The organism is Acinetobacter pittii (assembly GCF_022449185.1).
Classification (GTDB): domain Bacteria; phylum Pseudomonadota; class Gammaproteobacteria; order Pseudomonadales; family Moraxellaceae; genus Acinetobacter; species Acinetobacter pittii_I.
Genome location: NZ_JAKUKO010000003.1, coordinates 288,357 through 346,027, shown reverse-complemented (window position 1 = coordinate 346,027; position 57,671 = coordinate 288,357). Strand labels below are relative to the sequence as shown.

Genomic DNA, 57,671 nt, shown 5'->3' with positions numbered 1-57,671 from the left:
TATTTAAAAGTGTTGCAGCTTGATCAAGAATAGCTTTGTTGTCTGCTGGAATATCGCTTGAGCCACTCGCAAAATTAATGATTTGCAAGTTAAGTGCTTTTACTAATGCATTTACATCGACATTATTCGGATCAATTGAGCCTAGAGCAGTTTGCGAAGCAGTTAAGCTATTGCTTACAGATTGCTCAGCTGTTTCTGGTGCAGTAGAAACAACTTCAGTGTGAGGAACAAGCGCTTTTACTTTAGCAGTTAATGCTGCTAACGCTGCTGCATCACCTGCTTTCAAAGTAATTTTGTCACCTATCCATTCTAAAGATGCATTTGGCACACCTTTCAATGCACCAAGCACGCCAGCAAGTGCATCTTTATCTGTAAACCCAGCTGCATATGTTTGACTAGTATCAACGTTGCAATCTTGAGTTGATGAGAAAACCTGCTTAACTTGGGTTTGTAATGTCGCTAAGAATCCTTGATCGCCAATACCTGCCTGACACTGGCTAACAGCACCTTTATCATCTGTGCTTAAAGTTAAACTCGCAGGTGCAGCTGTGGTAGTAGCTTCAACACCACTTGCAGCCGTTGGTTCTGGTGCTGGCACAGCTTCTTTATGCTGGCAAGAACGCCATAACCAAGCAATGATAAGGCCCAAAATAATTAAGGCAATAATAGGGAGGAACCCACGAGATTTGCCTGTTTTTTCACTGGCTGCAGCTAATGGTGGGGCTGCTGAAGTTGCATGTGGAACTGAAGATAAACCTGCACCAAGTCCTAAAGGAGCTAATAGACCTACTGCCCATCCCGGTAAATGCGAACGAATAGTATCTGCATGCTGACGTAAATAATTTACAATACTCTGTTGATCATTTCCGGCAACGTCTGAAATTGCATTAAGGCTGGGTTTAATCGCGCTGTTGAGTGTACTTTCTATTTCATTATTTGGTGCTGTACCGCTTAAGTGAGTAAGTACAGTATTCTTGATTTGGTCATTATGAGAAAAAAGGTCTGATAATGAGGGAGCCAAACTATTTTTTAATTGTCCAATAAGATCAGGTTTAGCAGCTAATAGTGAAAGCAAAATTGGATAAAACATAGATAAAGCATTCGATTTTTCGCCTAGGTATCCGTCCTGATTATTTAATATAGTTGATGATACTTTTTCTTTAAGCAGTTCTATAGGGTTTATCGACATTGGTTATTCTCCCGAATTTTATACGTCGTAACCAGCAACTTTTGATTATTCAAATACTTCTCTTTGCTGATAGTTTTTTATTCTAATGTGCGCTCAATCTTTTGTTGTTTTTTAAATAATTTATATACAAATTTCTATCTAGTATTTACAAAACAGGCAGATCTTATTGATCTACCTGTTTATATTTTAAATTTACTTTAAATAACCGTTTTATCAATTAGCAAAAGTTTGAAGTACTTTACCGGTAAGGTTTTGACCCAGCAATGGAGTATTTTTCCCTTGTGATAAAATTGTGTCTTTGCTTACTGTCCAGCTTAATTCAGGATCGACTAACACCCATCCTGCTTCATCTTCCCAACGCGAGGTCATATTGGCAACCTGCGCAGGTACGCTAGTCACTTTCTCCACCCACTCTAAAGGTTCAAATAAGCCTTCATTAATGAGTTGAATGCCTAAAGATACATAAGTATCAAAAGCAGTAATGCCCGGTTGAGTTTCAGCAAATGGTGCCATTTTTGCGGAGCTGCTTAAAGGTTCGTGATGCGTACAAATTGCATCAATCACGCCTTCTTTTAAACCTTGACGTAAAAGTTCTTTATCTTGCTCAGAACGCAATGGTGGACGAACATGCGCAAGTGAATTGAAACCATCAGTTAAGTGTTCAGTTAAATGCAACTGATGCATTGCTACATCGGCAGTCACAGGTAAACCTTTTGCTTTTGCTGCGCGGATTAATTCAACCGATGCACCGCAAGATAACAAACCAAAGTGAGCTTTTACGCCAGTTGCTTCAATCATAAGCAAATACTTTGCAATTGCTACAGTTTCAGCAATTGCAGGAATCATCGGCAAACCTTGGCGAGAAGCAATAAAGCCTTCGTGTGCACATCCATCTTTAGCAATCTGCGGCTCTTCAGCATAAAACACGACTGTTAAACCGAGACCTGCTGCATATTCCAAGGTACGAATAACTACATCATCATTTTCAAAAGCAGCATTCGCATTAGAAACAGCAGTACAACCACCTTTTTTCAAGCCCGCCATGTTTGCTGGTTGCTTACCATTTAAACCTTGGGTTTGAGCACCAATGATATGCATGTGAATGCCCCCATCATGCCATGCCTTTTCAATCAAGCCATGAATGAGAGCACCGTTGTCTTGTACAATCGGCTTTGAATCAGGTGGTGTAATCACATGCAAAATACCATTGGCACGTGCTGCCTTACCTTCCGATTTCAATGTCCCATGTTGCTGTTGACCCGGTTCACGTAAACGCGCGCACAAATCAACCATGGTTGGCATTAACCATTTACCTTGGCCATCAATGGTTTGCTCAACTTGCTCAACTGGAGCAACCAACTTGCCATTTTCAATATATACAGTTTGTACGCTGTCTGATTTTTGGATTGGGTCTAACACACGTACATTTTCAATTTTTACAATACTCATGTGATCCATTCCTTACAACGTAATCGCTTCAATTAAACCTTGCTCTTGGAGTTGGCCTTGCATTGATAACGCCAATACGGCCATACGTACTGCAATACCATTGGTTACTTGTTTCAAGATAACCGACTGATCTCCATCAGCAACACTTGAATCAATTTCTACACCACGATTCATTGGTCCTGGATGCATCACAATACAATCTGGTTTAGCTAAACCAAGACGTTCTTTGTTTAAACCATACATTCTGTAGAATTCAGACTGTGAAGATAGTGCTGGTGAGTCAATACGTTCATTTTGAATACGTAAAGCAATAATCACATCACAATCGGTAATGCCTTCATCCATCTTGTTGAACAAGCGAACGTGCTCGCCATATTCCGAAAAGCCCACTGGCAATAATGTATTCGGTGCAATCACACGAATATCTTTACAACCTAGTGTTTGTAATGCAGCTACATCCGAACGTGCTACACGAGAGTGTTTAATGTCCCCGATAATAGCAACGCTTAAATCTTCAAATGGTTTTTTAGTTTCACGGCGAATAGTGAGCATATCAAGCATCGCTTGCGTCGGATGAGCATGACGTCCATCCCCTGCATTAATAATCGCGACCTTTGGACATACATCTTTAGCAATGAAATGTGCAGCACCCGAAGATGAATGGCGAACAACAAAGATATCCGCTGCCATTGCTTCAAGGTTCCAGAGCGTATCGCGCAGAGTTTCACCTTTTGAAGTACTTGAACGTGCAATATCAATGTTCAGTACATTGGCAGACAAACGTTTTGCTGCTGCTTCAAAAGTAGTACGGGTACGTGTGGAGTTTTCAAAGAAGAGATTCATAACCGTCAATCCCTCTAAGAGCGGACGGTTAATTAAATTATTATTATCGTCTAAAAAGCTTTGTGCGGTATCTAAAATCTTGGTGAGGTTTTCTTTTGAAAGTCCCTCAATCGTTAAAAAATGTTTTAAATTTCCGTCTTGATTGAGCTGAACCTGGCTCGGTTGATGCAACGCTGCAATATGCATAATGGATTCCTATGGGTCGAATCGCGAAAACGTGCATAGTGTAGCTGAATTCCGCTCTTTTCGCAGAAGAACTTTACAGAATAAGGCCCTAAATTAACCAGAAAATTTAGGACCTTGATCTAGATTATCTCAAGGCACCAATATAATGATGTGGAACTTGTGCTCGATAAATATCCTCGGCGGTAATTTCCGACTCTTCATCGACTTTAACAACAGCAATTTTTTCTTTTAGAGAAGGCTCAGGTATTGTATCAACCAACGATTTCAATCGCTCAACACATCGTTTTAATTCGTCATCCTCCGATTCTAGTGCCAGCGCAATGACATATTTTGCATAATCTTTATTTTGGACAACGTACATTGCATCTATTACGCGCCCCGTCACCCTACGCATGCGTACATATATTTGTGTCGCTACTGAGAAAGCATCTGCATTAGCAATAAAACCATTCCCCATCATGTCTTTCATTTATAATTACCCCATCAATTTAAAATAATAAAGTGGTTAAAAACTGGCTATGTTTGTTAATTAAATAACCATTGATAGGATTGAGTTAGCAAAATACATACCACTTTAATTGCATTAATCTTTAAAAATCAGTTTATTGGTTGGATTATGATATGTTGCAATAATTTAAAAACCTTTACACATCAAAATAAGTTAAACTTTGCATCGTTAATATTTATATGTTTTGGTCAATCGAGTTTATGAATACCTCTTTACGTTTAAACCACTATTGGATTACTTGTGCTGATGGTTTAGAAGCCCTCTTACAAGAAGAAATAGAACAGCTTGGCACCAAAGTGACAGAACGTAAAGCAGGACGTTTAATCATTGAAGGGACGCTTGAACATGCTTATCGCATCTGTATGTGGTCGCGTCTTGCTTCACGTGTTTTACTTCCAATTCATACTTATGAACTCGAACATACACATGATGCACGTGATGTAGCTGAAGAGCTTTATGAAGGTGCGATTAGCTTTGACTGGTCACTTATTTTTGCACCACAAAGTACCTTCGCAATTCGCTTACATGCAGAACGTGAAATTAAGGTTAATACTCAATTTGCAACACTTCGAGCAAAAGATGGTGTTGTCGATTCTTTTATGGAAGCTGTAGGTCGTCGTCCGAGCATTGACACTAAACAACCAGAAATTACGTTATATGTTTTAGCAGGTAAAACTGAGCATACATATTGCCTAGATTTATCTGGTGATTCATTACATAAACGTGGTTACCGCCGTTATATGACGGATGCACCAATCAAAGAAAACCTTGCGGCGGCAATCTTACAAAAAGCTCAGCTTCAACAACGTAAGCCCGAGATTGTGCTCGACCCAATGTGTGGTTCAGGTACATTTATTATTGAAGCATTAATGATTTTGACTGACCGTGCGCCAGGACTTGTTCGCCGTTTTGGATTTAATGGTTGGCATGGTCATGACCGCGAACTTTGGCTTTCAATTAAAGCTGAAGCAGCAGAACGTCATGAAAAGGCACTTGAATTACCTTTACCTAAATTTTATGCCTACGATGCAGACTGGGAAGCTGTAAAAGCAACCCGTGAAAATATTATTGCGGCTGGCTTTGAAAAAGTATTAGGTCAAATTCAGATTGAAGAACGTACTTTAGCTGACTGGCCTGATTTTTCAGCTGAAGGCAAAACTGCATTTATTGTGACAAACCCGCCCTATGGTGAACGTTTAGGTGATAAAGCATCTAACCGCTCTCTTTACCTAGGTTTATCTGCACTTTTACAAAAACATTTCCCAAATCAATATGCAGCAATTATTGCAGCGCAAATTGAACAAGCCGATGTTTTAGCGTTTGAAGCACCTGAAACTTTACGCTTAATGAATGGTAAATTACCGATTTACATTCGCTTTGGTTCAATTAAGCCAGAAAAAGTTACACAACCATTCTTAGCAACTTGGCAAGCTCAACCTATTGAAATGGAAGAAGCTCAAGATTTTGCTAACCGTTTGCAAAAAAATATGACTGCCTTGAAAAAATGGGCAACGAAAGAAAATGTTTATTGCTTACGTTTGTATGATGCAGACTTACCTGATTTTAATGTCGCTGTAGATTTATATGGCGATCGCTTACACGTTCAGGAATATGCACCACCAAAAACAATCGATCCTGAAAAAGCAAAGAAACGTTTTAATTTAGCACTCGCTGCAATTCGTGCTGTTACTGGTTTAAACCGCGATGCCATCTTTATTAAGACACGAGCACGCCAAACAGGTACAAATCAATATACAAAACAAAGTACTGCCTCAAAACGTTTTATCGTTCAGGAAGGTAAAGCTAAAATTTTAGTTAACCTGACAGATTACCTAGATACAGGTTTATTCCTTGACCACCGTCAAATGCGTTTACGTATTGCTCAAGAAGCTCGTGGTAAGCACTTCTTGAACTTATATAGCTACACCTCTACAGCAAGCTTACATGCTGCTTTAGGCGGTGCTGCAAGTACGACAAGTGTAGACTTATCTAATACTTACTTAAGCTGGTCAAAAGAAAATTTCGTTTTAAATGGCCTGACTGTAGATCATGCAGATGAACAGCACATGTTCTTTGCGAGTGACTGTTTTGAGTGGTTAAAAGAAGGTCATGAACAATACGATCTTATTTTTATTGATCCACCGACATTCTCAAACTCTAAAAAGTTCTACGGTACTTTCGACGTCCAACGCGACCATGTTTCACTGATTAAACGTGCAATGAACCGTCTAAACAGTGAAGGAACGCTCTATTTCTCAAACAACTATCGTGGCTTTGAAATGGACGAAGAGATCGAAGCTATTTTTCAGGTTGAAGAAATCACTTCTGAGACCATTGGTCCTGATTTTAAACGTAATCAGAAAATCCACCGTGCATGGAAAATCCAGCACCCTGGTCTAGATCAATATTAATAAGATTAGAGGTTATTATTACTTCACGGTAATAATAACCTCACCATGAATATTTTTTGATTCAAAATCATATTTGGTAAAGCGGTCTGCTCTTTCGGGTAATGCTATCATTTCCAGTTTTTTCTTTTCCTTACTATCAATCACATGATTTTGTTTTTGTTCTTGATAAGGTGAAAGTACACTTGTTCTAAGAGCATCCCATCGAACTTGTTGTAAATAATTATCCCCTAACACCTGACGTGCTTGTTGTTGTTCTATCATTGGTTTCTTAGCATCGTCTTGAGCTTTCGCAATAATCACAGGTAAGGCTGCATTCACCGCCCCTGTTTGCGTTGCTAAGGCCCCTTCACTTAGAGGCTGCGCAGCCCATACATTAATTGGTATCAGCGTAATACAACCTAAAATACACAGCGCAGATCCTTGTTTATTGTTCATTGCATTTATCCTAAATTGTTATTGTTCGTTATATCGAACAAAATTAACAATTTTTTAAACATGTCGCAATGTTATAAATAGACTTCCCGACAATTAACATTGATCATTTTAAAACCTGAAATATTTCACAAGCATTTAGTGAATATTCAAGTTGTTTTATAGATTTTTATCTCAGACTTGTACGACACTGCTAAATCACTTACTGTAATTTTAAAATTTATCTATAAATTGATTTTATTTATAAATAAACACCATTCGAGGTGAAATAATGCTTCAGTACTGCTGCCAACTATTAGAAGATCGCCAGCTCAAAATCGCCTTTATTGAAAGCGCCAGTTCCGGTTATTTAACCAGTCAATTTTCTATTCACAAAAATAGTGGTGCAGATATTTTACTGGGTGGCTTAGTTAGCTACGACCCAAGCATTAAAATTAGTATTTTAAATATCGATCCAAAGTTAATAGAGATTTACACAGCAGAGTCACCGCAAGTCACGGAGGAAATGTGTAGGCTGGGTCAAAGCTTATTTCAACAAGCTGATATTATTGTCAGTTGTACTGGGCTATTAAAATCTGGCGGAAGTGAAACCCCAGAAAAACCTGTGGGCACCTTTTTTATTTGCATTTCTTACCAACAGCATATTTACCATTATCGTTATTTTTTATCTGGTCACTCAGAACAAAAGTTAAAGACATTAACTCAGAAAGTTTCAGATGCCATAATTGCTTTACTCACTTCAACCATAAAAAGTGATTCACCATAAAAAAAAGAGAATATGTTTCCATATTCTCTTTTCGGTTTTAGCAGACAAAGCTTAGCTGAGTTTCATTTTATCGAAGACTAAATGCCCATTTTCGCCTTTGACTAGAATAGTATCACCTGCGACAAAATCACCCGACAAGATTTTTTGTGCTAATGTGTTTTCAATCTGTTGTTGAATAGCACGTTTCAATGGACGCGCGCCATATACAGGATCGAAACCAGCATCAATCAATAAATCAAAAGCGGTATCATCTACAGTTAAACTCATGTCACGGTCAACAAGACGCGAACGTAATCGATCCAACTGAATATCGGCAATGCCACGAATTTGTGCTTTTTTAAGTGAATGGAAAATTACAAGCTCATCAATTCGGTTAATAAATTCCGGACGGAAATGCTGACTTACCGCATTCATTACAATGGTACGCACTTCATCGTCTGTTGCACCCTCACCTAGCTCACGTACATCCTGTGAACCTAAGTTCGAGGTCATCACAATCACAGTGTTTTTAAAGTCTACTACTCGACCTTGTGAGTCGGTTAAGCGGCCATCGTCCAATACCTGGAGCAAGATATTGAATACATCTGGATGTGCTTTTTCAACCTCATCAAACAACACCACGCTATATGGCTTACGGCGAACAGCTTCAGTTAAAACACCACCTTCTTCATAACCGACATATCCTGGAGGTGCGCCAACCAAACGGCTAACAGAATGTTTCTCCATAAATTCACTCATGTCGATACGAATCATGGCATCATCACTGTCAAACAAGAAGTTAGCTAAAGCTTTAGTCAACTCTGTTTTACCAACACCTGTTGGACCCAAGAACAAGAATGATCCACTAGGACGATTCGGGTCAGACAAACCGGCACGTGAACGGCGAACAGCATTCGATACCGCAACAACTGCTTCATCTTGCCCAACGACACGATCATGTAAAAACTCCTCCATATTAAGAAGTTTTTCACGCTCGCCTTGCATCATTTTAGCAACCGGAATACCTGTTGCAGCACTAACAACTTCAGCAATTTCATTTTCAGTCACTTTAGTACGAATGAGTTTTGGCTCTTCGTTCTCTTCTGCAACTTCATCTTGCTCCAGTTGTTTTTGCAACTCTGGAATTACGCCATACTGTAAACGTGCTGCCTCAGCCAAATCCCCTTCACGCTGAGCTTTCTCAAAAGCAATACGTGCTTTATCAAGTTCCACCTGAGCCTGTTTAGTACCTTCTACCAAAGTTTTTTCAGACTTCCAGATTTCTTCAAGATCGTTGTATTCTTTCTCGACTTCAGCAATCTGTTTTTCAAGATGAGTGACTTCAGCTTTACTGCCTACATCTTCATCTTTTTTCACAGCTTCCAATTGCATTTTCAACTGGATTAAACGGCGATCGAGCTTATCAAGTGCTTCAGGTTTAGAGTCAATCTCCATTTTAATACGAGAAGCTGCCTCATCAATCAAATCAATTGCCTTGTCTGGTAATTGACGATCAGTGATGTAACGATGAGACATTTTCGCCGCAGCAATAATCGCAGAGTCTAAAATTTGCACACCATGGTGAGTGGCATATTTTTCTTTGAGTCCACGTAAAATTGCAATCGTATCTTCAACACTTGGCTCATCAACTAGCACTTTTTGGAAACGACGCTCTAAAGCTGCATCTTTTTCAATATATTGACGATATTCATCTAAGGTCGTCGCACCCACACAGCGCAATTCACCACGTGCTAATGCAGGTTTTAACATATTACCAGCATCCATTGCGCCATCACCTTTACCTGCACCTACGAGTGTATGTAACTCATCAATAAACAGGATGATTTCGCCTTCGTGTTTTGCCAAGTCTTTTAAAACAGCTTTTAAACGTTCTTCAAACTCACCACGATATTTAGCACCAGCCAGTAATGAACCTAAGTCGAGGGATAAAACACGTTTATTTTTTAATCCCTCTGGCACTTCACCATTCACAATACGCTGTGCCAAACCTTCAACAATAGCGGTTTTACCTACACCCGGCTCACCAATAAGAACAGGGTTGTTTTTGGTACGACGCGATAAAACCTGAATGGTACGGCGAATTTCATCGTCACGCCCAATGACAGGATCAAGTTTTCCAGATAAAGCACGCTCTGTTAAATCAATCGTATATTTATTAAGTGAGTCACGTTGGTCTTCGTGATTATTACTCATGACTTTGTCATTACCTCGAATATGTTCAATTACTTTGCGTAAGCTGTCGGGAGTTACACCTACCGCACTTAAAATATTTTTAGTTTCGCCTGTCTCTGCCAAACCTAATAAAACCCAGTCAGTTGATAAAAATTCATCACCTGCCTTTTGCGCATATCTGTCTGCCAAATTAAGCGCTTTAACGGCTTCTGGGTTTAAGTTGACATCACCCGTTGGGTTGGCAATTGTCGGCGCATCTTTTATAGCCTGTTCAAGTTTTTGTTTAAGTTCAGGTAACCGTGCACCTGCTTGTTGCAACAAACTAATATTTGATGGCTCTTCTAACAAGGTAGACAAAATATGAATACCTGCGATAGCGGTATGGTCTTTACCCATCGCTAAAGATTGAGCATCTGAGAGGGCTTGCTGCAAGCGGTTTGTAAATTTCTCAAAACGCATTCTTGTTATTCCTCACAACAAATTTGTACTTGTCTAATAGATGGGAACACTTCTTCGAATTTCAAATAAATTTTTATATATTTTTCATAATGTTATAAAAATAACAATGAGTAAAACTCCATTATAATATGGGATTATGAATGACCTATTTCAAGTATATTTTGTATAATTTTTAAGTAATAACGAAAAAACTATATTTTGATCTGAATTTTTATAACAATTAGCAATTTTAAAGCTGCAATATATTTAAAAGTTGTAGTTGTTAAATTTTAAAATAAGTGAAGGCAGTCCTTCATCTGAAAGACTGCCTTATAAAATAACTAATTCATTATGCTATTGATGGAATGGGCATTTAGCTTGCTCTGTTTTTTCTTTTGGAATATCTGGCGTAGAGATTGGACGACGCTGATGCTGTTCTTGAATAATCGGAAACACAGATGTAAAGAAGTTTGACCAACCACCAGTGCGTACTCGTAATAAATTATACTGCTCAGGTGATGTTACAGCTTCACTAAATGTTTCTGGGTTAGCCACCGTTATCGTTAAAATATTAGATGAACTACCTTGACTAAACTGTTTTAAAATACCAATCAAATCTTTAACACCAAAGTCTTCACGAATGTTAAAGTCCGTAGGTGCTCCATCCGCCATTAAATTTGTACCAGTACCATCAAAACCTTTCAAAGCACGACTAAACTCAACAGTTTGATGGTCAATCGCTAAATCTGCTGGACTTGGCGATGGACTTAAATCTGATGCTACTGTCGTACCTAAACGACGACCATCAGCGCTCGCTCCATTCCATGCCCCCATCTCCACATGATTTTCAAAAGTTCCTACACCAGGTTGAATTTGAATACCAAAAGGATGTTCGTTTGAACCATAGCGCTCAGCTAAACCTTTAAGGCTTTGTGCGAATTGTGGCCATGGATTTGTAAATGTTTCGACCGATATCTCTGCAATCATTTGAACAATCTGATCACCTAGTTTATCGACTTCAGAGTTTCCTCGTCCATAACGCGGTTGTGCCAAAGCAATCTCTCGTAAACGCTTATAGCGATCAGCTTGTGCAGCAATACGAGCATGCCCAGCTAAATTACTAATAAATGGCTCAGTCATTTTATAACCCCAGTCACAACACAAGCATTCTAACAATTCAGGTAATGTAGTTACTGCGGTTAATGGATCAAATACCATTGCCTTAATAGCATATAGCGAATTAATGGTATTACTGAGCGAGATATAACATGGTCCATAAATATTATATTTAGCACCACCACTATAAAAATCCTGCCCTTTAGCCAAACAGTCATCCATCAAAATATTTAGAATTGGAGATGGACAAATAGCTGTATTGGCACCATAACCTAAGATTTGCCCATTAAACGCCTTACGATTGAGCAACTCAAAATGTTGTTTGTATAACTTTAATAGTTCTTCAAAACTATCAATCTGATCGGCAGGTTTCGTATTTAATGAAACAGTTTGTCCAAACAAATAGCTTTGCCCAGCACTTGAAATTGTTCTACCCTGATTTAATGCACATTCCAAAGGCTGTAATGTCGAGAAGCCACCTAATGAAAACCAGTTTTCGCCAGGGAACTGAGGTTCATAACAACCATCACAAGCATAATTTTGAGCTGAACGAATATCGACTTTAGAATTCCAAATTGGCAAATTAGAGAGCGCATCTCCCCCTACACCATCTCCACTTTGGTGAAGACTAGGAATAAGCTTTTCATCATTTAATAAAATCGGGTGAGCACCACCAGATAAAATTGCATGTGCAGCTTCTTCTAAAATATCTTCAGGAATATCTTTGCGTGTGCGTAGAGACAAACACGGAGCATTTAATGGTAAACGACCTGATGCACGAATGAATAATCGTGTCACATCATTGTAAGCAGGTTTGGTTTTAGAAAAGTCTTCTTCACCATCTGCTACTGTACCACCAACTGTAATCTGTTGAATCCATTGTCCTAAAGATGCTCCTTGAGGATAAGGTCCAGAACTACCACCCATTGCAAGATTACCGAAAGGTTGATGATCTTCCATGAAAATACGATTTTGTTGTACTTTTTCATCTAGCTTAATATAGAAAGCATCAATAATTTCTTGTGCCTCTTCAAGCGTAGCTGAATGGTTGTCCAAGAAAGGTTGCAACAGTTGATCAATGCGTCCAAATGCTGTTGGCTCACCATTTAAATGCAGACAGCTATGCAATGTAAAAATAAATTGAACTGCTTCAAGAAATGTCTCTGGTTTATCTTTCGACAACTTTTCCATTCGTTGACCAATCGCAGTTAAATTATCTTTTTCGAATTGTTGTCCTTCTTGCATCTGGTCTGCAATTTTAAATGCAAGTTTTGAGTAGTTTAAGAAATATTCAGAAATACCAGTTAGTGCCAATCTAGACGCTTCATAAAAATCTTTCTTTTCTTGAGTCTGTGCATTGCTTGCATGTTTAGCAATTTCTAGTTGTAAACCAGCCAAACCTAAATCTAGTGCTTTTTTATAATTTGGAATAACATGCCCAACACCCGATGCTTCACTTAAATTACGCAAAAAGCCCTGAAGGCGCTCTTCTTCAGATAAATACTTCATGACATAACGACCTTCACCCAAGGTCAGGTTTGGCATGGCTCCTACAATAATTTCATCAGGCATGATGCGATAGGTATCTGATCCATAAATGATCTTACCATCACATTCACGTCTGTTCGAATATGGAATCATTTCACCATTTTTTAATAAAATTTTTCTTCCACGGAAACCGTAATTTTCTGATGAAAATAACTGTAAACTTAATCGAATAGCCCAGCCTTTGCGCAACATAATTGATAAATCCATAATGTTTTCAGGCTTATCAGGAATATTAAACTGGTTAATGTAATAATCTATGCCATGCTCAATTTCTTCTTGCTTTCGGTTGAAATACCAGTTGTCTTGCCATAAAGAAAATGTATTCTCAAGTAGACTTAAAATACGGTTTGATGGCGGCTTAAAAAACTCACTATGAGGATTTAGCCCAGTCGCCATATTAAAAAGATAATTACTATGGTTGTAGTACATCAAACCATTATCAGAACTATTCGCATAATGGCGATCAAAACGCGTCCAATCCATACCTGGAAATGACTTCCAATCCAGATTATCGCTGTCGCTCAGATAATTAAAGGTATTTAGATACTCTGATTCTCGATCATTATCTAAATCTAATGTTAAATCTTTTAAACTTGGAATATAGAATATTCCTCCCAAGTCCGAGTGAAGATTATTGAATAGACGGTCATTCATGAAGCCTTTCAGGACATCTTGCTTTGAATCTTGCTTTGAATCGTTTCTTGGTCCAATTTGATTTGCCATCACTTCTTCTAAAATGGCAGCAGTTTTTGCAAAACCAGCAAAATAAATTCCTTCTTCATCTGCTTTAGTTACCGATTTTGGCACTCTAAAACTTGATTTTGACTCAGCACGACCAAACGGCAAACCCAAACGCAGAACTGGTGTAGTATTTCCATTTTCATCTTGCACACGAGAAGCTTTAATGTGCGAACGGCTATCACGGTCTGGAATAATCGTGTCGTCAGTTTTACGTCCAATCAAATCTTCAATTTGATCTTCTGACATCATATTGATTTGATCCCAGTTAATTAGAAACCGTTGGGATAAAACATAAGAACCACCAAAATGATCAATATCTTCTGCACCAATCAAAGTATGCTTTGCTAGCGAAATTGGATCAGATGGATTATTTAAATTTTCAGAAAAACGGCAACCCAGAACCTTACCATTACGACCAGTTTTAGATTGTGAAGCAGTATATTGTTCATTTATTTCTTTGATATCTGAACCTAAAAATTCCTTAATATATTCCTGTAATATTTCACATGCATTAGCATCATCACTTTTTACATGCAACCAAATATCACCATTCGAGTTTTTAAAACTCCCATTAGAATCCGCAAAAACTTTTGAGACATTTGGATTTTTATCTTCTGGATAATGTAATTGCATTCCTTTTGGTCGTGATAAACTTTCTGTTTTACAAATTCTATCCCAGTTATCAAAAGACACACCTATCGCCAAAGTTGTATTTTTACTAGAAAGTGCTGGATTCTTATTAACCTCTTGACGCACAGCGATCATTAATTGCTTAATTTTTTCATGTGTAATTTCTGTGTTAAGCCAAACCGTACTAAAAGTTGCATGAGGTGAAGGATAAACTAATCCTCGTTGCATATACTTCCATACTTCAGTAAAGCGATCGTTATAAGATATATTTGACATTATATTAGTTCCTTTAAATTTTTATATAATAATTAAAATTATGGTTATAAATTTAATTACAAAAATCATTATTAATAATAAAATTAAAAATAACAAGATATTTAAAATCAAAGCAAAAGACTAAGAGTTAACAATCAAAACAAACACCAGACCAAGTTTAGAATAAATAAAATATCAAAAACAAAAAAATATGGAATAATATAAGAATCTAAAAAAAATATTAAAATTTATTAAAAAATAAAATTATTTCACACGACTTAAATTAAGTTTTAAAAAAATTAAAACAACCTTTAAGTAAATCTTATTGATATAATCTTCATTATTCTTTTTATAAAAAAAAGGCAGCTATGTTTATAAAAAAGCTTTTCTCCGCTTTACTTTTTACTTCCATATCTTTTTATTGCTTTGCTGAGCTTCCACAAGACTCCAGACGACCTGGTGGAATTGCAGTTATTCCTCTAAGTACTGATATTACTCAGGTCACTTTTCAACAAAAGCCTGTTTTAATTAGCCAAGAAGGTCAGCAGCGTTATGCCGTGCTTGGTATTCCTTTATCTACTTCAATCGGCAGTATTCAACTCGACACAAATAAAGCCCCGATTCAAATAGAAGTTAAGTCTCATCCTTACGCAGAACAACGGATTAAAGTCACCAACCAAGATTATGTAAACCCTAACCAAAGTCAATTAGACCGCTACGCTCAAGAAGCGAAAGAACAAAACGATGTGTATAGCTCATTTACACAGAGCTCATGGCAAACCTTACCCACATTTATACGCCCAACTTCTGGGAAATTTAGCAACTCTTTTGGAAGAAAGCGCTTTTTCAATGGCGAGGAACGCGCGCCTCACTCAGGTCTAGATATTCCTGCGCCAGTAGGACAAAAAGTTGTTGCTCCCGCAGATGGTGTGGTTATCCAAACTGGATCTTATTTTTTTAATGGACAAACCGTGTTGATTGATCATGGCCAAGGCTTAGTCAGCATGTTCTGCCATTTAAGCGTAATTAAAGTAGAGAAAGGCCAACATATTCGCCAAGGAGAAACTTTAGGTTTAGTGGGTAAAACTGGACGTGTGACAGGCCCTCACCTGCATTGGGGCATGAGCCTTAATAATGCTCGGGTAGATCCCCAGCTTTTTCTAAATACAGCTCGTTAATTTAAAGCTTTACGAAAATACTTTGGCGCTTCGATATAGCCTTCTCTGAGGTAAAATTGATGGGCCAAAGGCCTTTGCATTCCAGAATGAAGTTCCATTCTGTCACAACCACGTTGTCTTGCTAACCTTTCTGCTTCTTGGACCAGTAAATGCCCTACACCGTTGCTACGCATATTCTCATCAACACACAGATAGCATATTTTGGCAAAGTCACCTTGTAAGGCAATTTGCGGAATAAAGTAGAGTGATAAAAAACCACAAATTTTACCCTTCTCTTCAGTAATCAAAATTTGTGAATTAGAGTCATTATGGAATATCTCAAATTTTTCTTGAATAAGAGCAAGAGGCTGTGGGTATCCCATCTGTTTAAGTAGATCACATATGGCTTGAGCATCTTCTGATTTAGCAGAACGAATATTCACCTTTCTTCTCCCTATTATTTTTTAGTTATTTTTGACAATAAAAAAGCCAACTCTAATGTCAGCTTTTTTTAATTTCTACCTAGCAAAAAAATGCCTTATTCCGCTTCAATAATTTCGAAGTCATGTGTAATTTCAACACCACCATCGGAAAGCATTTTACTTGCTGAACAATATTTCTCGGCAGACAATTCAACTGCTTTTGCAACCTGTTTTTCTTTCACAGCTTTACCTGTTACCACAAAGTGTAAGTGGATTTTAGTAAACACAGCCGGAATTGCGTCAGCGCGCTCAGCTTTTATATTGCATACAACATTTGTCACATCTTGGCGAGATTTCTTTAAAATGGTCACAATATCAAACGAAGCACATCCACCAAGTCCCATTAACAACAGCTCCATAGGACGTGGACCACGGTTTTCACCACCATACTCAGGTGAGCCGTCCATGATGACACTATGCCCACTATCCGATTTTGCTTCAAAAGCAACATTCTCTAGCCAATGTACACTTGTTTGCATTGCAACTACCCAAAAAAAATTATAAATTTAAGCAGGGTCTTTTGACATTTCATCTATGGATTGCGTTATAGCTAAAAATTAATCCAAATAAGACGCAAAACCTAGACAATGGCAATCCTTTGTCCAGTTTTGTAATAAAATTTGTGAAATTTCAGCCATAATCTGAGTTGCAATTAAAGCAGCGCAGGCATAGCGCAAGACCAAGTTATTTTGTACGTTCCGTTGTTAAGATCTATTTATTTAGAATGGCTAAATTTAATAGTTCTTATTTGGTACGTCTAAAAGAATTGTCTTATGTTGCAACCATCTGTGAAATGTCAACAGACCCTTGTTTTGTACACTAACATAAAATGAGTTGATAAGGAATTTCATCTCTTCTGTGTAATAGCTCATCTCGGGCTTGTGTGAATTGTTTACCCTATTCGGAACATATTAAGCATGACTTCAAATTTTTCACAACTCAGCACAGATGCTTTATCCCCGGGGCAACTACCTGAATCCGTTAAAGCATTGCTAAAACGTGCTCACATCAACAGATATCCAAAACGAACCACAATTGTTGATGCCGGAACAGAGTCAAAATCTTTATATTTAATTTTAAAAGGCTCAGTTTCGATTATTTTGCGTGAAGATGATGAACGTGAAATTGTTGTTGCCTATTTAAATCCGGGCGATTTCTTTGGGGAAATGGGGCTTTTCGAACCGAACCCTCAACGTACAGCCGAAGTTCGTACTCGTGATGTCTGTGAAATTGCAGAAATCTCTTATGACAACTTCCACGAACTTAGCAAACAATACCCAGACTTAAGCTATGCTGTTTTTGCACAATTAGTTCGCCGTCTAAAAAATACGACCCGTAAAATGACGGATCTTGCGTTCATTGATGTGTCTGGCCGTATTGCACGTTGCTTAATTGATCTATCTTCTCAACCTGAAGCAATGATTTTGCCGAATGGCCGTCAAATTCGCATTACTCGTCAAGAAATTGGCCGTATTGTTGGATGTTCGCGTGAGATGGTTGGCCGTGTACTCAAAACCTTAGAAGATCAAGGTATGATCCAAACTGATGGTAAAGCCATTCTTATTTTTGATGCATCATTAGAAGAAAACACTGTTTCTGATGAAGACTACGACGATGAAGAATAATATTCATTAAATTTTTAATAAAAAGCAAACTTCGGTTTGCTTTTTTTATATGCAACAATGAGTTAATACACAAAACTTACAAACTATTCTAATTTTATGATTTAAGTTGAATACATATTTTCCGTTAGGCTAACTCAAAATTTCCAAGGATTCAGCTGTATGCAATTTAACCCACTTAGTCGCACAGGTCTTAAACTTCCAGAAATTTGTTTAGGCACCATGACATTTGGTGAGCAAAACTCCCAACAAGAAGCTTTTGAACAACTCAATTACGCCTTGGCGAATGGTTTATATTTTTGGGATACGGCGGAGATGTATTCTGTTCCACCAAAACCTGAAACTTATGGTGCAACTGAAACGATTATTGGCAATTGGTTTGCCCAGCATGGACAACGTGACAAAGTCTTTCTCGCATCTAAAATTGCAGGTCCGGGCTTTGGAGGAACACACATCCGAGAAGGCAATACACGCTTTAACAGTGACCATATTGCTAAAGCTCTAGATGGATCACTTAAACGCCTCCAAACGGACTATATCGACCTTTATCAACTGCACTGGCCTGAACGTCATACCAACTTTTTTGGTACGCTCGCTTATGGCAATCAGCAAGCTGAAAATGATTACGACACAACACCTCTAGAAGAAACATTACTTGCTCTACAAGAAGAAATTAATCGCGGGCGTATTCGCTATATTGGTTTATCAAATGAAACCCCGTGGGGCACTATGAAATTTTTACATTTGGCTGAAAAGCTGGGTGTTAGTAAATTTGTAAGTGTTCAAAACCCATATAGCCTGCTTAACCGTACTTATGAAATAGGTATGTCAGAAATTGCTAAATATGAAGATGTCGGCTTGCTCGCCTACTCTCCTCTGGCTTTTGGTTACCTAACTGGCAAGTTTAGAAATGGTGCGCATCCCGCTAATGCTCGTGTAACACTATTCCCTCGCTTTAGCCGCTACAGCAACCCTCAAAGCGACTGGGCGACTGAACAATATGCACAGCTAGCAGAAAAGTATGGACTAAGCTTAACTCAGATGGCCTTAGCTTTTATTAAACAACAATTCTTTGTGACCAGCACAATTATTGGTGCCACTAATTTAGATCAACTCAAAGAAAATATTCAGGCATTTGAGATTGAACTACCAAGTGAAGTTCTAAAAGGTATTGAGGCCATCCATACCCAACAACCCAACCCTGCTCCTTAAATAAAAAACGGATGCTAAAGCATCCGTTTTCTTTATCTATATAAAATTTACATCTTATTTTCGGCTATTATAAACTGCCATTGCCGCAGGTAAGTTTTTACGCATATCACCAATACGTTGTGAGTTAGATGGGTGAGTAGACAAGAATGATGAACCACCACCACCTTCAAGCTTATTCATTTTCTCCCAAAGCGTAATCGCTGCATTTGGATTATAACCTGCACGCGCCATCAACATTAAACCACCTTGGTCAGCACGACTTTCCAAGCTACGAGAATATGGTAAGCCCACACCCACTTGTGTACCTAACTGAGCAGCAGCAGTACCAAGCTGACCTACATTACCACCATTAATCTGACTTAAGCCAATATTTAATGCTAAATCAGTTAAAGCCTGAGCGCCGATTTTACTTTTTGCATGCTCTTCTAAAGCATGTGTCATTTCATGTCCCATAACAGCTGCAATTTCAGCATCTGTCAGGTTCAATTTATTCACAATACCTGTATAGAACACGACCTTGCCACCAGGTGCAACGTAAGCGTTAATTGTATCTGATTTCAACACCGCTAACTGCCAGCTAAATGGTTGACCAGTCTGATTCATCTGGTTGGCATATGGTTTTAAACGGTTGAATACAGCATTAATACGGTTATATGTACTAGAGCTTGTATCGAGAGCACCCTTACCACGTGCTTCCTGCACCATCTTATTAAAACCTTGAGCAGATTGAGCATTTAAGGTTGCAGTATCTGCACCAGCCATGTCCGCCACTGTTGCACAGCCAGAAATGGTCATCACACTTGCTGCACACAAGCTTAAAAAGAGTTTTTTATTCATAACACGGATCACCTAAATCGATAAAAAGCTGTTTATTCTTTTGCACTTATTATAAGAAATACCACTCATGCTTTGAATGTCTCATTTCTTCATGATCATAGTATTTATGTAACGATCAAGTAGATAAAGTCATCAAATAAATCCAGAAAATTAAACAAATTACATTTAAACCCAAATAAACATGACTTAAGGTTTTAACTTTCTCTTCAAGATTAGGACTTTCCCGTTTCCAGAGTAAATAACTATTTTGTATGAGTACAACAGGAATTAACACACATGCGAACAAAACCGACAAGCTCATAAAAGCTGTCATAAAGAAATCTTCATGATATTCCTGTCCATAAATAACCAACATCGCCAGCGTGGGTGAACCACCAATAGCAAATAAAAAAGAATAAAAAATTGTTTTTGAAATAGTTGGTTGCAGCTTCATCCTGAGCCCATCCCTCCTTATCTATATATAACGTTTTAATCTGAATCTAATAAAACGAAAACTGCACTTTAGTCGGGTATAAAAAAAGCCCCCTTTCAGGAGGCCTTTTTAATCTTTGCTAATTAAGCAGAGAATGGATGACGTAAAACAATTGTTTCTGCACGGTCTGGACCAGTTGAAACGATATCAATCGGACATTCAATTAATTGTTCAATACGTTTAACATAAGCTAAAGCATTTGCTGGTAATTGATCGATACTAGTTAAACCAACAGTCGACTCGCTCCAGCCCGGCATAGTTTCATAGATTGGCTTCAAGCATTCAAAAGAAACCGCATCTGAAGAACCTACACAACCTGAATCTGTATTTTCATAACCTACACAGATTTTTACTTCTTCCAAACCATCTAAAACGTCAAGTTTAGTTAAGCAAATACCTGAAAGTGAGTTTACATCTACAGAACGGCGAAGAATTTCGGCATCAAACCAACCACAACGACGTTGACGGCCAGTAGAAGCACCAAATTCATGACCAACTGTACCTAGGTGTTTACCAATCGGATCACCAGAATCAGCAGCTGCATCGTAAACCAATTCAGTTGGGAATGGACCAGCACCTACACGTGTTGTATAAGCTTTAGTAATACCTAATACATAATCAAGATGTAAAGGTCCCATACCTGAACCAGAGCTTACGCCACCAGCAGTTGTATTTGAACTTGTAACATACGGATAAGTACCGTGGTCGATGTCTAGAAGTGAGCCTTGAGCTCCTTCAAACATTACAGCCTTACCTTCTTTGCGATAGTCATGCAATACTTTAGTCACATCAATAACTAATGGAGCAAGCACTTCACGCCATTGGTTGCAAAGAGCCAATACATCTTCAAATTTAACAGCTTCTACACCGTAGAACTGAGTTAATTGGAAGTTATGTAACTCAAGCATTTCTTGAAGTTTTTCTTCTAACGCTGCACCACCACGAACAAGGTCAGCAACACGCACTGCACGTCGAGCCACTTTATCTTCGTATGCAGGACCAATACCACGACCTGTAGTACCGATTTTAGCATTACCACGTTTCTTCTCACGTGCCTGATCAAGTGCAATGTGGTTAGGCAAAATGAGTGGACAGTTTGGAGAAATACGTAGACGTTCTTTAACAGGAACACCTTCCGCTTCCAAAATTCCCATTTCTTCAATTAACGCGGCTGGTGAAAGTACTACACCATTACCAATTAAGCACAATACGTTTTCACGTAAAATGCCTGATGGAATGAGGTGCAATACAGTCTTTTTACCACCTACGACAAGAGTATGACCTGCGTTATGTCCGCCTTGATAACGTACTACCGCAGCCGCCTGATCTGTGAGCAGGTCGACGATTTTACCTTTACCTTCGTCGCCCCATTGGGTACCAAGTACCACAACATTTTTGCCCATAATAGCCTCATTACATCATGCTGTTAAAATTGGAAACCACCAGTAAAAATTTACCGTTGGCGATTAAATCTTTTCAATATTCCATTGTCCATTTTGCGACACGAGTTGATGGGTCGCATATGGAATAGAACTTAAATCATCATTACCTAACAATTGAACGACACGTAAACCTTGAGCACGTGCATTCGAAATTGCTGAGAGTAAATCCTGTTCTGAGCCTTTTGGAGCAACAACAGTTTCGATTTCGGCGAACTGATTTGCACCTAGGGCATATAAATCACAACTAAAGCCAGTAGCAGGACGTGCGCGGCCAAAGTGCTCACCAATACCATCATAACGACCACCCTGCGCTAAAGGCGCAGCACGATTCGGTGCATAGACCGCATACATTAAGCCAGTGTGGTAGTGATAACTACGGAGCTCTACAACATCAATACCGATATTGAGATTTGGCCAACGGCCTTTAATTTGCGCAAGTGTTGTTTTAAGTGCATCTAATGCTGACTTAAATTCAGTATCTTGTAAGATGTTTGCACTTAAATTCGCCTGTAATGCTTCTAGATCACTAGAATAGCGGCCAAGTGCATAGAAATCAGAACCCATATTGAGGTTTTGAGTAAATTCAGCTAACTCTGGTAACGCTTTTCTTTGATAAAGATCTGAAAGCTCATGCTCTTCATTTTTTGACAGTCCAGCACATTTTACTAAACTGCGGAACAACCCTACATGGCCCAAATCTAAATGCGCGCCTTGTAAAGTATAGATGTTCTCAATCAACCCCAGCATAACATCGACCATTTCGACATCAGCTTCGATACTGTCATGCCCGTATAACTCTGCACCTAATTGTAGAGGTGCACGTGTGGCATTAAAATTTTGTGGTTTAGTATGTAATACAGTCCCTGAATAACAGTAACGTGCAACGCCTTCAACTGGTCTTACATGTGCATCGATACGTGCAACTTGTGGCGTCATATCAGCACGAACACCGAGTAAACGGCCTGAGAGCTGATCAATGACCTTAAAAGTTACTAAATCTAAGTCTTGATTTGATTCTGATAATGAAGACAACGATTCGATGTATTCGATAAATGGTGTATATACCAATTGATAACCTCGTACCGCGAGGAAATCTAAAGCTTCACGGCGAAGTTTTTCAATGACTTGCGCCTGTTCCGGCAATACATCTGCTACCCCGTCAGGCAGCAACCATGTCTCTGAAATGGTCATATTTCAAGCCTAAAATCTGATCAACGTGGAACGACCCCACATAAAAAAATCGGGAACACACCCGATTTCTCTTAGTGTAGCATGATACTTTGTGCCATGCACCTGACAATTTGCATAAATCTTTCTTAATAAACTCTAAAGTCAAAAATAAGATTTCATGAATTAATGATAATATTCAATATCTTATTCTCATTCACTCATATCATAGACAAAAGTTCTTCGACCAAAGAATGGGCCAATATCTGAGCTATCCCCTTGTTGCCAATTAACCAGATTTAATCTTTGAATAGCTTTCTTAAGGTATTTTAAATTTAGAAAGAATCACACAGATCCAATAAACGATTTGCATAGCCCCATTCATTATCGTACCAAGCGAATACTTTAGCTTGATGCCCTACAACCATAGTTTGAGTTAAATCAACGATGAGTGAATAAGGTGAATGATTGAAATCACTTGAAACCAATGGCTCATCTGTTACCGCCATAATTTCTGCATAGTCTGTTTGAGATGCTTTAATTAGTATTTCATTAATGTGATGCACAGTAATTGGAGATTGCGCGATAAAAGTTAAGTCAATTGCAGCTACATTAATAGTCGGTACCCGAATTGAATAACCATCAATACGGTCTTCCATCTTAGGCATAACACGTTTTAATGCACCGAGTGCACTAGACGTAGTTGGGATAATATTTTGCCCTGAAGCTCTAGCACGACGTAAATCACGATGTGCGTGATCAAGTACAGATTGATCTGCTGTTACTGCATGAATTTCTGTCATAAGTGCAGTTTCAATACCGAAAGCATCATCAATGATTTTTACTAATGGAACCAAAGCCTGCGTAGTACATGAAACGCTTGATATGATCTGATCAGTCACTTTGACTTCATTATGGTTCACACCATAAACAATGGCTGCATCGACATGATCAAAAGGTGCCGCCCCAATAATGACCCGTTTCGCCCCTGCTTGTAGATGACGTGTTGCATCCGCATGAGAACGGAACAGTCCCGTACACTCAAGTACCACATCAATATCTAAACTAGACCATGGTAAAAGTTCAGGTTGTTTCTGCTTTAAAACCTCAACTTTTAACGTTCGTTGATTTGACTGAATATTCAAAAAAACTTTTTCATTTTCAATGAATATATCTACATTTCCATTGAAACGGCCGTGCGTAGAATCATATTTAAATAAATGTACTAATGTCTGGACATCTGCTATATCGTTAATCGCCACGATTTCAAAATGAAATTGTTTTGGGCTCTCGAACCAGGCGCGTAAAACATTACGTCCAATCCGACCAAACCCATTAATGGCGATACGTTGCATGACCTATCCTTATCAACAAAACTACAAACTAAAGAAGGCATATAGTAAAGCACGTCAAGGCCAATTGAATATAGATTTTTAGCCAAATCACAGTTTTGTAAGATATTCCTTTTAAAATCGTTGGTTCGGTGGGGTTTTTCCGCTACAATTTAGCGTTTTTAAAAAATAAGCCCCGTATCACATGCTAAGGTTTGGCATAAAACAAACAGGCATTGATACATTTAGCCAAATTCGAAAATATGGAGTGACTTGGTTGTGAGTACTCGTTTAATGACATCTGCTGAAATTCGTGAAGCATTTTTGCGCTACTTTGAAACGCAAGGGCATACACGTGTCGCGTCGAGTTCTCTTGTTCCTGCCAACGACCCAACTTTATTATTTACAAATGCTGGGATGAACCAGTTTAAAGACTGCTTTTTAGGTCTTGAGAAACGTGACTATGTGCGTGCAACTACATCTCAAAAATGTGTACGCGCTGGCGGTAAACACAATGACTTAGACAACGTTGGCTACACTGCACGTCACCATACATTCTTCGAAATGTTAGGTAATTTCTCATTCGGTGATTATTTCAAACGTGATGCGCTTAAATTCGCATGGGAATTTTTAACCAGCGAAGAATGGCTTGCTTTACCAAAAGATAAACTTTATGCCACGGTTTACCACACCGATGACGAAGCTTACGACATCTGGAACAAAGAAATCGGTTTAGCGCCAGAACGTATTATCCGTATTGGTGATAATAAAGGTGAAAAATACGCATCTGATAACTTCTGGGCAATGGGTGATACTGGCCCATGCGGTCCATGTTCTGAGATTTTCTTTGACCATGGTGATCACATTTGGGGTGGATTACCAGGCTCACCTGAAGAAGACGGCGACCGTTTCATTGAAATCTGGAACAACGTTTTCATGCAGTTTAACCGTACTGCTGATGGCGTACTTCACCCTCTTCCTGCTCCATCTGTTGATACAGGTATGGGCTTAGAGCGTATCTCTGCTGTATTGCAACATGTTAATTCAAACTACGATATTGACCTGTTCCAACACTTATTAAAAGCTGCTGCAAATATTATTGGTATTGAAGACCAAGGTCAGCCTTCTTTACGTGTTGTTGCAGACCATGCGCGCTCATGCTGTTTCCTCATTGCTGATGGTGTAAATCCAAGTAATGAAGGTCGCGGTTATGTACTTCGCCGTATTATCCGCCGCGCTGTGCGTCACGGTAATAAACTTGGTGCAACTGGTACGTTCTTCTACAAAATGTTGCAACCTTTAATTGAAGTTATGGGTGATGCATATCCAGAGCTTGCAGCGCGTAAAGACGTGATTGAAGCAACTTTAATTCGTGAAGAAGAACAGTTTGCTAAAACACTTGAGCAAGGCTTAAAACTACTTGAAGGTGAGCTTGCTCAATTAAAAGATAAGACGATTCCTGGTGCGACTGTATTCAAACTTTACGACACTTACGGCTTCCCGACAGACTTAACTGCTGATATTGCACGTGAACGTGACTTTATTATTGATGAAGCTGGTTTTGAAGTAGAAATGGCAGCACAGCGTCAACGTGCTCGTGATGCTGGTAAGTTTGCAGTCGACTACAACAACATTGTAAAAGTTGAAGGCGAAACTCAGTTTGATGGTTACATCAACACTACTGGTCAAGGTCAAATTGTAGCGATCTATAAAGATGGCGTACAAGTTGATGAAGTTTCTGAAGGTGACGAAGCGCTTATCGTTCTAAACCAAACTCCTTTCTATGCTGAAAGTGGTGGTCAGATTGGTGATACTGGTATCTTCAAAAATGAAACTGGTATTTTTGAAGTTCAAGATACTAAAAAGTCAGGCGGTGCCTTTGTTCATCAAGGTATTGTGACCGTTGGTAGTCTTAAAGCAGATCAAAATGTTGAAGCGATTGTTAAAGCAGACATTCGTGAAGCAACTGCACGTAACCACTCTGCAACTCACTTATTACATGCTGCCCTTCGTCAAATCTTAGGCTCACATGTACAACAAAAAGGTTCTTTAGTTGCAAGCGATATCTTACGTTTCGACTTTGCTAATGACCAGCCGGTAACTTTTGAACAGTTACAACAAGTTGAGCGCTTAGTGAATGCAGAAATTATTGCAAATAGTGCTGTAACAACCGAACTTCTTGATATCGAGGCTGCAAAAGCTAAAGGTGCCATGATGTTGTTCGGTGAAAAATATGGTGATGAAGTACGTGTACTTTCTATGGGTTCAATTATTGATGAGAAAAATTTCTCAATTGAACTTTGTGGTGGTATCCACGTTAAACGTACAGGTGATATTGGTTTATTCAAAATCACTTCTGAAGGTGGTGTAGCTGCTGGTGTACGTCGTATTGAAGCTGTTACAGGTACTAAAGCGCTAGATGTAGTACAAAAAACTGATGCTGATATCCAGCACATTAATGGCTTATTAAAAGCACAGAAAGACCAAACTGTTGAGCGTGTACAAGCCAATGTTGAATTGGTTTCTGCATTACAAAAGCAGATTGAACAGCTCAACCAGAAATTGGCAAACTTCCAAGCATCAGAATTGATTGATCAGGTACAAACCATTGCTGGTCGTCAAACGCTTATTACCACTGTTCAAGGTGTAGATGCAAAATCACTTCGCAACTTACACGACAGTGTTAAATCGAAATTAGAGAATGCAGTTATTGTGTTAGCTGGTGTAGAGGGTGACAAAGTCAGCCTACTTGCTTCAGTTGCATCACAATACACTACAACTCTAAAAGCAGGTGACATCATCAAACATCTAGCAACCGAGTTAGGTGGTAAAGGTGGTGGTAAACCTGACTTAGCACAAGGTGGCGCGCCACTTAACGAGAAGTTTGGACAAGTTATCGCAGCATTACCTGCATGGCTTGAACAAAAATAAGACTTCACTTTTTGTGTAACTGACCCTGAAAAGCCTCTCAGGGTCATGGCTTATATGGAACAACTATGGCATTAATCGTTCAAAAATATGGCGGTACTTCTATGGGTACCCCCGAGCGCATTTTAAATGTTGCTCGTCGTGTGAAGCGTTGGCATGATCACGGTCACAAGGTTGTTGTGGTCGTATCTGCAATGAGTGGTGAAACAAACCGCTTACTTGCTCTCGCTAAAGCCATTACCGAAACACCTGACCCACGTGAGTTAGACCAAATGGTTTCAACCGGTGAACAGGTGACGATTTCCATGTTAGCTATGGCACTTAATTCGATTGGTGTGGAAGCTAAATCCTATACCGGACGTCAAGTCGGTATTAAAACTGACAGTGCATTTACCAAGGCGCGTATCGAGTCTATTGATACAGATGTCATGACCAATGACCTAGATGCAGGCCGTGTTATTGTGGTTGCTGGTTTCCAAGGCTTTGATGCTAATGGAAATACTACCACACTAGGTCGAGGTGGTTCAGATACTTCTGGTGTTGCTCTTGCTGCTGCTTTAAAAGCTGACGAATGCCAGATTTACACTGATGTAGATGGTGTTTACACCACTGACCCTCGCGTTGCTCCTAAAGCCAAAAAAATCGACCGTATTTCTTTTGAAGAAATGCTAGAAATGGCATCATTAGGTTCTAAAGTTTTACAAATTCGCTCAGTAGAGTTTGCCGGGAAATATCAAGTTCCTTTACGTGTATTATCAAGCTTTGATAATGACGACGACGGCGTTTTTGACGACGAATTTAAAGAAAATGTTGGTACACTCATTACTACTGAGGCAGAAGATACTATGGAACAGCCAATTATTGCAGGTATTGCTTTTAACCGTGACGAAGCAAAATTAACGATTTTAGGTGTACCTGATGAACCAGGCATTGCTTCTAAAATCTTATCACCAGTAAGTGATGCCAATATCGAAGTCGATATGATAGTGCAAAATGTTGAAGAAGATGGCACAACAGATTTCACTTTCACTGTAAACCGTGTTGATTTAGCGAAAGCTGAAAAAATCTTAAACGAAACTGCTAAAAATATTGGCGCACGTGAAGTTTCAACACGTGATGACATCGTTAAAGTATCTATCGTTGGTGTAGGTATGCGTTCACACGCAGGTGTAGCGAGCAAAATGTTCACTGCCCTTGCTGATGAAGGTATCAATATTCTTATGATTTCAACTTCTGAAATTAAAGTTTCTGTCATTATTGATGAGAAATACCTTGAACTTGCAGTTCGTTGCCTACATACCGCATTTGGTTTAGATCGCGAACATGGTGAAAGCAGCGCCCGCGCTTAATTTTACCAAACGGTCAAGAATTCATTAAAAAATGTTTACTTGTCCGACAATAATCAAAGAAAACACAGAGCCGCTATAGTTTTTTTTATAGCGGCTCTGTTATATTAAACGGAAAGTTTTTTGGCAGTGATTATCAAAATATGACTTTGTTCTCATATTTCTGTTAGAATCTGACTGAAAACTGAGGTTGAGCTTTTTATTTGGGTACCAATATTGCAGTTTTAAGCGTTTAGCAAGGAGATAAACATGCTGATTCTGACCCGCCGTGTCGGGGAAACATTAATGATTGGGGATCAAGTCAGTGTTACTGTGCTTGGCGTCAAAGGAAACCAGGTTCGTATTGGTGTGAATGCACCAAAAGAGGTTTCTGTTCATCGCGAAGAAATTTATCAACGTATTCAACATGAACGTGCAATGCATGAACACCTTCAACATCTTGATCAAGATTATCAAGTTTCTTATGAAGATGATAATTATGCACAGAAAAACTTCAATCGTTAGTATGAAGTTGTTCTCTCCCTAATTAAAGCGACTTTATAGTCGCTTTAAATTTTTAAAGTGTTTGTATTTATAGACCTAAAGCACGTTTAACAGGTGCATAACTACGACGATGCTGATCAATCACGCCATGCGCGGCAATCGCTTCAAAATGTGCTTTGGTTGGATATCCTTTATGTTTGGCAAAACCAAATAACGGATATTGCTGATCTAATTCCGCCATTTGTCGATCTCGTGTCACTTTTGCCAAGATACTTGCTGCACTAATTTCAGCATGGCTTGCGTCTCCACCAATAATGGCTTCACAAGGAATCATAATTCCTTTCGGAATTTGATTACCATCTACAATGACTTTTTGAGGTTGGGTTTTCAAACCATCAACAGCACGCTGCATAGCCAAAAAAGTCGCCTGTAAAATATTTAGCTCATCAATTTCAGCATGAGTTGCTTCAGCAATTGACCAAGCTAAGGCTTTTTCTTGTATTTCAATAAACAACTTTTCACGTTTCTTTTCAGTTAATTTTTTAGAATCATTTAATCCTAAAATTGGATTATTCGGATCTAAAATAACGGCCGCTGCCACAACCGAACCTACTAAAGGTCCCCGTCCCGCCTCATCTACACCAGCAATAAACATTGACTCACTACCTTTAAACAAAAGAGGCTGATCAATAGTAATCAGCCTTCTTTAACACATAATTTATTAATTACTTTTGTAAAGCTTCTGCCACACAAGCATTTACAGTTTTAGAAACCACTTGGTTTACGATTGTAGCACGTGTATTTACATCAAGTGCAGCTGCAGCTAATTCTACTGCTGTCACACTGTTTGGAGCCTTTTCGCTCACACAACCACAAACATTGGTTTGGATGCTATCACGTTGCTCAGCAGTCATATATTTTGTTGCTGTTTTCCAAGCTGCAACATTATTAATCTCTGTAATACATTTCGCATTTACAGCAACCTTTAACGCAGCAACTCCCAATTGTTGAGTTGTGGTTTGTGCAGAAGCAGCACCTGTACCAGTGCCTGTAGTTGTTGCACATGCTGTTAAAGCTAAAACAACTGGTGCTAGAGCGAGCATCAATTTTTTCATGATTTTTTCCTTTGATTGAACGTTGGCAGCGCGTATTGTGCCTAAACTCGACTTTAGAAGAAACAAATAATTTGATGCATTTATGCAATCTTTTTTCCCCAGCAAAACTCAGCTCATCAAATGCATTTTTCCTTAAACGTTCTGTTTTTAGCACGCTCTGTTACATTTAAAACATTTCTCAAAATCAGTGCTTTCTCATAAAATTGAAAATCAAAACGACAAAAAAATAGGTTTTTTATGCCTGCTGTTTCATCTCAGTATTACACCCGTACCGCACAAATCCTGCATTGGGTGATGGCAATCATTTTCATCGCAGCATGGGCTATTGGTTTCTATAGTGGAAATTTTTTAAGTTATGACGTTGATGGTCCCTTTAAAGGCGATGTCATTACGCTGCACAAAAATATTGCGACCACCATTATCTTTTTGGTGATTATCCGGATTTTATGGCGCTACACACACCCAGCTCCAAAACTACCTGACAGCATGTCTCCAATGATGAAAACTTTGGCTCACATTGGTCATCTATTGCTTTATGTGATTTTGGTGGCTTTACCTGTCACTGGTTGTTTATTTAGCTGGAGCGCAGGTCACCCTGCCCCTGTTTTATATTTATTTGAAATTCCGCGTTTAGTACAAGATAACCCAGAGCTTTTAGCTGTTGTTAAACCATTACACGTTTATATTTCTTGGTTTGCTGGTTTTCTCATTGTTGGGCATGTACTTGCAGCTTTGAAACATCACTTTATTGATAAAGACAATATTTTAAATAGTATGACCAAACAACCTAAATAAACCTGATGTATAAAAAAACCGCCCGAGATAGGCGGTTTTTTTATTTAAATTTTTTGGATTTCTGCAATCCACTTTTGTTTCTCTTCATCTGAAATGAAAGAAGCTTCAAAAGAATTAATTGCGAGTTGTTTCAACTCATCATTGTTTAAGTCTAATGCTTGCTGGATGGCAAAGAAATTATCATTCATATATCCACCAAAATATGAAGGATCATCTGAGTTAACCGTCACATGTACGCCTTTTTGTAAAAGACGGCGGATATTGTGATCTTTCATATCCTTAACAACACATAGCTTTAAATTACTTAAAGGACAAACCGTTAATGGCATTTTTTCATTAATTAAACGCGCCATTAATTGTTCATCTTCTTCAGAACGTACACCATGATCAATACGGTTCACTTTGAGTAGATCTAAAGCTTCCCATACATATTCAGGTGGACCTTCTTCACCAGCATGAGCCACGATTAAGAAGCCTTCTTCACGCGCCTTAGCAAACACACGTTCAAATTTAGCTGGTGGATGCCCTACTTCACTTGAATCAAGGCCAACTGCAATAATGTCTTGTTTAAATGGTAAAGCCTGCTCAAGTGTTTCAAATGCAGCTTCTTCACTTAAATGACGTAAGAAACACATAATCAGTTGAGAGCTAATACCAAACTTAGCTTTGGCATCTGCACAAGCGCGCTTTAAACCATTAATCACAGTTGAGAACGCAACACCACGGTCTGTGTGGGTTTGCGGATCAAAGAACATTTCTGTGTGAACAACATGATCTTCGGCACATTTCTCAAAATAAGCCCATGCTAAATCATAGAAGTCTTGTTCATGTACAAGAACATTTGCACCAGCATAGTAAATATCTAAGAATGATTGAAGATTATGAAAGTTATAAGCTTGCTTTACTTCTTCAACAGATTTGTAAGGAATCTGAATCTGATTGCGCTGGGCAATTGCAAACATTAATTCAGGTTCGAAAGTCCCTTCAATATGCACATGCAATTCGGCTTTTGGTAAGGCGCGAATCAGCTCGACTTGATTCATATTAACTCCACGTCTAAAGAAAAAAGGGTGTGGTCAAAATCACACCCTTTTATAATTTTCTTCTTATTGAAAACTATGTCTAAGATAGCTCAAGAAGAAAATTATAAAAAATCATATTAACCGCCAAACGCGATAAATTTAAATACCCAAAGCGCAGCAATAATCCATACCATGTACGGTACAGTTTTTGCCTTACCCGTGAATAATTTAACTAATGCATAGCTAATAAAGCCCATTGCAATACCATCAGCAATTGAATAGGTGAATGGCATAAATACAATGGTTAAAAATGCTGGAACAGCTTCAGTAATATCATCCCAATCAATGTGAGTGATTCCTTGGATCATCAACACACCAATGAACAATAAAGCTGGCGCCGTTGCAAAACCTGGTACAGATTGAGCAAGAGGTGCTAAAAATAAACAGCAGATAAATAAGACTGCAACCACAACAGCAGTTAAACCAGTACGTCCGCCTGCTGCTACACCTGAAGCTGATTCGATATATGGTGTAGTTGAAGATGTACCTAATGCGGCACCTGCAACGATTGCAGTAGAGTCTGCGAATAATGCTTTCTTCAAACGAGGTAATTTACCGTCTTGTAAAAGACCAGCACGGTGTGAAACACCAACCAAAGTACCTGTACTGTCGAACAAGTCGACAATAAAGAATACGAAAATGACGCCCACCATACTTGCAGTAAATAGACCTTCAAAGTCCATTTGCATGAATGTTGGTGCAATTGAAGGAATTTGACCCACTACACCCTTAAATTCATTTAAACCTAAAGCAGTAGCGATGGCTGTAACAACTAAAATACTAATAATGATTGCGCCGCGAACCTTTAACTGGTGTAAAACCACAATCATTAAAAATCCGAATAACGCTAATAATACTGTAGGCTGTTTGATATCGCCCAAACCGACTAATGTCGCTTGGTTATCAACAATGATTCCAGCATTTTTTAGTGCAATCAGTGCTAGGAACAAACCAATACCACCACCGATTGCAAACTTAAGTGACATTGGAATCGCATTAACAATCGCTTCACGAATTTTAAAGAAACTAATTGCAAGAAAGACAAGGCCTGAAACAAAAACAGCGGCTAAAGCTGTTTGCCATGGCACGCCCATTCCCATACAAACCGAGTAGGTAAAGTAAGCGTTTAAACCCATACCAGGGGCCAGTGCGATTGGATAATTAGCAATGATCCCCATTACTAAACATCCGATTGCTGCTGCCAAACAGGTCGCAACGAATACGGCACCATGATCCATGCCGGTTTCAGATAAAATGAGTGGATTGACAATAATGATGTAACACATCGTTAGGAATGTAGTTACACCAGCAAGAACTTCAGTTCGGAAAGTGGTTTTATTGTCGCTTAGTTTAAATAAACGCTCTAACCAGCCTGCCGAAGAATTGGGCGCCGCCATAAGTAGCCTCTATGCAAAATCTGAACTGTGGAATATTTACGTCTATGTAGGTCGCTGAACAATATTGTTTTTCTGTTCAGTCCTATAAACAAGAATCTCAAATTTAAGAAGCAACAAATATGCCACTCATTTGATTTCTAGCTTTATACATAGCAAATAACCACAGCCCCTCTTGAAACACAAAAAAGCTGCATAACCCCTATGCAGCTTTTTTACTATACGTTAAATAAGTTTAACAGATTCAACAGAAACATGATCAAAATTTATGAAAAGATATGACCAATGACACTGTAAAAAGTTAGAAATTTATAGCTCATTATTGCTAGAAAATAATTTTTTTCTCACTTATATATCCTTGCAAATTATAGGAAGCCAAATTGCTGTGGTGAGCATGATTAGGATTGCGTTCGATACTTTGTAAATTTTGTTCTGCTTCTTGAATGATCCGCATGAGCTCTTGATGTCTTTTATTTTGAGTATCTAAATAGGCCCAATATCCTAATACAAAGACGATACCCACGCACAACACTATTAATACCTTATTGATCATTATTATTATCTCTATGTTTTTAATGTTAATGATCTTAACAAAAAATTATAGCTTTGTGAATATTTTCACATTTATTTACAATAACACACTCTTATTCAAATTATTGAAAATAAAAGTTATTTTTAAAATATCATTAAAAAACCTAATAAATACTAAACTTTTCCATTGAAAAGTAACTTTATTTAATAAGGGCTTATTTTGGTTATTTTTAATATTATCTTTTTACCGGTTTTAACTCTTAAGTTATTTTAAAGATAGAGCATAGACAAATGTGTATACAGCTTGAAATTTCTTTTTATTTGCTAAGCTTTAAATGAAATAAAAAGGAGCTATTTTCGTTAATATACTTTTCTTTAAAATTGTTTCTTTAGCGACTAATTTCTATGTTGCATGTTTAGCTTTAAAAGTAAAAATTCATCTCAAAGAAATCTTCATCTTATTTAAAAAATATTTTTTCTCCTTTGACTCTATTGGTTGACTAGCAAAATTACGTCCAAATTTTATCGTTCTATAAATCGTACCAAGCTTTCTATTTTCATAGCTTCATTCCAATAAACGCTACGATAAACTGTACTCAGATAAAAAATTAAATCAGGAGAATACATCATGTTTGATATGCGTTTATCTCACGAGCGTGGTGCAGCACATCATGGTTGGTTACAATCAAAACATAGCTTTTCATTTGCTAACTATTGGGATCCTAAACAAGTTGGTTTTTCGGATCTGCTTGTAATTAATGATGATAACGTTGCTCCATCTAAAGGCTTTGGTACTCACCCTCACCGTAATATGGAAATTATTTCCTATGTACTTGAAGGTGCATTAGAGCATAAAGATTCGATGGGTACAGGCTCTGTGATTGTGCCGGGTGACATTCAGCTAATGAGTGCAGGTCGTGGTGTTGCTCATAGTGAATTTAACCATTCAGCTCAAGAAGGTGTTCATTTCTTGCAAATTTGGGTTGTTCCAAATGAAGTGAATACAGATCCGGGCTATCAACAAGTTCATATTGATGAAGCAGACAAACGCGGTAAATTGCATTTGATCATCTCACCGAAAGGTGGCGAGAAAACTTTATCGATCAAACAAGACATTAATATTTACTCAGGTCTTTTTGATGGTGAAGAAACTGCTGACTTTGTGATTCCTGATGGTCGTTATGTGTACCTACACGTTGCCAAAGGTCGTGTTGATGTAAATGGTAAAACTTTTAATACTGGCGACGCAGCACGTATTCGTGACGGTGGAAGCTTATCGTTTACCAATGGTGATCATGCCGAAATTTTGATTTTCGATATGCGTCCTGAAGAAGTTCCAACCATGCCATAATGCAACTAAGCCCTCACATAAACTTTATGTGAGGGCTTTTTATATTGTTTAGTCGACTTATGAAAATGCTATCTCTGCTCAATGCTCTTCTGAACGCGCCATCTCTGTGTTGATATAACTCATGATCATCGTGGTTAGCCCCTGTACCATTTCATCAAAACTAATATAAGGGTTTGGCAAAATAAGATGCCGTGCGACATTAAAAATTCCACTATTGATACATATATAGGTAATTACGGGTAAATTATTAATTTTTAGGTATTTGGGATTATGCATCATATATTTCATGATGACTTCCATTAAAGCCTGTTCAATTTTGGGAATGTATTTGTCGTACTGCAATTCCCCTGCATAGCGCAAAACAGTCAAATAGCGGTCATTATTTTTCTTTAATAAATCACTAAAAGTATAAAAAATCATTTCAATGACAGGCTCTAACTCCAACTGTAAAATCGTCGGTGTAAGCTCTGTAATCATGTCCAGAATTTCCCGAACAAAAAAGTGATTCATCGCATCATAAATTTCTTCTTTATTTTTAAAATATTCGTATAAAGACCCGACACTCACCCCTGCAATTTCTGCAATATGACGTGTCGTGGTTCCACTCGGTCCATGAAGTGCCACTGCAATAAAACCTGCTTCAATAATCGTGTCGACAGTGACTTTGGCTCGAGTTTGACGAGGTTTACGCGTAGTCATACGATCTAATCAATAATCCGAACATAAAGTCAGATTAGCATGTAATCTAACTCGGTAGAAATAAAAAAACAAAATCCGAATAGTTGTCAAACTTAATCAGAAAAACTGAGAAAAACAGATCTCAACTTATCAATCAATCGATGCTTTTATTTACTATTTTCCGAGATCAGGAATAAATTTAATTTGTTATATTTCAAAAATATAAATCAAATTTATTTAAAATTATTATTACAAAGAATGTCTATAAAATACTTTTATATATTTAAAAATTTACCCGAATTGAATCCGAACATAATGTCAGATTAATATGAAAAAATTAAAGAAGACTCATTAAGCAGCTCTTGTCTGCCTTAGTTCTTCTTCCGTTATTCAGCCAAATAATCAAACAAATAACGGAGCAACAACACCGTAGTCAATGCAGAGAATTATCTGTTTTTGAAAATGGAATTTTACAGTGCTTTGTTGATCATTGAGTTTATTGATTTTCATCAAAATGCACCACTACTTTGCTTCAGGGTGTCGCCATGATCTCGACCGCAGTTAAAAAATCATTCAACAAACTTAAATTTCAGCGTGAAATTGAGCTACCAGATTTTGCTAGCAAAAGCTCAATTCCAATCAGACATTTAAATATTGGTTTTGATGGTAAAGAAATTGATGTCAGATTCTATATGGACAATCAATTTGCTACTTTGTTTTTTGCCACACTCTCAGTGTTTTTAACTTATGGCGAAGATCTGGTTATTGAAACCGCTCGCCATCACCGTGAATTTATCAAAGATCCAATATTAAAGCAGCGAGTAACGTCGTTGATTGGTCAAGAAGCAATTCACTCAAAATTGCACAATGAATATAACGATGCCCTTCAAGATGCTGAATATCCTGTTGCGTTATATCGTTTTCTTGGTTCAAACTTCTTTAAGTATGTTTTCTTAAAGTTTCCACAGCCACTCAAATTATCAATGATGGCGGGTATTGAGCATTTTACTGCGGTACTTGCTGAATACATGATGAAGCACGAAAAGAACTTCTATTATTCAGATGACGAAAAAAGCCGTGCACTTTGGATGTGGCATATGCTTGAAGAGTCTGAGCATAAAGATATTGCCTACGATGTCTATCAACTTTTAAATGGTAGTTATGCACTACGTGCGTCTGGTTTCTTCCTCGCGTTATTTACAATCTTAGGTTTAATCCCTGCGACTACATTATTTGTGCCAGTATTAAGAAAGCCGCAAGAGATGCTGACTTTGAAATTCTGGAAAGATGCTCGTCGCGGTGTCGGCTTAATCTTTGGTCCAAAAGATGGAGTTTTCGGCAGTACGATTGGCCAAATTCTTGACTACTTACGTCCTGACTTTCATCCAAATGATCATGATACAACTGAATATCTTGAGTATTACAAAAAGAAATTGCTGACCGAAGGCGGCGCAATTGCTCCTTACTTTGTTAAAGAATTTACCCCACCAGTACGCATGTCTTAATCGTCCTGCATTTCCAGCTATCGAATAGGTAGCTGGTATCTCTTCAAGCTATTTATGGATGAATCATGATTTTATTTGGCAAAAAGAAAGTTAAACCAAGCCAAAAAGCTTATGCCGTAGTGACGGGTGCAGGCAGTGGGATTGGTCGAAGTTTTGCAATTGAACTTGCGAAACGTGGCGGCAGCGTAGTGTGTGCAGATATTAATCTGGAAGCTGCTGAAGAAACAGTAAAACTTCTTGAACAAGAAGGTGCAAAAGCTTTTGCTATGCGCTGTGATGTGGGTAATGCTGAACAAGTTAACCATCTCGCTGAAACTGCTGAAATCTTACTTGGGCACCCTGTGACTCTTGTCATTAATAATGCTGGAGTAGGTTTAGGCGGTAAATTTGACGAACTCAGCCTAGAAGACTGGAACTGGGTTATGAATATTAACCTTTGGGGTGTTATTCATGGTTGTCATGCATTTGTTCCCAAGTTTAAAAAGTTAGGTTATGGCGCGATTATTAATGTGGCATCTGCTGCATCTTACACGGCTGCACCAGAAATGACTGCTTATAACGTGACTAAAGCGGGTGTGCGTGCGCTTTCAGAAACGCTTTCTGCCGAACTGCGTAAGTTTAACATTAAGGTAAACGTGCTCTGCCCGACGCTGGTACCCACCAATATCATTAAAAATGGTCGAATTCCAGGACGCTATTCAAAGCTGGCAGACCATGCACTGATGAACTATGCTCTGACCACAAGTGATGATGTTGCAAGATTAACACTTAATCGCCTTGATCAGGATGAGATGTATACCATTCCTCAAATTGATGCGAAGTTATTCTGGCTCATGAAACGTGCATCCCCAAGCTTGTATACCAAGTTCCTTGGTACATCGTACAAATTATTTAAATAAGAAATTTATAGGTAGTACACATATGACTGCTCAAATGAAAACAAATGCATCAGCAAAAAAAGCTGTCAAATCACCAAGCCATATTTTCGATACTTTTATTGTGGGTGCGGGCATTTCCGGGATCGCTGCTGCCATTCGCCTAGATCAAGTTGATTATACCAATTATAAGATTATTGAAAAAGCTGGCCGCGTGGGTGGAACATGGCGTGAAAATACCTACCCAGGTTGTGGTTGTGATGTACCTTCTGCTCTTTACTCTTATTCATTTGCACCAAGTGCAAAATGGAGCCATTTATTTGCGCGCCAACCAGAAATCTTAAGTTATCTGGAAGATGTGAGTAACGAGTTTAATGTTACGTCTAAAATCGAGTTTAATAGCGAACTGCTCAACGCAGCGTGGGATGACTCACGTCATGTGTGGGTACTTGATACCAGTACTGGTCAATATTTATCTAAAACCGTTATTTTTGCCACAGGTCCAATTACCGAAGCTCAAATTCCACGTCTTGAAGGCTTAGAAACATTTAAAGGCGAGATGTTCCATTCAGCTAAATGGAATCATGATTATGATTTAACTGGTAAACGCATTGCCGTAATTGGTACTGGCGCATCTGCCATTCAGTTTGTGCCACAAATTCAACCAAAAGCGAAAGAACTGTTTGTGTTCCAACGTACAGCACCTTGGGTATTACCAAAACCAGATACAGACTTGGGCGAGTTTAGTAAATCAGTCATTGCTAAATATCCGGCGATTCAGGCGAGCTGGCGTAAAAGTGTAGCGTTAACACTGAATGCAATTAACTTTGGTTTACGTAATCCACTTGCCCTAAAACCAGTAAATGTATTGGGTAAGCAATTACTTAAATTGCAAATTAATGACCCAGTGCTACGTAAAAACGTAACGCCGAACTTTGACATTGGTTGTAAACGTATTTTATTCGCTAACAACTACTACCCTGCTCTACAAGCACCGAATACCACACTTATTCCACATGGTTTAGTAAAAGTAGAAGGCAACACAGTGGTTGCTGCCAATGGTGAACGCCACGAAGTTGATGTGATTATTTGGGGTACAGGCTTTGAAGTATCTCATCCACCAATTGGTAAACGTGTCCACAATGAAAAAGGTCAATGTTTACAAGATATTTGGAAAGATAGTTCACCAGAGGCTTACTTGGGTACCAACATTGAAAATGTACCAAATGCATTTTTAATTTTAGGACCTAACGTACTGGTTTATGATTCTTTCATTGGTTTAGCTGAGGCACAGCTCGACTATATCGTAGATGGCTTATTGAAAATTAAAAACAAAGGAATTAGCAAGTTAAATGTTAAATCTGATGTGATTAAAAAGCATAATGATTTAGTACAAAAGCACTTACAAACAACGGTATTTAATAGCGGCGGATGTAAGAGTTATTACCTTGATGCCAACGGTCGTAACTTTGCTGCATGGCCTTGGTCATTGAAAAAACTTAAACAACGTTTGAAAAAAGTAGATTTGAAAGATTATGAAGTGACGTATCAAACGACAAAAACTCACTAATTTGTATTTTCGATCAAATCAGTTGTAAGAAATAGGCAGTGTATTTTAGGTTTTCATAAAATACACTGCCTTCTTCGTTGAATATCTTCAAGAAATAAAAAAACAGGATAAAGATGAAAGAAGGACAATCAAGCCGTACTGCTGAAGCCGCTGCTGCATTACGAGCCAATCATTTTCAAAATACACAGAACCCTGTATTTTCAGACCCTTATGCTTTTGAACTAACGAGTAAAGGTTGGAAAAAACTTCTCTCTAACCCACTGATTGTTAAAGTCATGAATTCTGCGGTTTTAAACCGTACTTTAGGTTTACTTACTGGGCAAGTGGTCGGGCGCTCCCGTTATGCCGAAGATTTACTTAATCTAGCAGTTCAACAAAATACTCAACAATATGTATTAGTGGGTGCTGGCCTAGACTCTTTTGCACTACGTGAATCACACCATTACCCTACTTTGAAAATTTTTGAAGTGGATCATCCTGATACTCAAGCGGCCAAACAAGCCAAGCTAAAAAAGCTAGGCAATATTCCTGCTACCGTTGAATTTGTTGCCATTAACTTTGAGAAAGAGTCTATTTCAGAAGCTCTGACCAGAAGTATCTATGATTCATCTGCTCCTGCATTTTTTTCGTGGTTAGGCACAACGCACTATTTAAACCCGCAAACGACCTTGCAAACTTTAAAAAGTATTGCTGAATTTGCTGCAAACGGTAGCGAAGTGGTACTCGACTATTCGACCGATTTTCAGGAATTAAACGGTATTGAGCGATTTGGAAGTATGGGTGTTGCACAATTTACCCATTTACTTAAAGAACCTTTATTAGGTCAATTTAAACCCTCAGATTTACATCAAGCCGTTGAAAAAATGGGGTTCGAAGTAGTCGAAGACTTATCAGGTGAAGCCATTACTGAACGATATTTTAATGCACGGACCGATGAAATTCGCCATACATCAGCAACACGTTTGCTGCATTTACGTTTAAAGAAATAAAGATAATTTGATTATTGGTTGTTAAGCCGCATGGCATGAGGTGTTTTCCCATGCCATCTTTTATAAGCATGAATAAAACTGGCAGGTTCTGCATAACCTAACCACTCGGCAATCTGCTCAACCGAAGCTTTTGGTAATGCCAAATATTGCTCAGCTAGAACCTGTCTAACCTCTTCACGTATCTGAATAAAAGTCATCCTCTCTAATGCCAAATGACGGCGTAAAGTACGAACATTTAAATGCAATCGGTCAGCGACTATATCCATAGATGGCATTTCCCCGCGCACATTCATAAGTTGCTGTTGCACTAAGGTTGTAAATTTATTTTGTGATTGGCGTTTCTCTAATATTTGTCGGCACTGTTCTTCAGCTGTATGTAAAACCAATTCATTTGCCATAAGCAACTTTTGGTCTACTTTTTGCGGATCCAGAATTACAAAGCTTTTAGCTACACCAAATTCTGGCATCACGCCAAATAAGTCCTGATAAGGCTCGGCATCACCTTTGAGTTGGAAAGAAAAAGCCAAATACTGGCAAAAGTTATCCTGTACCAAATCTCGCTGTACCGTAATGAGCGCAGCGGCATCGCGTTCAATAATAAATTGACGAACCGATAAAGGAATATCTTGCTCATCAATTTCGATGCGAACGCCCTCTGGCGTATCAGATACATCAAAGCGGGTAAAAGCAAAGGTTAAGGTAAAATAGGTCAAGGCCAAATCCAGTGCTTCGCGAATGCTGGCGCTACTCATCAGTGCCATACCTAATGGCCCAAATGTAGTGAAATGATAACGCGTACCCACTTCTAAGCCTAATGTCGGTCTGTCTCCTAGTTGCTCAACCAAGTTCTGGATCAGCTGTAATTCCTGATGGCCTGTCACCACCATATTAGGGTCGAGTAATTGTTGTTGGCTAAGCCCAGTCCCTTGCAAAATTGTCTGATAAGAGATGCCTGATTCCATCGCGAAATCAGCCATTAACCGAACACTATGTACACTGCGTTCAAATGCCCATGCATACTTCACTGTATTGCTCAGAATGTCCTCGAATCACAATATTTTGTCCTCATCCATCCTCTAAATCAAGTTAATAAACGTCTATTCTGCATACAGGAAATTGCGATTTTTTCGCTCACTGTTTTTAAGGATTTAGAGCAGCCCATGTTTAATTCGTCGTCTAATTCAAATAAAAATGTACGCATCGCCATTATTGGCACTGGCTTTGGTGGTCTAGGACTTGCCATTCGTCTCAAACAAGCAGGTTTTGAACAATTTACGCTATTTGAAAAAGCTGCCGATGTAGGTGGTGTCTGGCGTGACAACACTTATCCGGGCGCTGCATGTGATGTGCCGTCACATCTTTATTCTTTTTCTTTTGAACAGGAACTTGGTTGGAAAAATCGCTACGGGACATCTCAAGAGATTTATCAATATTTACGCCACTGTGCCGATAAATATGACCTTCGTCCGCACATCAAATTTAACACTGAAATTGCCAGTGCTAAATTTGATGCCCTAAAAGGTGTATGGCTCATTCAAAGTACGACTGGTGAACAGTTTGAAGCTGAGTTTCTAGTCGGTGCGGTAGGCCAACTCAACCGTCCTGCTTATCCAAAACTTAAAGGTATTGAAAACTTTAAGGGTAAGGCATTTCACTCAGCACGTTGGGACAATGATTATGATTTAACTGGCAAACGTGTTGCAGTGATCGGTACAGGTGCAAGTGCAATTCAGTTCGTCCCTGAAATTGCAAAACAGGTAGCACATCTCGATGTTTATCAACGCTCGGCACCTTACGTGATTCCTAAACCAGATCGGGTTTACCAGCCTTTAGAGAAAAAAGCTTTCCGCAAACTACCGATTTTGCAAAGTCTAGACCGCGCCTTGCAATATGGACACCATGAAATTCGCCTACTTGCTTTTACAACTTCTTTAAATGAAATGCCTTTGGTGGAATATTTATTCCAGCGCCACATCCGTAAAGTCGTTAAAGATGGTAAGTTGCGCCACCGCTTAATGCCGGACTATCCAATTGGTTGTAAACGTATTTTAATCTCTAACCACTGGTATGAAACACTAACCCAGCCTCATGTCGATGTGATTAATACAGGCATTCAAGAAATTACTGAAAATGGAATTTTAGATACGGACGGAAATCGAAGAGAGGTTGATACCATTATTTATGGTACAGGCTTTGCCGCAACAGAATTTATGGCGCCCATGCAGATTACAGGTCTTGATGGTCGTACCTTAAAAGACACATGGAAAGATGGTGCAGAAGCATACCTTGGCTTAACTGTAAGCGGCTTTCCAAACTTCTTTATGTTGTATGGACCAAATACCAACCTCGGGCATAACTCAATTGTGTATATGATTGAAAGCCAAGTGAATTATATTTTAGATGCCATTCAAACAACTCTAAAAAACAAACTTCTGTTCACCAATGTTCGTGCAGAAGTTCAACATGAGTTTAATCAAAGCATTCAAGAAAAAATGAAAAAAACTGTCTGGGCTCAAGGTTGTACCAGTTGGTATCAAACTGCTGAGGGTAAAAATACCAATAACTGGCCAGGTTTTACTCTTGAATATCGTCAACGTACTCGTCGCTTCGATGTTGAAAACTACACTCAGGTTTCGGCTATTTCTTAAACAAGCTTCACCATAGGAAATGAGAAAAATAAACGGAGAATTTTATGAAGTCTTTTAAAAATAAAGTCGCAGCTGTGACAGGTGCGGGTTCTGGTATTGGACAAGCACTTGCCATTGCATTAGCCAAACAAGGTTGCCATCTGGCACTCTCTGATATCAGTGAAGCTGGATTAGCTAAAACAGTCGATCTGATAGCACCCTATTCTGTCAAAGTCACTACTCAGAAAGTCGATGTGGCGAAGCGTGATGAAGTTGCAACTTGGGCAAAAGCTGTTGTAGATGAGCATGGTCAAGTTAACCTGATTTTTAATAATGCTGGTGTGGCAATAGGTAGTACGGCTGAAGGGGTGAGCTACGAAGATCTTGAATGGCTCATTGGTATTAATTTTTGGGGCGTGGTTTATGGCACCAAAGAGTTTTTGCCTTACTTAAAGCAAAGTGGTGATGGGCATATTATTAATATTTCCAGTATGTTTGGCTTAACAGCTCAACCGACCCAAAGTGCTTATAACGCCAGTAAATTTGCTGTTCGTGGCTTTACTGAATCATTACGCCAAGAACTTGATATGCAAAATGCTGGTGTGAGCGCGACTTGTGTGCATCCGGGTGGTATTCGCACCAATATTGCCAAAGCTGCCCGCATGAATAATAGCGTCCAGTCTTTAGGAATGGACCCACTAAAAAGCCAAGATGCTTTCGATAAATTACTTCGCACCCCTGCTGATGATGCAGCTCAACAAATTTTGGAAGCTGTTCGCAAGAATCGTCGCCGTTTACTTATTGGAGCTGATGCAAAAGCCGTTGATGTGATTCAGCGTATTCTTCCACAGGGTTACCAAAAGATCTTTGCAGCCGCGACTGCTTGGCAAACTCGCCTACTCAACAAATCAGCAAAATAAAAATAGTGGTCAGCATGCTCTTAATCTTAAGAGATGCTGATTAATCTAACATGCTTAGTATGAGTCCTTATTATGAAGCAGCTTCTTGCATGGACCATCCGTACCACACTACGTCCAGCTTTATCCCCTAAAACACCACTAAGGCTACAACGTTTTTGTAGTAATGCAGCCAGTGCTATTGTGCTTGGGCCACGTGGCTATAAAACAAAAAAGCAAATAATTGCTCAAGTTCCTACACTTCATATCCTGCCTAGGTCTATTAAGTCAGGTCTCGGTATTTTGTATTTACATGGTGGTGGCTATGTCGTGGGCAGTAGCAAAAGCCACGCTAAGCTTGCTGCTCAAATCGGACATGCAGCTCAAGCACAAGTCTGGTTACCTGAATATCGCCTAGCCCCAGAACACCCAAGCCCTGCTGCTATTGAAGATGTAGTTGCAATCTATAAAGCTTTACTTACCCAAGGACAAGACCCGAAAAAAATTGTAATCGCTGGGGATTCTGCTGGCGGCGGACTGAGTTTGAGTACTGCAATTGCGATACGGGATGCGGGATTGCCTTTACCAGCAGCTTTAGTTTTACTTTCACCTTGGGTTGACTTAAGCCTCTCTGGAAGCACAATAAAAACTCATGCTGCTCAAGATGCGATGTTGTCAGAGGACTGGTTAGCTTGGTGTGCAAAAAACTATTGCGGCCAAAAATCGGCAACCGATCCAACCTGTTCCCCACTCTATGCCGACTTAACTGGATTACCTCATATTCTAATTCATGTCGGTACCGAAGAAGTTTTATTAGACGATGCAAAACGCCTTGCTGAACAAACTGAAAAGTATGGTATTCCGACGAACTTAAGGGTTTATGACCAGGTCGGACATGTTTTTCAATTCCACGCGGGTATACTAAAAGAATCTAATGACTCGATTGAGCGCATTGGGCAATTCATTGATAAACATACACAGTCAATATAAAAATATCGCCAGAGAGGAGTCCTCGGCATGACAACAAACAATTATGACTATGATTACCTCATTATTGGTTCAGGCTTTGGTGGTAGTGTTTCTGCCTGCCGTCTAACCGAAAAGGGCTACTCAGTTGCTGTAATGGAAATGGGGCGACGCTGGGAAGCTAAAGATTTTGCTAAAAATAACTGGAATACCCGTCGCTGGATTTGGCGCCCTGGCATGAAACTTTTTGGTTATTTCAACATGCGTTTTTTTCGCCATGTCACCATTATTTGCGGTAATGCTGTAGGTGGCGGTTCAATCACCTACGCCAATACCCTACTTGTTCCACCTGAACATATTTGGGATGAAGGCACGTGGGCAGATGCAGCGGACTGGAAAAATGAAATGCCACAGCACTATGCTGAAGCCGAACGTATGCTTGGGGTGACGGATAATAAAATTTTCGGTCCTGCCGACCACATGCTCAAAAAAATGGGCGATGCAGTTGGGGTTGGACATACGTTTAAACCGACGCGCGTTGCAACTTTCTTTCCCCCCGAAGGTGAACAAGGTGGCAAGACCTACCCTGACCCGTACTTTAACGGCGAAGGTCCAGACCGCGGAACCTGTACCGCATGTGGCGGCTGTATGACAGGTTGCAAACACAACGCAAAAAATACATTAGATAAAAACTATTTGTATTTTGCCGAAAAAAATGGTGCCAAGGTTTACGAAGAAACCAAAGTTGTTGATGTTAAACCACTTAATGGTAAAGCCGATGGCAGCGATGGCTATGAAGTTACGACTGAATGTTCAAGCTCATGGTTTAACAAACAACGCCGTACATGGCGTGTTCGTAACGTGATTTTCTCAGCATCTTCTTTGGGAACCCAAGAAATGTTGTTCCGTTTAAAACAATCAGGTTCTCTGCCAAATATTTCTGATGATTTGGGTAATCGGGTACGTACTAATGCCGAGTCGATTTTAGGTGTTCGCTTTTTTGGTAAAGATGTCGACATGAGTAAAGGTGTGGCCATTGGTTCAAGTATTTACATTGACCATGACACGCACATTGAAGCGACTCGTTACCAAACTGGTTCAGATGCCATGGGTCTTATGTGTACTTATATGGCGAAAGGTAAACCGGGTTGGACGCGTATCTTCTTTTGGCTATGGGCACTTATTTGCCATCCATTTATTTTCCTTCGCATGAGTAATCCGGTCAGTTTTGCACGTCAGACTTTAATTTTCTTGGTGATGCAAACAGCTGATGCCTCAATTAATATGCGCTTGAAACGTAATTGGTTCTGGCCTTTTGGCAAGGTGTTATCGAGCGAAGGTAAAAAGCTACCTGTGTATATTCCGCAGGCCAATGCATTTACCGAAAAAGTTGCCAAAATGTTTAATGGCCACCCCATGACGACTATTACCGAAATTTTGTTTAACGTACCTTTTACAGCCCACTGTATGGGTGGTTGTGCAATTGCTTCAAGCCCAGAGCGCGGCGTGGTAGATGGACAAAACCGAGTGTTTAACTATAAAAACTTATATGTTGTAGATGGTTCAATGTTAGGTGCAAATTTGGGCGTTAACCCAAGTCTCACCATTACAGCTCTTGCAGAACGCGCAATGTCTTATATTCCGGCTAAACATACTTTGGGTGAGCAGCAAGATGATCAAACAGTGACAGAATCTTTAGAGATCACTAAAGCTTCTGCCTAAAATAGAAATTTGTTTTATAAAAAAAGCCTATTTAAAAATAGGCTTTTTTCTTTCACTTTTTTAAATTACATCGCTACGGCTTTAGCACGAGCTGCATGCAACTTTTTATAGCTCTCGATCAGACGTAAATGGCGATCAAGTCCTTCTAGTTTCATGCTTGTTGGTGTTAAACCATAGAAACGAACACTACCCTCTACAGAACCTAATACCGCATCCATTCGTATATCACCAAACATACGACGGAAATTAGTCAGGTAGTCTTCAAGCTCTAGTTCTTCATCTAACATTACTTCCAGCACCACATTCATGCACTGATAGAACAAGCCACGCTCAACGGTGTTGGTGTTATATTGCAAGTAAGTTTCAACGAGCTCTTTTGCTTCTTCAAATTGTTGTAAAGCAACATAAATTAGCAATTTCAATTCTAAGATAGTGAGTTGACCCCAAACTGTATTGTCATCAAATTCGATACCAATGAGTGTGGTGATTTCAGTGTAATCGTCTAACTCGCATTCCTCTAAGCGCTCAACCAATGCCTCAAGCTGCTCATCATCTAAACGATGTAGATTTAGAATATCTTCACGGAATGAAAGTGCCTTATTGGTGTTGTCCCAAATCAAATCTTCAACGAGATAAATTTCTGAATAATCCGGTACTAAAATACGGCAAGCGGTCGCACCTAAGTGCTCATAGACTGCCATATATACCTCTTTGCCCATCTCTTCGAGAATACCGAACAATGTTGCAGCTTCTTCTGCATTCGACTCTTCGCCTTCGCCAGAAAAATCCCATTCAACAAAGTCATAGTCAGATTTAGAGCTAAAGAAGCGCCAAGATACCAAACCGCTTGAGTCAATAAAGTGCTCAACAAAGTTGTTCGGTTCAGTGACCGCATTACTTTGGAAAGTCGGTTGAGGTAAATCATTTAAGCCTTCAAAACTACGGCCTTGAAGTAATTCAGTCAGACTACGTTCCAACGCAACTTCAAAACTTGGATGCGCACCGAAAGACGCAAATACCCCACCCGTACGAGGGTTCATTAAAGTCACACACATTACAGGGAACTGGCCGCCTAGTGATGCATCTTTAACTAATACAGGGAAACCTTGCTCTTCTAGACCTTTAATACCAGCAACAATACTTGGGTATTTTGCTAATACATCTTCAGGAACATCTGGAAGTGCAATTTCACCTTCTAAAATTTCACGTTTTACAGCACGTTCAAAAATTTCAGACAAACATTGAACTTGAGCTTCTGCCAAAGTGTTGCCCGCACTCATACCATTACTTAAGTACAAGTTTTCAATTAAATTTGATGGGAAATATACAACTTCACCATCAGACTGGCGCACAAAAGGTAACGAGCAAATGCCGCGCTCTACGTTGCCTGAGTTGGTATCATATAAATGTGTGCCAAGCAACTCATCATCTGGGTTGTAAATCTCAAGACAGTATTCATCTAAGATTTCTTTAGGTAATTCACCATTTGGACCCGGTTTAAACCATTTTTCATCTGGATAATGCACAAATTCAGCATTGGCAATTTCTTCACCCCAGAACTGGTCGTTATAGAAGAAGTTACAGTTTAAACGCTCAATAAACTCGCCTAATGCAGACGCTAAAGCACTCTCTTTAGTTGCACCTTTACCATTGGTAAAACACATCGGAGACTGTGCATCACGAATGTGTAATGACCATACATTCGGCACGATATTACGCCAAGATGCAATTTCAATCTTCATGCCCAAATTTGCCAAAATAGCTGACATATTGGCAATCGTTTCTTCTAACGGTAGGTCTTTACCTTGAATAAAAGTATGGCTTTCTGAAGTTAAGCTTGGCAATAACAATGCTTGCGCATCTGCATCGATGCTTTCAACTTCTTCAATAATAAATTCGGGACCCGTTTGAATCACTTTTTTAACGGTACAACGGTCAATCGAACGTAAAATCCCTTGGCGATCTTTCTCTGAAATATCGGCTGGTAATTCAATTTGAATTTTAAAGGTTTGTTTGTAGCGGTTTTCAGGATCAACAATATTATTTTGCGATAAACGAATATTATCGGTTGGGATATCTCGAGCGGCACAATACACTTTTACAAAGTACGCTGCACACAATGCTGATGATGCTAAAAAGTAGTCAAATGGGCCCGGTGCCGAACCGTCACCCTTGTAGCGAATTGGTTGATCGGCAATTACCGTAAAGTCATCGAACTTAGCTTCCTGTCGAAGATTGTCGAGATAATTAACCTTGATTTCCATGCTGGCACCTAAATATTTTTATGTGTCAGCACAGACACATAAAATTCTAAATATTGAAAAATAAGCCGAATCACAGCGAAGAAATTGACTTAAAAAAATGAGAGATTAAAGCCATGTGTTTAATGAACGACTCAATTGGCTTTAATAAGATTGGCGGTATTATAGAGGGATTTTGTGAAGTTGATAACTAAAGTTAAAACATTGCTGCTTACAATGTTTTAACTTGTCTTTAATTTAATAAATATTGAGTGTTAAAACTTAAAAGTGTAATCAATATTCAACCGCGTTTCATTGGTCGAATGAAAGGTCATATTGGTAGGCATATCGTTGCGATAGTGAGAAAAACGAGCTCGCACTCCCAAACCTTTTAACTTACCTTCAGGAATTTTATAGCCCAAATCAAATTCCATCGACTCTTCTTTAAAACGTTGGTCGCCATATTGCAATAAATCAATGTCTTCACCTTTTGCATAGCGGGTCATAAAGCGTAGTCCATTTAATGAAACATCACCTATCCGCGCATTTTTAAAGTCATATTCATAACGAATCGAATAGACTTTTTCGTCTTTATTTGAATAGTCCGAACTCATAAAATCAAGCACGACTGGACTTTCAGTTCCCGACAAAAATGGCAGACCAGTCGAGCCAAACGACTGCATGTAGCCCAAAGAAACCGTATGATTTTGATAGTTCAAACCAAATAAGCCACTAACATGTCGGTTATCGACCTCTCCTATTTTTTTGCTTCCAGTTTCTTCACTATTAAAAAAACGGACGTCGCTTAAAAAATTAAGTTGATCATTTAAAGGTTGTTTGCCGTTAAAACCTAAAAATTGTTGCTGGTAAATATCTTTGAGTTCAGCATGATAAGCACGCAAACGGTAATCTTTTAACTGATAGCTTCCACCTAATGTATAAAAAGAATCAGTAGTTGCCGCTTTGTCAAAACGATGGTTGATATTGTCCGCTCCAACGTCGGTATAACGAATTGAATCGCGCTGGCGCACTTCATCGACATAAAAGCCCTCAAGTTGAAGATTTGGAATTTCATTTGAAACAAAGCGGATACCGCGATAAGTCTGTGGGAACAAACGTGCTGGTGATGAAAAAATGGCCGGTAATTGTGGAACTAAGTCCCCCACAAAAAGCTCATTTTTTCTAAATTTAGCCTTTCCTGTAATGCCGATTTTTCCATAATAATCATCACGTGAGTTATCGGTATTCACTGGAAGTAAGCCACTACGTGCATAGTCATCAGCACGGCTTCCCATCAGGTTAAAACCTGCCATTGCCAATACATCGATACCGAACCCAACTGTCCCTTCGGTATAACCAGACTGTCCTTTAAAAATTAGACCCTGCGCCCAATCTCTGGCGGCGGTATAAGGATATGGGTCTTTTTTATAGTCTCGGTCAAAGTAAAAATTACGTAGTATCAGCTCAGCTTTACTGTCTTCAATAAACTCTGCATGCACGACTTGACTAAATAATGGGCACAAGCACACCCCCACCCATAATGGTGTCTTTTTCATTTTTTATCTCAACTATTTAATTTTTAATGGATTAAGGTGCTGTTTTAAGAGAGTAGTTTTGCTCTTTTTGACTGCGATAAAAAGCATTGCCCAAACTTAAAATCAGGAAAATAGCCAAAATAAACACCACACCGTAATAGGCATACAGTGTTGCGGGTGCTATACCTTTATCCAGAAAAATGCCTGCGACCGTTGGCGATAAAATTGCCCCAATTCGTCCAAAACCAATTGCATAGCCCACGCCGCGACTACGAATTTCAGCATCGTAAATTGTTGGAGAAATAGAATATAAACCTGCTACACAGCCATTAATGAGTGTGCCAAGTAATAACCCAACCATGAGTGCAATGCTGACTTGAGATGAAACGGCAACAAATAGGAAAACACATGCTGAGGTTAGACCTAAAAACAGGCTTAAGGCATAGAAGATTTTCATGCGTGATGCCAATAAACCAATTATGGCTGCCCCGAAAATCCCGCCAATACTAATTAAAATGCCGGTACTTACGCCTTGGTGTGGCGACATCCCCATTGAAATAAGAATTTTTGGTGTCCAGCTCATCACAAAGTAAAAGCCAAACATCACTAAAAAGAATGCAAACCATAAACAAAGTGTTTGAAATCCAAGTTGTCCAGCAAATAACTTGCCCAGTTCACTACCATTTTGCGTGCTGATTTTTTCATAACGCGGCATAACGGGTAATTCGTTTAGCCCCATACGATTTACAGTTGCATTAATTCGTTCTAGTGCCTGTTTTGGTCGTTTCGCGAGTAAGTAATCTAGAGATTCAGGTAATAACCATGCGCTGATTAGCAGCATTGCCATGGTAGTAACCCCTCCTGCTAAAAAGATTGAGCGCCAACCTAAATGCTCAATCAATGCCAGTGATAGTACCCCGCCAAGTGTCGCACCAATTCCGTAACCGGTAGACATTAAGCTCACAGCAAGACTGCGCCAGCGAGCATTAGCATATTCACTTGCCAATACATTACTACTCGCAAGAATGCCTCCCACCCCAATTCCGGTAATAAATCGAAGTGCTGCCAACATGCCGTGGCTTTGTACAAAAGCACAGCCCAACATACTCAGACCTGCAATAACAAGACAAACTAAGATGAGTAAACGGCGACCGATTTTATCGGCTAAAGGTGCAAGAAAAATGGAACCGGCAGCCATCCCAAAAAGACCTGAACTAAGCAACAAGCCAATTTGTGCGCCTGAAAGTGACCATTCTGCTGACACGGATGGAGCGGTAAATGCCATTACCATCACGTCAAAGCCATCAATAATATTGAGACAAATACAGATCAAAATGACGAACCATTGGTAACGGCTCATGTTGTTTTGATTGATCTCACTTAGAACATCTCTTTCCATTTGTGTATCTCCCTTGGATAAGACATACACACGACATTGCTGATATAAGCGATTGGGTGGTTATGCATATCCGTATCCATAATGACCTAGAGGAATATTTGTTTTTGAGCATCCTGCTCTTTTTCTATACTGAATATTTGGATCCAAAAAATCAACTAAAATTATAAATGGATTATTAAAAAGTATATAAACACATAAATTATATAAGTATAAAATTATTAAAAACATAAAATTAGAATGCTTGAATATTTTTATGGATCCATATTAAAAAATCTATTATGATCGATTCCAGAGCATTTTTTAGCCAAAAAAGCTCAGTTTATTTCCAGGAAATGCAAGATGCATTTAGAAACTTCAAAGGATTGTTGTTATGAAACTCAAAAGAGTAAGCCAGCTTACATTGGGACTTTTTTTTGCCAGCCAATTGTTTTACACAACCCAAGCAGCACCTCCAAAAAATCAACAACCACCCAATATCATGATTATTTTGGCCGATGATCTTGGCTTTTCAGATATTGGCGCTTATGGCGGCGAAATTAAAACCCCTCATATTGATAGCCTATTAAAGCAAGGAAAAATGCTTTTTAATTTTCATGCTTCATCAATGTGCTCACCTACCCGTGCACAGCTTATGACAGGTGCAGATAACCACTTGGTGGGTTTAGGTGCAATGTATGAAACATCAAAACGACAAGAAAAATTGGTTGGAGCCGACAGCCCGCGTGCACTCCTCAAAATTGATGGCTATTCAGGGCACTTAACGCAAAATGCTTACACACTCGCAGAGATTTTAAAGACAAAAGATTATTACACCTTCATGGTCGGTAAATGGCATTTAGGCTATGCTCCTGACCAAAACCCTAAAGCCCGTGGTTTTGATCAATCTTTTGCTCTGCTCGATGGCTTCGATTTACACTTTAAAGACCAACCTAGAAACTATCCGCGTAATACCCAATACACAGAAAATGGCCAAAAAGTCACACTGCCTGATAACTACTATTCGACCGACTTTTTTACACAAAAAGCTTTTGAGTATTTAGACAAAAATAAAGCGCAAAAACCATTTTTTGCCTACCTAGCCTATACCGCTCCACACTGGCCACTACAAGCACCCGCTCATTATAGAGACCTATACAAAGGTAAATACGATCAAGGCTACGATGCAATTCGTAAGCAACGCTTTCTTAGACAAAAGCAATTAGGATTAATTCCTGCAAATGCAGAATACCCAGTCGAACGTGGCAATCAAGCTTTAGGCACCAAAAGCTGGAATGAACTCACACCACAAGAGCGCAAATACGAAGCGCGTAAAATGGAAGTTTATGCAGGCATGGTCACTCAGTTAGACGACCGCGTGGGCGATGTCATTCAATATCTTAAAAAGCATCATTTATATGACAACACTTTGATTGTGTTTATGTCAGATAACGGCGCTGAGGGTGGTGATCATAATTTCCCAATGGGTGATGCCGACAATCGCTATGAAAATATAGGCAATGCCAGCTCATATATTTACATGGGGCCACGCTGGGCCGAAGTGAGCAGCACACCATTTACCCATTGGAAGTCAGCTGCTTCAGAAGGTGGTGTGCGAGTTCCATTTATTGTTAAATCGCCTGTGCAAATTTCTAAACAACGTGGAATTAACAATAACTTTGCGACAGTCAGAGATATATTCCCAACTGTTATGGAACTCGCGGGTATTCAAAATAATCAGGTTTATCCAACTTCAAGCACCAAAATTAAACCGTCTGGTTTTAGTCTGATCCCTGCTTTTAAAGATAATACTGCCCGTATTCGTCCTGTTAATTATTATGACTTTAAAGAATTACATGGCAGCCGCTACGCTAAAACTGAGGAATGGAAACTTGTTGAAAACTCGCCTTCTAAATTTAAAAGCCATGGCTGGGAACTCTACAATTTAAAAACAGATTTTAATGAACAACATAATGTTTACGCAGAACATCCTGAAATCGTTAAAGTCTTAAATGACAAATATTTAAGATATGCCGATGAAAATGGTGTTGTGGATTTTGAGCAATACAACAAAAAGTAGAGAAAACCAGATGAAACAGATCATGATGCTTTCATCGTTCCTCTTACTTTGTGCATGCCAAAAAACCACGCCTCAACTAGAACAGACCAACTTGCCCGACTTAGGCACTAAAGCTAAATGTTCTTCTTATTCGGGCCTTCCTTCGGGATGGCCTAACAATAAAGAAGCAGGCATGGTTAAACTTCCTCAAGGAAAGATTGTTTTAGGCACCACACAAGGTTATGAAGATGAACGCCCATTAAACTTACAGGCAACTTCAGTTCCCGCTTTTTTAATTGATGCAACTGAAGTCACCAACGCTCAATTTCAAGAGTTTGTTAAACAAACGGGTTATGTCACCGATGCAGAGAAGCAAGGCGGCGCAGCTATGTTTGTACAACCAGATCATCCAGTTGAAGAATTACAGTGGTGGAAATTTGAAAAAGGAGCCAATTGGAAACACCCATGGGGCTTAAACAACCCTAAACAACCCGCGCCTCATGAGCCTGTCCGTATGGTGACATGGAATGATGCCTACGCTTATGCAAACTGGCTAGGTCATGACTTACCGACCGAACTTGAGTGGGAATATGCAGCCAAAGGTTTTCAGCAAAGTTCCGATATTGGCCCGACCCACGAAGGCCATATTGTAGCTAACTTCTGGCAAGGCGAATTTCCTTATAAAAACATTCAGGAAGATGGTTTTAAGGATGTTGCCCCTGTTGGTTGTTTTAGCAAAAACCCATTTGGCTTATACGACTTGATTGGCAATGTATGGGAATGGACGCAAACACCCTATACAGGTCCAAGAGATCACCATATGGGAGATCCATCGAAATATCGGCAAAGTCATGAACAGATTTTGCAATACACGATTAAAGGTGGGTCTTATTTATGCGCAACCAATTATTGCGCGCGTTATCGTGCTGCCGCAAGGCATCCACAGGAACTCGACCTTGCCACCAGCCATGTCGGATTTAGAACAGTAAAACGCTTTTAAACGGATTTAAAAATGAAGCATATTTTTATTTATGGGATTTTATTCTCAGGGACAACTCTTGCCTGTTGTTTAGCTCACAGTGAAGTAGATGTTAATTTTCAAAATACACTCACACTAAAAACATTCAACTTCGACAGACAATATGAAAATGGTACTAGTCCCGATACTCATAGCTTGAGCCAAGGCTTGATTTATCGTGGTGACTGGTCAACCAAGCTTAATAATGTACAACTACACCTCAATCCAAGCATCCAATATGCATATCGCCTAAGTAACGACCAACACACCAACGATATGGTCATACCCTTTGACCCCAACACCAAGAAACAAGCACAAGACTACGTTAAATATGGCTTAGGTGCTGGAGTTGAATATCAAAACTTTCGCATGAATATAGGTGAAATCACTCCCGACTCACCACTTACTCCACAAGTCGATACACATCAATTACGCGTGAACTATAAAGGCTTAGAATTAAAATATAAGACACCGCAACAAAATTTCGAGCTGGGTTTGATTAACCGTTATTCACCAAAAAATGAGGAGGACTACCACAAACTTGCCATTTCAAAACATGAATCTGACGGACTCTATTTCTTTCAATGGGACGGCAAAACACCTAGATATCATTGGAAATTTTATAATGGTTACTTAACAGATCTTATCAATCAAAGTTACCTTGCTTTTGATTATCAATGGACAAAGCAGCACACCACAAAATTACGTGTGTTTCGCCACGACGATGTCGGTAAATCAAAACTTGGTGAATATGACAATACATCTGTAGGCGCCATGCATTTTATCAAACATGGCAACTTTACAACTGGAATTGGCTACCAAGAAAACTTTGGCAAAGATGGTATTCCAAAACTCGACAATATACCTATCCCCCACATGATGAACTGGACCTTAGGTGCGTTTACCAAAGCAGATGAAAAGTCTTATCACTTTGTTGCTTCCTATGACTTTAAAGACTACATCAAGGGCCTAAAAGTGACCTATAAATATATTTATGGCGACTCTTTTCAAACGATGAATCAAAATGATTTTGAGCAAGAAAGTGATGTGTTGATTCAGTACGACCTAAATGCTTGGATTAAAAATCTTAAATTTCTTTTCTTAAATATTAACTACGACACCAAACATGGCAAAAGTCTGGACGAACAGCGCATGATGCTTCATTACACAGTTAATTTCTAAATCTCTACACTCCCATAATGGCTTAACCACAGCCATTATGGATCCAAATTAAGATGAATAAAAATTTAGCCTCTAAAATTCAAAGTAAATACAAAAGTCTTTAATAGCAATTAAAAATATACAAAACAACCAAACCTAAAGATCAATATTTTTAAAAAATATACTGCCTATCAATTGACCAATATTTTTATTTATTATAAATTGGATCCAATAAGTGATAAGGAGTCGTCACAATGTTTATTAAAAATGCTTGGTATGTTGCCTGCCGCCCAGAAGAAATCCAAGACAAACCATTAGGTCGCACTATTTGTGGTGAAAAAATTGTTTTTTATCGCGGTAAAGAAAACCAAGTTGCAGCCGTTGAAGATTTTTGTCCCCATCGTGGTGCCCCACTTTCACTTGGCTATGTCGAAGATGGCAACCTTGTATGTGGTTATCATGGCTTAGTGATGGGTTGTGACGGAAAGACCGTCTCAATGCCAGCTCAACGTGTAAATGGTTTTCCTTGCAACAAAGCATATGCAGTTATTGAAAAGTTCGGTTTTATTTGGATATGGCCGGGCGAGAAAGCTTTAGCAGATGAAGCAAAACTGCCAACTTTAGAATGGGCAGATCATCCTAAATGGAGCTATGGCGGAGGCCTGTTTCACATTCAGTGCGACTATCGCCTAATGGTCGACAACCTGATGGATTTAACCCACGAGACCTATGTTCACTCAAGCAGTATTGGGCAAAAAGAGATTGATGAAGCCCTGCCAGTCACTAAAGTTGACGGTGATCATGTCATTACCGAACGCTACATGGAAAATGTGATCGCACCTCCATTTTGGCAAATGGCCCTTCGTGGTAACCACTTAGCAGATGATGTACCTGTTGACCGTTGGCAACGTTGTCACTTCTTTGCTCCAAGTAATGTTCATATTGAAGTGGGTGTAGCGCATGCTGGAAATGGTGGTTATCACGCACCAAGTGACAAAAAAGTTTCCTCAATTGTGGTTGATTT

47 protein-coding genes (2 of these 47 cut by a window edge) are annotated in these 57,671 nt (G+C 39.1%); 22 read left to right on the top strand and 25 right to left on the bottom strand.

Annotated elements, in window-relative coordinates:
* The 4 genes from MKX14_RS10275 to MKX14_RS10260 form a co-directional block, all read right to left on the bottom strand.
* Positions 1–1,189: the 5' portion of an OmpA family protein gene (locus MKX14_RS10275; protein ID WP_240282388.1), read on the bottom strand. It extends 239 nt beyond the left edge of the window; 1,189 of the gene's 1,428 nt are visible here — the first part of the coding sequence; it begins with the start codon at positions 1,187–1,189; its stop codon lies off the left edge, out of view.
* Positions 1,190–1,402: 213 nt separating this feature from the next.
* On the bottom strand, positions 1,403–2,638 hold the full coding sequence (gene pyrX / locus MKX14_RS10270) for a dihydroorotase (RefSeq protein WP_240282387.1): 1,236 nt from the start codon (positions 2,636–2,638) through the stop codon (positions 1,403–1,405).
* Positions 2,639–2,650: 12 nt separating this feature from the next.
* The gene (pyrB, locus tag MKX14_RS10265) at positions 2,651–3,667 is read right to left on the bottom strand and encodes an aspartate carbamoyltransferase catalytic subunit (protein WP_002121555.1); all 1,017 of its coding nucleotides are present in this window, start codon (positions 3,665–3,667) and stop codon (positions 2,651–2,653) included.
* A gap of 124 nt (positions 3,668–3,791) precedes the next feature.
* Positions 3,792–4,136, bottom strand: coding sequence for a hypothetical protein (locus MKX14_RS10260; RefSeq protein WP_069029948.1), 345 nt, complete (start codon positions 4,134–4,136; stop codon positions 3,792–3,794).
* Between the two features lie 239 nt (positions 4,137–4,375).
* On the opposite strand from MKX14_RS10260, the gene rlmKL reads away from it, so the two are divergent.
* The gene (gene rlmKL, locus MKX14_RS10255; RefSeq protein ID WP_213064628.1) at positions 4,376–6,586 is read left to right on the top strand and encodes a bifunctional 23S rRNA (guanine(2069)-N(7))-methyltransferase RlmK/23S rRNA (guanine(2445)-N(2))-methyltransferase RlmL; all 2,211 of its coding nucleotides are present in this window, start codon (positions 4,376–4,378) and stop codon (positions 6,584–6,586) included.
* Between the two features lie 18 nt (positions 6,587–6,604).
* On the opposite strand, the gene MKX14_RS10250 is transcribed toward rlmKL, so the two are convergent.
* On the bottom strand, positions 6,605–7,021 hold the full coding sequence (locus tag MKX14_RS10250) for a hypothetical protein (protein WP_108008491.1): 417 nt from the start codon (positions 7,019–7,021) through the stop codon (positions 6,605–6,607).
* Positions 7,022–7,289: 268 nt separating this feature from the next.
* Here MKX14_RS10250 and MKX14_RS10245 point away from each other — a divergent pair, with 268 nt between their 5' ends.
* Positions 7,290–7,784: a CinA family protein gene (locus MKX14_RS10245; protein WP_240282386.1), complete on the top strand. Its 495-nt coding sequence runs from the start codon at positions 7,290–7,292 to the stop codon at positions 7,782–7,784.
* A gap of 51 nt (positions 7,785–7,835) precedes the next feature.
* On the opposite strand, the gene clpB is transcribed toward MKX14_RS10245, so the two are convergent.
* Positions 7,836–10,415, bottom strand: coding sequence for an ATP-dependent chaperone ClpB (gene clpB, locus MKX14_RS10240; RefSeq protein WP_005070314.1), 2,580 nt, complete (start codon positions 10,413–10,415; stop codon positions 7,836–7,838).
* A 333-nt stretch (positions 10,416–10,748) separates the two neighbouring features.
* Complete coding sequence (locus tag MKX14_RS10235; RefSeq protein ID WP_240282385.1) at positions 10,749–14,705, bottom strand: Dyp-type peroxidase; 3,957 nt, start codon at positions 14,703–14,705, stop codon at positions 10,749–10,751.
* Between the two features lie 347 nt (positions 14,706–15,052).
* Between MKX14_RS10235 and MKX14_RS10230 the strand changes: the two genes are divergently transcribed.
* On the top strand, positions 15,053–15,862 hold the full coding sequence (locus MKX14_RS10230; protein WP_108008496.1) for a M23 family metallopeptidase: 810 nt from the start codon (positions 15,053–15,055) through the stop codon (positions 15,860–15,862).
* Here MKX14_RS10230 and phnO read toward each other — a convergent pair.
* The 3 genes from phnO to MKX14_RS10215 all read right to left on the bottom strand — a co-directional run bounded on the left by phnO (position 15,859) and on the right by MKX14_RS10215 (position 17,000).
* The gene (gene phnO, locus MKX14_RS10225) at positions 15,859–16,284 is read right to left on the bottom strand and encodes a GNAT family N-acetyltransferase (protein ID WP_108008498.1); all 426 of its coding nucleotides are present in this window, start codon (positions 16,282–16,284) and stop codon (positions 15,859–15,861) included. The two genes, MKX14_RS10230 and phnO, sit on opposite strands and share 4 nt — an antisense overlap.
* A gap of 95 nt (positions 16,285–16,379) precedes the next feature.
* Positions 16,380–16,802 (bottom strand): OsmC family protein, encoded by a 423-nt coding sequence (locus MKX14_RS10220; RefSeq protein ID WP_046812330.1) that lies wholly within the window; start codon positions 16,800–16,802, stop codon positions 16,380–16,382.
* A 78-nt stretch (positions 16,803–16,880) separates the two neighbouring features.
* The gene (locus tag MKX14_RS10215; RefSeq protein WP_078224862.1) at positions 16,881–17,000 is read right to left on the bottom strand and encodes a hypothetical protein; all 120 of its coding nucleotides are present in this window, start codon (positions 16,998–17,000) and stop codon (positions 16,881–16,883) included.
* 240 nt (positions 17,001–17,240) lie between these two features.
* Here MKX14_RS10215 and crp point away from each other — a divergent pair, with 240 nt between their 5' ends.
* Both crp and tas read left to right on the top strand, forming a co-directional pair.
* The gene (gene crp / locus MKX14_RS10210; RefSeq protein ID WP_032004029.1) at positions 17,241–17,948 is read left to right on the top strand and encodes a cAMP-activated global transcriptional regulator CRP; all 708 of its coding nucleotides are present in this window, start codon (positions 17,241–17,243) and stop codon (positions 17,946–17,948) included.
* A gap of 159 nt (positions 17,949–18,107) precedes the next feature.
* Positions 18,108–19,157, top strand: a complete 1,050-nt coding sequence (tas, locus tag MKX14_RS10205) for an NADP(H)-dependent aldo-keto reductase (protein WP_240282384.1) — start codon at positions 18,108–18,110, stop codon at positions 19,155–19,157.
* Between the two features lie 54 nt (positions 19,158–19,211).
* On the opposite strand, the gene MKX14_RS10200 is transcribed toward tas, so the two are convergent.
* The 5 genes from MKX14_RS10200 to epD all read right to left on the bottom strand — a co-directional run bounded on the left by MKX14_RS10200 (position 19,212) and on the right by epD (position 24,430).
* Complete coding sequence (locus tag MKX14_RS10200) at positions 19,212–19,994, bottom strand: M48 family metallopeptidase (RefSeq protein WP_240282383.1); 783 nt, start codon at positions 19,992–19,994, stop codon at positions 19,212–19,214.
* 115 nt (positions 19,995–20,109) lie between these two features.
* Complete coding sequence (locus MKX14_RS10195) at positions 20,110–20,427, bottom strand: hypothetical protein (RefSeq protein WP_002121533.1); 318 nt, start codon at positions 20,425–20,427, stop codon at positions 20,110–20,112.
* 122 nt (positions 20,428–20,549) lie between these two features.
* The gene (purA, locus tag MKX14_RS10190; protein ID WP_002121613.1) at positions 20,550–21,869 is read right to left on the bottom strand and encodes an adenylosuccinate synthase; all 1,320 of its coding nucleotides are present in this window, start codon (positions 21,867–21,869) and stop codon (positions 20,550–20,552) included.
* Between the two features lie 63 nt (positions 21,870–21,932).
* Positions 21,933–23,099 carry an ATP phosphoribosyltransferase regulatory subunit gene (hisZ, locus tag MKX14_RS10185; RefSeq protein WP_046812334.1) on the bottom strand — a complete coding sequence of 389 codons (1,167 nt, stop codon included), beginning with the start codon at positions 23,097–23,099 and terminating at the stop codon, positions 21,933–21,935.
* 311 nt (positions 23,100–23,410) lie between these two features.
* On the bottom strand, positions 23,411–24,430 hold the full coding sequence (gene epD, locus MKX14_RS10180; protein ID WP_005076995.1) for a type I glyceraldehyde-3-phosphate dehydrogenase: 1,020 nt from the start codon (positions 24,428–24,430) through the stop codon (positions 23,411–23,413).
* Positions 24,431–24,700: 270 nt separating this feature from the next.
* On the opposite strand from epD, the gene alaS reads away from it, so the two are divergent.
* From alaS to csrA, 3 genes are all read left to right on the top strand, one after another.
* The gene (alaS, locus tag MKX14_RS10175; RefSeq protein ID WP_240282398.1) at positions 24,701–27,337 is read left to right on the top strand and encodes an alanine--tRNA ligase; all 2,637 of its coding nucleotides are present in this window, start codon (positions 24,701–24,703) and stop codon (positions 27,335–27,337) included.
* 65 nt (positions 27,338–27,402) lie between these two features.
* The gene (gene lysC, locus MKX14_RS10170) at positions 27,403–28,683 is read left to right on the top strand and encodes an aspartate kinase (RefSeq protein WP_002115333.1); all 1,281 of its coding nucleotides are present in this window, start codon (positions 27,403–27,405) and stop codon (positions 28,681–28,683) included.
* A gap of 246 nt (positions 28,684–28,929) precedes the next feature.
* Complete coding sequence (gene csrA / locus MKX14_RS10165; protein WP_000906487.1) at positions 28,930–29,184, top strand: carbon storage regulator CsrA; 255 nt, start codon at positions 28,930–28,932, stop codon at positions 29,182–29,184.
* 67 nt (positions 29,185–29,251) lie between these two features.
* Here the strand turns inward: csrA and rnhB are convergent, their stop codons facing one another.
* Together rnhB and MKX14_RS10155 are read right to left on the bottom strand one after the other, a co-directional pair.
* Positions 29,252–29,818, bottom strand: a complete 567-nt coding sequence (gene rnhB, locus MKX14_RS10160; protein ID WP_046812338.1) for a ribonuclease HII — start codon at positions 29,816–29,818, stop codon at positions 29,252–29,254.
* A 70-nt stretch (positions 29,819–29,888) separates the two neighbouring features.
* Positions 29,889–30,278, bottom strand: coding sequence for a hypothetical protein (locus MKX14_RS10155; protein ID WP_005076998.1), 390 nt, complete (start codon positions 30,276–30,278; stop codon positions 29,889–29,891).
* Positions 30,279–30,515: 237 nt separating this feature from the next.
* On the opposite strand from MKX14_RS10155, the gene yceJ reads away from it, so the two are divergent.
* Positions 30,516–31,073, top strand: coding sequence for a cytochrome b (gene yceJ, locus MKX14_RS10150; RefSeq protein ID WP_240282382.1), 558 nt, complete (start codon positions 30,516–30,518; stop codon positions 31,071–31,073).
* 44 nt (positions 31,074–31,117) lie between these two features.
* Here the strand turns inward: yceJ and MKX14_RS10145 are convergent, their stop codons facing one another.
* The 3 genes from MKX14_RS10145 to MKX14_RS10135 all read right to left on the bottom strand — a co-directional run bounded on the left by MKX14_RS10145 (position 31,118) and on the right by MKX14_RS10135 (position 34,102).
* Complete coding sequence (locus MKX14_RS10145; RefSeq protein WP_002163181.1) at positions 31,118–32,116, bottom strand: adenosine deaminase; 999 nt, start codon at positions 32,114–32,116, stop codon at positions 31,118–31,120.
* Positions 32,117–32,232: 116 nt separating this feature from the next.
* Positions 32,233–33,552: an NCS2 family permease gene (locus MKX14_RS10140; protein ID WP_005070381.1), complete on the bottom strand. Its 1,320-nt coding sequence runs from the start codon at positions 33,550–33,552 to the stop codon at positions 32,233–32,235.
* A gap of 322 nt (positions 33,553–33,874) precedes the next feature.
* A complete protein-coding gene (locus MKX14_RS10135) occupies positions 33,875–34,102 on the bottom strand; it encodes a hypothetical protein (protein ID WP_046812341.1) in 228 nt (75 codons plus the stop codon).
* A gap of 606 nt (positions 34,103–34,708) precedes the next feature.
* Between MKX14_RS10135 and MKX14_RS10130 the strand changes: the two genes are divergently transcribed.
* Positions 34,709–35,431, top strand: coding sequence for a pirin family protein (locus MKX14_RS10130; protein ID WP_046812342.1), 723 nt, complete (start codon positions 34,709–34,711; stop codon positions 35,429–35,431).
* 78 nt (positions 35,432–35,509) lie between these two features.
* Here the strand turns inward: MKX14_RS10130 and MKX14_RS10125 are convergent, their stop codons facing one another.
* A complete protein-coding gene (locus MKX14_RS10125; protein WP_002163161.1) occupies positions 35,510–36,130 on the bottom strand; it encodes a TetR/AcrR family transcriptional regulator in 621 nt (206 codons plus the stop codon).
* Positions 36,131–36,654: 524 nt separating this feature from the next.
* Between MKX14_RS10125 and MKX14_RS10120 the strand changes: the two genes are divergently transcribed.
* The 4 genes from MKX14_RS10120 to MKX14_RS10105 all read left to right on the top strand — a co-directional run bounded on the left by MKX14_RS10120 (position 36,655) and on the right by MKX14_RS10105 (position 41,048).
* Positions 36,655–37,614 carry a metal-dependent hydrolase gene (locus MKX14_RS10120; protein WP_005070390.1) on the top strand — a complete coding sequence of 320 codons (960 nt, stop codon included), beginning with the start codon at positions 36,655–36,657 and terminating at the stop codon, positions 37,612–37,614.
* Positions 37,615–37,679: 65 nt separating this feature from the next.
* Entirely contained in the window at positions 37,680–38,513 is an 834-nt protein-coding gene (locus MKX14_RS10115) for an SDR family NAD(P)-dependent oxidoreductase (RefSeq protein ID WP_017386375.1), read from the top strand.
* A 22-nt stretch (positions 38,514–38,535) separates the two neighbouring features.
* Complete coding sequence (locus tag MKX14_RS10110) at positions 38,536–40,059, top strand: flavin-containing monooxygenase (protein ID WP_240282381.1); 1,524 nt, start codon at positions 38,536–38,538, stop codon at positions 40,057–40,059.
* A 113-nt stretch (positions 40,060–40,172) separates the two neighbouring features.
* Positions 40,173–41,048 (top strand): class I SAM-dependent methyltransferase, encoded by an 876-nt coding sequence (locus MKX14_RS10105; RefSeq protein ID WP_240282380.1) that lies wholly within the window; start codon positions 40,173–40,175, stop codon positions 41,046–41,048.
* 11 nt (positions 41,049–41,059) lie between these two features.
* Here the strand turns inward: MKX14_RS10105 and MKX14_RS10100 are convergent, their stop codons facing one another.
* Positions 41,060–42,073 (bottom strand): AraC family transcriptional regulator, encoded by a 1,014-nt coding sequence (locus tag MKX14_RS10100; protein ID WP_240282379.1) that lies wholly within the window; start codon positions 42,071–42,073, stop codon positions 41,060–41,062.
* Positions 42,074–42,208: 135 nt separating this feature from the next.
* Here MKX14_RS10100 and MKX14_RS10095 point away from each other — a divergent pair, with 135 nt between their 5' ends.
* The 4 genes from MKX14_RS10095 (at position 42,209) to choB (ending at position 47,259) form a co-directional block, all read left to right on the top strand.
* Complete coding sequence (locus MKX14_RS10095) at positions 42,209–43,696, top strand: flavin-containing monooxygenase (RefSeq protein WP_240282378.1); 1,488 nt, start codon at positions 42,209–42,211, stop codon at positions 43,694–43,696.
* A gap of 44 nt (positions 43,697–43,740) precedes the next feature.
* Positions 43,741–44,595, top strand: a complete 855-nt coding sequence (locus tag MKX14_RS10090; protein WP_117345833.1) for an SDR family NAD(P)-dependent oxidoreductase — start codon at positions 43,741–43,743, stop codon at positions 44,593–44,595.
* Positions 44,596–44,667: 72 nt separating this feature from the next.
* Positions 44,668–45,561, top strand: a complete 894-nt coding sequence (gene bah, locus MKX14_RS10085; RefSeq protein WP_240282377.1) for an alpha/beta hydrolase — start codon at positions 44,668–44,670, stop codon at positions 45,559–45,561.
* A gap of 27 nt (positions 45,562–45,588) precedes the next feature.
* Positions 45,589–47,259, top strand: a complete 1,671-nt coding sequence (choB, locus tag MKX14_RS10080) for a GMC family oxidoreductase (RefSeq protein WP_086264388.1) — start codon at positions 45,589–45,591, stop codon at positions 47,257–47,259.
* A gap of 65 nt (positions 47,260–47,324) precedes the next feature.
* Here the strand turns inward: choB and MKX14_RS10075 are convergent, their stop codons facing one another.
* The 3 genes from MKX14_RS10075 to vanK all read right to left on the bottom strand — a co-directional run bounded on the left by MKX14_RS10075 (position 47,325) and on the right by vanK (position 52,433).
* Positions 47,325–49,523, bottom strand: a complete 2,199-nt coding sequence (locus MKX14_RS10075) for an OsmC domain/YcaO domain-containing protein (RefSeq protein ID WP_240282376.1) — start codon at positions 49,521–49,523, stop codon at positions 47,325–47,327.
* 251 nt (positions 49,524–49,774) lie between these two features.
* Positions 49,775–51,055 (bottom strand): OprD family outer membrane porin, encoded by a 1,281-nt coding sequence (vanP, locus tag MKX14_RS10070; RefSeq protein ID WP_240282375.1) that lies wholly within the window; start codon positions 51,053–51,055, stop codon positions 49,775–49,777.
* A gap of 31 nt (positions 51,056–51,086) precedes the next feature.
* Positions 51,087–52,433, bottom strand: a complete 1,347-nt coding sequence (gene vanK / locus MKX14_RS10065) for an MFS transporter (protein WP_240282374.1) — start codon at positions 52,431–52,433, stop codon at positions 51,087–51,089.
* Between the two features lie 370 nt (positions 52,434–52,803).
* Here vanK and MKX14_RS10060 point away from each other — a divergent pair, with 370 nt between their 5' ends.
* The 4 genes from MKX14_RS10060 to MKX14_RS10045 all read left to right on the top strand — a co-directional run.
* On the top strand, positions 52,804–54,489 hold the full coding sequence (locus MKX14_RS10060; protein ID WP_240282373.1) for an arylsulfatase: 1,686 nt from the start codon (positions 52,804–52,806) through the stop codon (positions 54,487–54,489).
* A gap of 25 nt (positions 54,490–54,514) precedes the next feature.
* Positions 54,515–55,468: a formylglycine-generating enzyme family protein gene (locus MKX14_RS10055; RefSeq protein ID WP_240282397.1), complete on the top strand. Its 954-nt coding sequence runs from the start codon at positions 54,515–54,517 to the stop codon at positions 55,466–55,468.
* 12 nt (positions 55,469–55,480) lie between these two features.
* Positions 55,481–56,668: an OprD family outer membrane porin gene (locus MKX14_RS10050; protein ID WP_240282372.1), complete on the top strand. Its 1,188-nt coding sequence runs from the start codon at positions 55,481–55,483 to the stop codon at positions 56,666–56,668.
* 233 nt (positions 56,669–56,901) lie between these two features.
* Positions 56,902–57,671, top strand: the 5' portion of a protein-coding gene (locus MKX14_RS10045) for an aromatic ring-hydroxylating oxygenase subunit alpha (RefSeq protein ID WP_240282371.1). 307 nt of this gene lie beyond the right edge of the window; 770 of the gene's 1,077 nt are visible here — the first part of the coding sequence; the start codon lies at positions 56,902–56,904; its stop codon lies beyond the right edge, outside the window.

What these genes read in the sequence shown, in the direction of transcription:
- tas (WP_240282384.1), top strand. Translation starts at nt 18,108, where the DNA reads ATGCAATTTAACCCACTTAGTCGCACAGGTCTTAAACTTCCAGAAATT.
- MKX14_RS10140 (WP_005070381.1), bottom strand. Translation starts at nt 33,552, where the DNA reads ATGGCGGCGCCCAATTCTTCGGCAGGCTGGTTAGAGCGTTTATTTAAA.
- lysC (WP_002115333.1), top strand. Translation starts at nt 27,403, where the DNA reads ATGGCATTAATCGTTCAAAAATATGGCGGTACTTCTATGGGTACCCCC.
- MKX14_RS10220 (WP_046812330.1), bottom strand. Translation starts at nt 16,802, where the DNA reads ATGCAAACAAGTGTACATTGGCTAGAGAATGTTGCTTTTGAAGCAAAA.
- crp (WP_032004029.1), top strand. Translation starts at nt 17,241, where the DNA reads ATGACTTCAAATTTTTCACAACTCAGCACAGATGCTTTATCCCCGGGG.
- MKX14_RS10200 (WP_240282383.1), bottom strand. Translation starts at nt 19,994, where the DNA reads ATGAATAAAAAACTCTTTTTAAGCTTGTGTGCAGCAAGTGTGATGACC.
- vanK (WP_240282374.1), bottom strand. Translation starts at nt 52,433, where the DNA reads ATGGAAAGAGATGTTCTAAGTGAGATCAATCAAAACAACATGAGCCGT.
- MKX14_RS10060 (WP_240282373.1), top strand. Translation starts at nt 52,804, where the DNA reads ATGAAACTCAAAAGAGTAAGCCAGCTTACATTGGGACTTTTTTTTGCC.
- MKX14_RS10120 (WP_005070390.1), top strand. Translation starts at nt 36,655, where the DNA reads ATGATCTCGACCGCAGTTAAAAAATCATTCAACAAACTTAAATTTCAG.
- MKX14_RS10260 (WP_069029948.1), bottom strand. Translation starts at nt 4,136, where the DNA reads ATGAAAGACATGATGGGGAATGGTTTTATTGCTAATGCAGATGCTTTC.
- vanP (WP_240282375.1), bottom strand. Translation starts at nt 51,055, where the DNA reads ATGAAAAAGACACCATTATGGGTGGGGGTGTGCTTGTGCCCATTATTT.
- MKX14_RS10115 (WP_017386375.1), top strand. Translation starts at nt 37,680, where the DNA reads ATGATTTTATTTGGCAAAAAGAAAGTTAAACCAAGCCAAAAAGCTTAT.
- MKX14_RS10195 (WP_002121533.1), bottom strand. Translation starts at nt 20,427, where the DNA reads ATGAAGCTGCAACCAACTATTTCAAAAACAATTTTTTATTCTTTTTTA.
- clpB (WP_005070314.1), bottom strand. Translation starts at nt 10,415, where the DNA reads ATGCGTTTTGAGAAATTTACAAACCGCTTGCAGCAAGCCCTCTCAGAT.
- MKX14_RS10155 (WP_005076998.1), bottom strand. Translation starts at nt 30,278, where the DNA reads ATGAAAAAATTGATGCTCGCTCTAGCACCAGTTGTTTTAGCTTTAACA.
- MKX14_RS10075 (WP_240282376.1), bottom strand. Translation starts at nt 49,523, where the DNA reads ATGGAAATCAAGGTTAATTATCTCGACAATCTTCGACAGGAAGCTAAG.
- MKX14_RS10130 (WP_046812342.1), top strand. Translation starts at nt 34,709, where the DNA reads ATGTTTGATATGCGTTTATCTCACGAGCGTGGTGCAGCACATCATGGT.
- choB (WP_086264388.1), top strand. Translation starts at nt 45,589, where the DNA reads ATGACAACAAACAATTATGACTATGATTACCTCATTATTGGTTCAGGC.
- MKX14_RS10095 (WP_240282378.1), top strand. Translation starts at nt 42,209, where the DNA reads ATGTTTAATTCGTCGTCTAATTCAAATAAAAATGTACGCATCGCCATT.
- MKX14_RS10110 (WP_240282381.1), top strand. Translation starts at nt 38,536, where the DNA reads ATGACTGCTCAAATGAAAACAAATGCATCAGCAAAAAAAGCTGTCAAA.
- purA (WP_002121613.1), bottom strand. Translation starts at nt 21,869, where the DNA reads ATGGGCAAAAATGTTGTGGTACTTGGTACCCAATGGGGCGACGAAGGT.
- MKX14_RS10135 (WP_046812341.1), bottom strand. Translation starts at nt 34,102, where the DNA reads ATGATCAATAAGGTATTAATAGTGTTGTGCGTGGGTATCGTCTTTGTA.
- MKX14_RS10090 (WP_117345833.1), top strand. Translation starts at nt 43,741, where the DNA reads ATGAAGTCTTTTAAAAATAAAGTCGCAGCTGTGACAGGTGCGGGTTCT.
- MKX14_RS10245 (WP_240282386.1), top strand. Translation starts at nt 7,290, where the DNA reads ATGCTTCAGTACTGCTGCCAACTATTAGAAGATCGCCAGCTCAAAATC.
- bah (WP_240282377.1), top strand. Translation starts at nt 44,668, where the DNA reads ATGAAGCAGCTTCTTGCATGGACCATCCGTACCACACTACGTCCAGCT.
- MKX14_RS10235 (WP_240282385.1), bottom strand. Translation starts at nt 14,705, where the DNA reads ATGTCAAATATATCTTATAACGATCGCTTTACTGAAGTATGGAAGTAT.
- alaS (WP_240282398.1), top strand. Translation starts at nt 24,701, where the DNA reads ATGACATCTGCTGAAATTCGTGAAGCATTTTTGCGCTACTTTGAAACG.
- csrA (WP_000906487.1), top strand. Translation starts at nt 28,930, where the DNA reads ATGCTGATTCTGACCCGCCGTGTCGGGGAAACATTAATGATTGGGGAT.
- MKX14_RS10125 (WP_002163161.1), bottom strand. Translation starts at nt 36,130, where the DNA reads ATGACTACGCGTAAACCTCGTCAAACTCGAGCCAAAGTCACTGTCGAC.
- rlmKL (WP_213064628.1), top strand. Translation starts at nt 4,376, where the DNA reads ATGAATACCTCTTTACGTTTAAACCACTATTGGATTACTTGTGCTGAT.
- MKX14_RS10055 (WP_240282397.1), top strand. Translation starts at nt 54,515, where the DNA reads ATGCTTTCATCGTTCCTCTTACTTTGTGCATGCCAAAAAACCACGCCT.
- pyrX (WP_240282387.1), bottom strand. Translation starts at nt 2,638, where the DNA reads ATGAGTATTGTAAAAATTGAAAATGTACGTGTGTTAGACCCAATCCAA.
- rnhB (WP_046812338.1), bottom strand. Translation starts at nt 29,818, where the DNA reads ATGTTTATTGCTGGTGTAGATGAGGCGGGACGGGGACCTTTAGTAGGT.
- hisZ (WP_046812334.1), bottom strand. Translation starts at nt 23,099, where the DNA reads ATGACCATTTCAGAGACATGGTTGCTGCCTGACGGGGTAGCAGATGTA.
- MKX14_RS10105 (WP_240282380.1), top strand. Translation starts at nt 40,173, where the DNA reads ATGAAAGAAGGACAATCAAGCCGTACTGCTGAAGCCGCTGCTGCATTA.
- MKX14_RS10250 (WP_108008491.1), bottom strand. Translation starts at nt 7,021, where the DNA reads ATGAACAATAAACAAGGATCTGCGCTGTGTATTTTAGGTTGTATTACG.
- MKX14_RS10145 (WP_002163181.1), bottom strand. Translation starts at nt 32,116, where the DNA reads ATGAATCAAGTCGAGCTGATTCGCGCCTTACCAAAAGCCGAATTGCAT.
- MKX14_RS10050 (WP_240282372.1), top strand. Translation starts at nt 55,481, where the DNA reads ATGAAGCATATTTTTATTTATGGGATTTTATTCTCAGGGACAACTCTT.
- yceJ (WP_240282382.1), top strand. Translation starts at nt 30,516, where the DNA reads ATGCCTGCTGTTTCATCTCAGTATTACACCCGTACCGCACAAATCCTG.
- pyrB (WP_002121555.1), bottom strand. Translation starts at nt 3,667, where the DNA reads ATGCATATTGCAGCGTTGCATCAACCGAGCCAGGTTCAGCTCAATCAA.
- MKX14_RS10230 (WP_108008496.1), top strand. Translation starts at nt 15,053, where the DNA reads ATGTTTATAAAAAAGCTTTTCTCCGCTTTACTTTTTACTTCCATATCT.
- epD (WP_005076995.1), bottom strand. Translation starts at nt 24,430, where the DNA reads ATGCAACGTATCGCCATTAATGGGTTTGGTCGGATTGGACGTAATGTT.